The organism is Halomonas salsilacus, from assembly GCF_051216275.1.
Taxonomy (GTDB): domain Bacteria; phylum Pseudomonadota; class Gammaproteobacteria; order Pseudomonadales; family Halomonadaceae; genus Halomonas.
On record NZ_JBPKAQ010000001.1, the window covers coordinates 149,855 to 204,774 of the forward strand.

Here is a 54,920-nt window from a genome sequence, read left to right on the forward strand (position 1 = left end):
TCGTCGAAGTCGGCGGAGCGGGGGGCCTCCTCGCCGGTGTCGTCGCGCCGCCAGTCGAGACGGGCGGTCTCCAGGGCGGCGAGGGGGGGCAGGCCATCGGGGGCGGCGGTCACGGCGGCTCCATCGCTGGGGGGGGGCGGGTCATCAGAGGGGAGGCTGGTCACTATCTGATCAATGTCGCCGCGGCGGCGCCCCATGCCGGCTGGGGAAAAGCGTCCGCGGCGTTTCAACAGTGTTATCCACAGCGTCTGTGCAAAACTCGCCTGTGGGCAAGGTGTCGGGGAGTGAGGGGAGTCAGGGCAGGACCTTCTTGAACGGCTTCACCGTGACCCGGGCGTACACCCCGGCGATCATGTAAGGGTCGGCGTCGGCCCAGGCCTGGGCGGCCTTGAGGCTCTCGAACTCGGCGACCACCAGGCTGCCGGTGAAGCCCGCCTCGCCCGGGTCCTCGCTGTCGATGGCCGGGTGGGGGCCGGCCAGCACCAGGCGGCCCTCATCGCGCAGCGCCTCCAGGCGGGCCAGGTGGTCCGGGCGAGCGGCGAGACGCTGTTCCAGGCTGTTGTTCACATCTTCGCTGATGATGGCGTAGAGCATGGTAGTGATTTCCTCGGGTTGGGCGGCTGGTGTCGCTGGATGCGCCCGTGATTGACCGGGTAAGGCTTGGCGCGCACCATGGACAGCCATTTTGACAAAGTCCCCAGCCGGCGTCATGCCAATGCCCCCACTTCCCGCCCGTTTCGAGGGCGACCCCGAACCGCTGTCCATCGATCTGCACATGCACTCCACCGCCTCGGATGGCGCCCTGCCGCCCGAAGAGCTGGTAGAGCTGTGCCGCGCGCGGGGTCTCACCCACATGGCGCTGACCGACCATGACACCCTGGCCGGCGTGCCCGAGGCGGCCGCCGCCGCGGCGCGGGAGGGGATTGCCCTGATTCCCGGCACCGAGCTCTCCACCCAGTGGCGAGGCCGCAACATCCACGTGGTGGGGCTGCTGCCGGCAGGCGCGCGCGGCCCCCTGGTCGAGGGGCTGGCGTCCCAGGCCGAGGCCCGGGAGCGGCGTGCGCTCAAGATCGCCGAGCGGCTGGAGAAGATCGGCCTGACGGACGCCTTGGCGCGTGCCCGTGAGCAGGCCGGCAGCGAGCGGCCCCTGGGCCGGCCAGACTTTGCCCGGGCGCTGGTCGCCGCGGGCCTGGTGCCCGATGTCGCCACCGCCTTCAAGAAGCATCTGGGGGACGGCAAGGCCGGCGACGTGAAGTCCCACTGGCCGCAGATTGCCGAGGCGGTAGCCTGGATCGTCGCCGCGGGGGGCGTGGCGGTGCTGGCCCATCCGCTGCGCCATGGCCTGACTCGGCGCAAGCGCGGCCTGCTGCTGGATACCTTCCGCGAGGCGGGCGGCCAGGCGGCCGAACTGGTCAGCGGTTTCCAGAACCCTGATGCCACCCGCGACCTCGCCCGCCAGCTCCAGGAGCGGGCGCTCTACGCCTCGCTGGGCAGCGACTTCCACTTTCCCGGCGGCCATCTCGCGCCGGGCAGCATGAGCCCGGTGCCGCGCACGGCCACGCCGCCGGTGTGGACTCACCCGCGGCTGGCAGCCGTGTTGGCGATATAGTTGGCGCTATAGTAGGGGCCTAGTTTCATAGCGCATCAGAGCTATCGTCGTTGCCCCTGCCAGCGGAGAGCGCCGGGGCCTGCCGCCAGATCAGTACTGAGCGGAGCGGCGATAGGCTCTGGATTTATCGAAAAGGAGCTCGACCATGAGCCAGTTCTTCCAGATTCACCCCGACAATCCCCAGAAGCGCCTGATCGACCAGGCGATCCAGATCATCCGTTCGGGCGGGGTGGTGGCCTACCCCACCGACTCGGGCTATGCCCTGGGCTGTCACCTCGGCGACAAGAAGGCCGTCGAGAAGATCAAGTGGCTGCGTTCGCTGGACGACAAGCACAACTTCACCCTGGTCTGCTCGGATCTCTCGGAGATCGGCACCTACGCCAAGGTGGATAACGCCGTGTTCCGGCTGCTCAAGGCTCATACGCCGGGTGCCTACACCTTCATCCTCACTGCCACCAACGAGGTGCCGCGGCTGCTGCTGCACCCCAAGCGCCGCTCCATCGGGGTGCGGGTGCCGGACCATGCCATCACCCATGCCCTGCTCGACGCACTGGGCGAGCCGCTGATGAGCGTGACCCTGATTCCGGTGGGCGAGGAGCTGCCGATGACCGATGCCGAGGCGATCCGCGATCGTTTCGCGGCGCACCTCGACCTGATCATCGACGGCGGCGCCTGCCACCTGGAGCCCACCAGCGTGGTGGACCTGCGCGAGCTGCCGCCGACGATCCTGCGCGAAGGGCGCGGCGACGTCGAGCCCTTCCGCGAGTAGGCACCCGCGCCACCGCGACCGACGCCGCCGGCTCAGCCCGGCGGCGTCTTCTCTTTCTTGTCGTCCTTGTCGTCCTTGTCGTCCTTGTCGTCCTTGTCGTCCTTGTCGCTCTCCTTGTCCTCATGGGCCTTCCACCAGGCCTCCTGCTCCTCCTCGGGGAGGTGCGGGTCGGGCGTCTCCTCGTCGAGCCAGGTGCCGCACTTCAGGCAGTACTTCGCGCTCTGCTCGTGCCGGTCGTGGCCACAGCCGGGGCAGGCCTGGTCGGAGTAGCGCTCCTGGCGGACCGAACGGATCACCTCCGCCGAGAACACGCCGGTGGGTACCACGATGATCGAGTAGCCGGTGAGCATCACCATGACCGAGAGCCCCTGGCCCAGTGGCGTGACCGGGACGATATCGCCGTAGCCCACCGTGGTGAGGGTGACGATGGCCCAGTAGATGGCCTGGGGGATGCTGGTGAAGCCGGCCTCGGCGGGCTCGATCAGGTAAATCAGTGAGGCGAAGATGGTCACCAGGAAGAGCACGGTGATCAGGAACAGGAAGATCGGATGCAGGGCGCGTCGCAGCGACTCCACCAGCAGACGGCCCTCGCCGACGAACTGCATGAGTCGCAGGATGCGGAAGATGCGCAGCACCCTGAGCACTCGCACGATCAGCAGGCCCTGGGCCCCCGGGATGACCAGCGCCAGCCAGGTGGGCAGCACGGCGATGAGATCTACCACCCCGTAGAAGCTCCTCAGATAGACGAGCGGCCGCTCCAGGCAGTAGAGGCGCACGGCCAGCTCGATGGTGAAGGCGAGGGTGAAGCCCCACTCCAGCCAGAAGTAGAGCTCGCCCCAGCGCGCCGCATAGGCCTCCACGCTGTCGAGCATCACTACCAGCACGCTGGCCAGTATCGTCACGATCAGGGCGATATCGAAGCCTTTGGCCGCGGGCGTGTCCGACTCGAAGATGATCTGGAAGAGGCGGGTGCGCAGGCCCTCTCCGCCGGGGTGGAATCCGAGATTCATCATGCTCTCCCTGTGGGATGGGGGTGCCGCCCGTCAGCCCAGCGGCCGGTCGGCGGGCAGGCGGCGAGCCAGGCGCACCATAGTCAGGCCAAACGCCGGGGTTAGCCAGGCCGGGTTGGAGAGCGCCTCGGCCAGCTCCCGGGCTGCGTCGCTGTTTTCGCTGTCGATGTTTTCGCTGTCGCTGTCGCTGGCCTCGCCCAACTGGCGCAGGGCCTGGATGGCCTTGCGGCGCCAGGCCTCGTCGCCGGTATCGGCCAGGGCGTCCAGCGCCACCACGGCACGATGCAGCCAGGCGCTCGGCGTGCCCCCCTCGGGCAGTCGCCATTCGCCGCCGAGCAGTGCCCCGCCCCGAGCGGCCTTGCTGGTGTCCGCGGGGCGCAGCGCCACCGAGCCGGCCAGCGACTCGGCGAGGGACCAGAGGGCATCGGGTTTGCCGGTCTTGAGCTCGAGTTCCAGCTCGCGGATGGCCACCCGCCGGCCGGCGGCAAGGATCTCCCCCTCGTCCAGGGCCACTTCGATGAGTGCCCCGCGGTGGTCGATCACCCGGGTCTCACGCTGGAAATCGGTGGTGAAGCGAGGGGCCAGCCGTTCCAGCGCCTCCTGACCGAGCGCTGCAGTCGGCAGCTCCGCCAGGCCTTCCAGATCCAGCCCCGGCCCGGGCACCTCCCACTCCCATTCCCCCCGCCGCGACAGTCCGCCGCCGCCTTCGCCGCGGGTCTTCAGGGTCTGCAGCAGGCGACCGTCGACCCGCCGCAGGCGCAGCGCCATACGGGCCGTCTCCAGGCTACCCTGGGGGGTATCGAAGTAGGTGTTGCCGAGGTGGGATGCCTGCATCGGCAGCGACGTCAGCCGCGGGTGGCGGCGCAGCGCCATCGGACCCTCCGGGCCCAGGGAAAGCTTGAGCTCTGTTTCCTGACTCATGAGATTGCCACCTCGGTTAAGTTACATCCTGATGATTCTTTCATGACGGCGCCGGGCATGGTCACTATACTGTCGCCGCCATTTCCCTGGTCGACAGAATCCCATGGTCACTCCCAACCCGTTCTCGGCGATGTTCGGTCGCTCGCCATTCCAGCCGCTGCTGGCGCATATCGTCAAGGCGCAGGAGTGTGCCGACCAGCTGCTGCCCTTCTTCGAGGCTACCCTGGTCGACGACTGGGCCGAGGCCGCAAGGATTCGTGAGACCATCACGCGCCTGGAGCACGAGGCCGACGAGCTCAAGACCGAGCTGCGCCTCAACCTGCCCAACACCCTCTTTCTGCCGGTCTCGCGCACCGACCTGCTGGAGCTGATCAGCGTCCAGGACAAGATGGCCAACAAGGTGCGCGACATCACCGGCATCATGCTCGGCCGCAGGATGCGGATACCCGACTCCCTGGCCGATCCCATGCGCGACTACATGCGGACTTCGGTCGCCTGCGTGGCCCAGTCTCGAGAGGCCATGGAGGAACTCGAGACCCTGCTCGAGTCCGGTTTCGGTCGCAACGTCTCCGACGTGATGCATCGCCTGATCCGCCAGCTCCACGTGCTCGAGCACCAGGCCGATGGCCAGCAGGTGGACATTCGCCGCCGGCTCTTCGCGCTGGAGAGCGATCTGCCGCCGGTGGACGTGATCTTCCTGTACAAGATCATCGACTGGGTCGGCGAGCTCTCCGACCGTGCCGAACGCGTCGGCAGCCGCCTGCAGATCCTCACCGCACGATGACCCCCCTCGAGGCGGATCGGTGATCCCGAGCCGCGTCAAGACACGCCACTTCGACACGCCACATAGGACAAATCCCCTATGTCGATCATCGCGCAGCACGGCGAAATCTTCATCATCCTGGCCTGCCTCTTCGGCTTCTTCATGGCCTGGGGCGTCGGTGCCAACGACGTGGCCAACGCCATGGGCACCTCGGTGGGCTCCAGGGCCATCACCATCAAGCAGGCGATCATCATTGCCGTTATCTTCGAGTTCCTCGGCGCCTGGCTGGCCGGCGGCGAGGTCACCTCGACCATCCGCGGCGGTATCGTCGACCCAGCGTTGCTCGAGGCCGACCCTCAGCTGTTGGTCTACGGCATGCTCTCGGCGCTACTGGCGGCGGCCATCTGGCTGCTGATCGCCTCGGCCAAGGGCTGGCCGGTCTCCACCACCCACTCCATCGTCGGCGCCATCGTCGGCTTCGGCGCCGTGGGCCTGGGCGTGGAGGCGGTGGCCTGGGGCAAGGTAGGCACCATCGCGTCGAGCTGGCTGATCTCGCCGTTGGTGGCGGGCACCATCGCCTTCGTGCTGTTCAAGTCGGTCCAGCACCTGATCTTCGAGTCCCATGAGCCCTTTGCCGCGGCCAAGCGCTACGTGCCGTTCTATGTCTTCCTGGTCGGCTTCATCGTCGCCATGGTCACCCTGACCAAGGGGCTGACCCATGTGGGGCTCGATCTCACCTTCAATCAGAGCTTCCTGCTCTCCCTGCTGTTCGGGGCGATCATCATGGGCATCGGCATCGTGATGCAGCGCCGCGTGGTCTTCGAGCGCCGCGCCGATGACCACTTCGGCTTCAGCAACGTGGAGCGGGTGTTCGGGGTGCTGATGATCTTCACCGCCTGCGCCATGGCCTTCGCCCACGGCTCCAACGACGTGGCCAACGCCGTCGGTCCGCTGGCTGCGGTGATCAGCGTGGTGCGCAGCGATGGCGTCATCGACAGCGCCGCCCTGGTGCCCTGGTGGGTACTGGTGCTGGGCGGCGGCGGCATTGTCTTCGGCCTCATCACCTACGGCCACAAAGTGATCGCCACAGTGGGCACCGGCATCACCGAGCTGACCCCGAGCCGCGGCTTCGCCGCCACCCTGGCCGCCGCCACCACCGTGGTGCTGGCCTCGGGGACCGGCCTGCCGATCTCCACCACCCATACCCTGGTGGGGGCGATCCTCGGCGTGGGCCTGGCCCGCGGGATGGCGGCGCTCAACCTGAAAGTGATCGGTACCATCGTGATGTCCTGGCTGATCACCCTGCCGGCCGGTGCCGGCCTCTCGATCCTGTTCTTCTTCACCTTCAAGGGAATCTTCGGTTAGGCGCCGGCACCTGCCCAGGCGCCCCGAGGCAAGGCCCGCGCAACCGCGCGGGCCTTGCCTCGGGGCGATAGTGCCGTGGTTTTCGTTGCTCTGCTATCATCGAGGCGCGCCTCTCTTTCCATTCACCCGCTGCCGGAGTGCGGCCTTGGACACACGCTTCCCCTTCGTCGACTGGTTCCGCAACTCGTCGCCCTATATCAATGCTCACCGCGGGCGCACCTTCGTCATCCTGATCGAGGGCGAGGCCATGGCGCGTGGGCGAGGGGAGCAGCTGATCCAGGACCTGGCGCTGCTGCACACCCTGGGCGTGCGCCTGGTAGTGGTGTTCGGCGTTCGCCCCCAGGTGCAGCAGGCCCTGGACGAGGCCGGCATCGCGCCGGGCCTCCACCAGGGGCGCTGGGTGGCGGACGGGGCGGTAATGGCCTGCATCGAGCGGGTCGCCGCGGAACAGCGCCTGTGGCTCGAGGCGCGGCTGTCGTTGGGGCTGCCCAACACCCCGATGCACGGCGTCGAGCTCACCGTGGTGTCGGGCAACCTGGTCATGGCCAAGCCGTTGGGGGTTCGCGACGGGGTCGATTTCGACCGCAGCGGCGAGGTGCGCCGGGTACGGGCCGTGGCCATCAAGGGGCTGCTGGAGCGGGGCTCGCTGGTGGTGCTGCCGCCGCTGGGCTTCTCCAGCACCGGCGAGGTGTTCGACCTCAACGCCTCCGACGTGGCCCAGCATGCCGCCATGGCGCTGGGCGCCGACAAGCTGATCCTGCTCGGCGAGGCCAGCGGCCTGTTCGATCAGAGCGGCCAGATGCAGCGCCAGCTGACGCCGGCCGAAGCCGAGCCGCTGCTCGGCCAGGCGGCGTCCGGCAGCGAGCTGTCGCGCCACCTGGAGGCCGCCTGTCAGGCCGCCCGACACGGGGTGGCGCGCACCCACCTGCTCTCCGGGCACGACCATGACGCTCTGCTCGGCGAGCTGTTCACCCGCGACGGGGTGGGCACCATGATCACCCAGCATCGCTACGAGCAGCTGCGTCCGGCGGAGCTGGCCGACATCGGCGGCCTGCTGGAACTGCTCGATCCCCTGGAGCATCGCGGCATGCTGGTGCCGCGCTCCCGGGAGCGCCTCGAGCATGAGATCGACGACTACCTGGTGATCGAGCGCGATGGCATGATCATCGGCTGCGCCGCCCTGCACACCTTCAGCGCCGCCGACATGGGGGAGCTGGCCTGCGTGGCGGTCCACGGCGACTACCGTGGCGGCAGCCGAGGCGAGCTGTTGCTGGCCGAGGTCGAGCGGCGCGCCCGTCGCCTTGGCCTGGCCTCGCTGTTCGCCCTCACCACCCACACCACCCACTGGTTCTTCGAGCACGGCTTTTGCCTGGCCGATATCGATGAGCTGCCGCCGCTCAAGCGCGACGCCTACAACCACGCCCGCAAGTCCAAGATTCTGGTCAAGCCGCTGCTCGCCGGGGCGTGATCGAGGCAGCCTTCTCCTGCCTGATCCGCTGCCGGCGACGAAGGCGTCTCCTTCCAGCGTCGCCCCGCCGATTAACGTCGCCAGATGATGACACTCTAGTGGCCTGATTTTAAATGGCTATTTTTATTTCCGAAAAAAATGTCGCCACCTGGCAACAAAAAATCGCTCTCGATCGCTCGCCAGCGGTTCCCTTTCGCCTTCCTGACTTTCTTCTGCCTGGTTGTAGTATTTTAATATATTGATTTTAATGCTTTTCATTTTTTTATGGCACGCTTGTCGCAATTGTCTAGGTGAGCAACGGAGACGGTTCATGACGGCTCGAACCGTCTTCGATCGCCAAGGGAGGCGGGCAAACATTGCCCTGTGCGCCCGGCTCCCGAAGCGATCAGCGTCTGCTCCTAGCGATGTGTGACTTAGGTTGCGATGAGACGGGTACCGACGCAGTCAGGGACGTGTACCACAAGGGGCAAGGATGCCCTGGCAAGGATGCCTCTCCCCCTCAGGGGGGATCGAATCGTGCAGCATCGCCATCGGTCCGGCCGAGGCGGTGGTGCCAAGAATGAAGCAGGGCGGTGAACCAGGCGATGGTTGACCACCCACATGAGGAGCCAGCCCCTGGCGGCGAATGGATCCCCATGGCTACAGAGCCTTCGGGCCCATGGAAAGCGCGTCGAGCGTACTGGTCAGGCGGACTCTCGGCTCGTTTTCCAGACCCTTCAGTTCCCTGCGTACTTGGGCCGGCTCTGCCGGCCCTTTTTTTTCAGCCACGCTGCCGCCAGGTCGTGTGGTCGTCGGAAGTGAAGCACGGTGCCGCGTCGGCTGGCAGAACTCTGGTATCCTACAGGTCAAGATGATGGCGGTTTCTCCTGCTCCTCTGCCACGCACCATCCTGCAAAGAACGCTGGATATGACCACCCGTGTGACGCGTCGTTGGCGCCCCCGCTCCCTGTTTCAGCTCGTCCTGCTCGCCTTCCTGGTGGTGATGCTGCCGCTTGGCGTGCTGATGTTCCAGGCCGGCCAGGCGCTTTCCGAGCTGTCGCGCCTGGCCGATGTCAGCGCCCGCCAGGCGGTGGAGGAGACGCGCCGGGCCCGCACCCTCGGGGCCCTGGCGCTGGAGATGGAGCGTAGCGCCCGCCAGTACGCCGTGGTGGAGCAGGAGAGCCTGCTCGAGATCTACGGCGAGCGCCTCGAGGAGTATCGGGCCGTTCTCGCGCAGCAGCGCGAGCTGCTCGGCGAGGAGCGCGATGTAGAGGTGCTGGAGCGCCAGCTGGAGGCGCTGGAGCAGCTGCCCGACCTGCCCATGGAAGCATTCAGCGAGCAGTTGGGGCTGTTTCCCGCCTTCGCCGAGCGCACCGAGGCGATCCGGCGTGCCACCAACCGCCATATCGACAGCCGCATCGAGGCCATCCGCGAGCGAGCAGAGACCGTCCAGACGCGGCTATGGCTGCAGACCGCGGCGCTGGTCTCGGCGAGCCTCGTGCTGATGCTGCTCTTCTCCTGGCTGATCATTCGTCCGGTGCGCCAGCTGGAGCGGCGAATCCTCGGCATCGGCAGCGGGGTCCCTCGCAATGCGGTGCGGCCCGTGCAGGGTCCCGCCGAGCTTGTTCAGCTCGACGAGCGCCTCGACTGGCTCGCCTCGCGACTGGATGAGCTCGAGGCCGAGAAGCAGCAGTTCCTGCGCCATATGTCCCACGAACTCAAGACCCCCCTGGCCAGCGTGCGCGAGGGGTCGGCGCTGCTCGCCGACGGCGTGGCCGGTGAGCTCACCCCGCGCCAGCTCGAAGTCCTCGAGCTGATCGACGCCAGCGGTGCCGAACTGCAGCGGATCATCGAGCAACTGCTTGACTACAACCTGCTGCAGCACAACCGTCAGGTCACCCAGGAGGGTCTCGATATCGCCGTCGTGGTCAGGGAGGTGCTGGCCAAGCACCGCCTGGCGTTGACCACCAAGGGCATGCGGGTGACCTGCTTCGATGGTCCGCTGGAGTGGTCGCTGGACCGCACCGCCACCACGCGGGTCCTTGACAACCTGGTGTCCAATGCCATCGCCTATGGCGCGGATGGCGGCGAACTGGAGATCCGTGCCCGGCGCCGCCGGAACCGACTCGAGCTGGAGGTGGCCAACAGCGGCGAGCCCATCGCCGAGGAGGACCGCCCGCGGCTGTTCGAGGCCTTCTACCAGGGTCGCACTCGGCGCAAGGGGCCACTGAAGGGCTCCGGCATCGGCCTCTCGGTGGCCGCCGACTGCGCCCGGCTTCAGAGTGGCCAGCTCGAGCTGGTGGAGGATGCCCGGCTGGCGGTCTGCTTCCGGCTGACGCTGCCGCTGCGGATGCCTGACGCCGAGCTTTCCCACTCCCGGATGCCCGCCCTGGAGGCGGGCCACCATGCAAGGAACTGACCCCATGCGATTTCGCCCCCTGCTGGCCTGCGCGCCTGTCCTGTGGCTGGCCGGCTGTGAGCTGCTGCAGGAGTCCCCCTTCGCCCAGCCCACCGGCCGCACGACCAGCCAGGTGGCCGCGGTCGGCAACTGCCAGGCCGAGGTTCCCAGCTTCGCCGACGAGGCGTGCCTGCTGTATGACTGGGTGGCCTTCGGCCTGACCTCCCAGCGCGGCGATCGCACTTGGCGCGACCCCATGCTCACCCGGCTCCAGGGCAACGCCGTCGAGCGCCGCCTGGCGCGGGCCGTGACCCTGGCCTGGGGCAGCGAGCGCCAGTGGGACCAGGCCGCGGGGCTCTTCAAGGCCGACCTGGCCGCGGCGCCGGCCGAGCTGCAGCCGCTGCTGCGCTACTGGCTGAACGAGTTGGAGGGGCGCCGCGCCATGGCCGGTCGTCTGGAGAGTGCCCAGGGGGAACTGGCTGGCACCGAGCAACGCCGCGCGGCGCTGGAAGTGGAGAACGCCGCCCTGGCCGAGAAGCTCGAGGCGCTAACCGCCATCGAGCAGAGCATCAACCTGCGACAGCAGACCGAATGACAGGAGAACGACCGTGAAACACGCGACCTCCCTGCACCTGCAGGCCCACGCCCAGGGCGCCCGAACGGCGGGCAGTGCGGCGTCGGGCCCGCGCGGCGCGACCGGCCCGCATCTCCTGCTGGTGGATGACGACGTCAGCCTCCTCAAGCTGCTGAGCATGCGGCTCGAGAGCCGCGGCTTTCGGGTCACCACCGCCGAGAGCGGCCGCGAGGCGCTCAAGGCCCTGGAGCTTGACCGCCCGGAGCTGGTGCTGACCGACCTGCGCATGGACGAGATGGACGGCCTGGCCCTGTTCCAGGAGGTGCAGCGCCAGGCACCGGGGCTGCCGGTGATCCTGCTCACCGCCCACGGCTCGATCCCCGATGCGGTCAGCGCCACCCGACAGGGGGTGTTCAGCTTCCTCACCAAGCCGGTGGACCGCGACGAGCTGTTCGCCGCCATCGACGAGGCGCTGGCCCAGGCGCCGGGGCCCGCCCTCGAGGGCGATGACGCCTGGCGCGCCGAGATCATTACCCGCAGCCCGGTGATGGAGCGGATTCTCGAGCAGGCCCGCATGGTGGCCAGCTCCGACGTCAGCGTGCTGGTCACTGGCGCGTCCGGCTCTGGCAAGGAGCTGCTGGCCAATGCCATTCACCGGGTGAGTCGCCGTGCCGACAAGCCCTTCGTGGCGATCAACTGTGGCGCGCTGCCGGAGCAGCTGCTCGAGAGCGAGCTTTTCGGGCATGCCAAGGGCGCCTTCACCGGTGCGGTGAGCGAGCACAAGGGCCTGTTCCAGGCCGCCGATGGTGGCACCCTGTTCCTCGACGAGATCGGCGACATGCCGCTGACGCTGCAGGTGAAGCTGCTGCGCGCCCTGCAGGAGCGCCAGATCCGCCCGCTGGGCTCCACCCAGTCGACCCCCATCGATGTGCGCATCATCTCGGCCACCCATCGCGACCTGGACCGCGCCATGCGCGAGGGAGAGTTCCGCGAGGACCTCTACTACCGGCTCAACGTGGTCAACCTGCGCCTGCCGGCCCTCAAGGAGCGCGCCGAGGATGTCCCGCTGCTGACCAAGCACCTGGTGGCCAAGGCGGCGGAGCGCCACAAGCCCTTCGTGAAGGGCTTCTCGCCGGAGGCGCTCAACCTGCTGGCCGCCAGCGCCTGGCCCGGCAACGTGCGCCAGCTGGTCAACGTGGTGGAGCAGTGCGTGGCGCTGACCAGCACGGCGATGATTCCCGAGGCGCTGGTGTCCCAGGCCCTGATCGCCGAGGACAGCGCCCTGCCCACCTTCAATGACGCCCGGGCCGCCTTCGAGCGCAGCTACCTGATCAAGGTGCTCAAGATCACCGAGGGCAACGTCACCCAGGCGGCGCGCATCGCCGGGCGCAACCGTACCGACTTCTACAAGCTGTTGGGCCGCCATGACCTGGAGCCGAGCACCTTCAAGCCGGGCGTCTGACCCGCTCAACGACGACGCCCCCTGCCGAAGCAGGGGGCGTCAGGCGAATTCCCTGGATCGTCGTCGCCCTTACTCGGGCAGCTTGGCGCGGCGCAGGTAGGGGAAGAGGGTCTCGAACTCACCAAACTTGGCCTTGGCGTCTGCATCGGACACCGTCGTCGGGATGATCACGTCCTCGCCCAGGGTCCAGTCGGCCGGGGTGGCCACGCCCTTGCCGTTGGCAGTCTGCAGGGCATCCAGGGCGCGCAGCACCTCGCCGAAGTTGCGGCCGACGTTCATCGGATAGGTCATGGAGAGCTTGAGCTGCTTGTCCGGGCCGATGATGAACACCGTGCGCACGGTGGCACTGTCGGCCGGGGTGCGACCGTCCGGGAGGTAGGCCTCGGCGGGCAGCATGTCGAACAGCTTGGCGACCTTGAGGTCCTCGTCGGCGATGATCGGGAAGCCGACCTCGCAGCCGGCGTAGCTGGCGATGTCATGGATCCACCCCTTGTGCTCCTCCACGCCGTCCACCGACACGCCGATCACCTTGGTGCCGCGCGTCTTCCACTCCTCGCTGAGCCTGGCCACGGCGCCGAACTCGGTGGTGCAGACCGGCGTGAAGTCCTTGGGGTGCGAGAAGAGGATGGCCCAGCTGTCGCCGATCCATTCGTGGAAGCGAATGGGGCCCTGACTGGTGTCGGCCTCGAAATCCGGAACGACATCATTGATACGCAGTGACATGGTAAAACTCCTTGCAGGTTGGGACCGTTCTCCGTGAGTCGTGGCGAGGTGCCAGGATCCGGGGGCAGGCCGAAGGTTTCGTTGTCAGTCTAAGCCTATCCAGGTCACCCGGTGCCTTGAAACCCTCACCTCGACGAGATTCCCTCCTGTGGCGTTATGTCGCAGGCGTCGACGCGGATCACCCTGAGGTCGAGGCGCCCCTCGCCGAGCCGCGCGCTGAGCGTCCGGCCCGGCGAGGTATCCGTCGCCCGCCTCACCACCTGCCCCTGTGTGTCCTCCAGGATGGCGTAGCCGCGTCCCAACACGGCCAGGGGGCTCACCGCCTGCAGCTCCCGCACCACCGCCGCCAGCTGCTGGCGGTGGCTCGCCAGCTGTCGGGGCATGGCGGCATAGAGCCGCGTCCTGGCCCGGGCGAGTCGTTCGTCGGCCTCCTCCAGGCGCCGTGCCGGCGCGTGGGCGGCCAGGCGGGCGGCCAGCTGGCGCTGGTGGCGACGCTCGGTCTCCAGCCGCGCGGCCGTGGCACGATCCAGTCGCCCCTGGAGCAGGCCCAGGGCCTCGCGGCGGCGTACCAGCACCTCGCCCGGGTGGCGCAGCCGGGCGCGCAGGTGGTCGAGCCCCTGAGCCTCGCGCTCCAGGCGCCCCTCGGCGGCGCGGGCCAAGCGCGTCTCCAGTGCCGCCAGTCGGCGAGTCAGCTCGCGCTGGTCCGGCATCAGCTGCTCGGCGGCGGCCGAGGGGGTCGGCGCCCGGGCATCGGCGGCGAAATCGGCCAGGGTCACATCCACCTCGTGGCCCACCGCCGACATCACAGGTAGGCGCGAATGGAAGATCGCCCGGGCCAGGTGCTCGTCGTTGAAGGCCCACAGGTCCTCCAGGCTGCCGCCGCCGCGGGTAATCAGGATGGCGTCCCGGGCCGGATCCAGCGCTGCTTGACGATTGAGCAGGCCCAGCGCCGCGATCAGCGCCGGTGCCGCCTCGCGGCCTTGCACCGGCACCGGGATCAGGATGATCTGGGCCAGCGGCCAGCGTGCCGCCAGCACCGCCAGCACGTCGCGGATCGCCGCGCCGGTGGGCGAGGTGAGCACCAGCAGGTGGCGGGGCGGGCAGGGCAGGGGCCTGGCGTTGGCAAAGACCCCCTCCGCGGTGAGCGTGGTCTTGAGCCTCTCGAAGGCGGCCAGCAGTTCGCCGACCCCGGCGGCCTGCACGGCCTCGGCGATCAGTTGGTAGTCGCCACGGGGTTCGAAGATCGACAGCCGCCCGCGCAACCGCACCCGGTCACCGTCGCGCATGGGGGCGGCCACGAAACGGGCGCGGGTGCGAAACAGCGCGCAGCGCAGCTGGGCCTGGTCGTCCTTGAGGGTGAAGTAGAGATGGCCGGAGCTCGGCCGCGACACCCCGGAGAGCTCGCCCTCCACCCACAGCTCGCCGAAATCCCGCTCCAGGGTCTGGCGGGCGCGGAGGTTCACTTCGCTGACGGAGAGGGTATCGGGGGCGGCGGGCATGGACTCGGCTCCTGAGGCTGACGGCCACAGCCTACCACGCCGCCGGCGGCGCCAGGGGTGCCGCCTGGTGCCACGGAACACGGCCCCGCATGGCACCCTCTCATGCCGCCCCTGATGCAGCGCCGCCGAGCGCGGGACTCGGCGGCGTATCGTCCAGTCGTTGGAGGTGGCGGGGCCGAGTCAGTCGGCGCCCACCGCGTCGCGGGCCGCTTCCCAGGCCCGTCGGGCGTTCTCGCGGGTCGTCTCCCAGGCGCGCTCGGCCCCTTCCTGGGTGGTCTCCCAGGCGCTCTCGGCGCCCTCCTGGGTCTCCAGCCAGGCCTCGCGGGAGCGCTCGCGGGCCCGCTCCCACCAGTCGTCGCTGAACACCGGGTAGGCCTCGAGCGCCTCGGCGCTGGCCTCCAGCATCACGCGGTGCTCGGTCTCGCCGTCGTCATCAAAGTGGGTGAGAAGGGTGAACTGGCCCGACTCGACGATGAAGTCGCGGCCACCCAGCCCCAGTACGCTGCCGCTCTCGATCACCAGGGCGGTGACCTGCATCGCCTCATCGAAGAGGATGTCCTCGACCTCGCCGACCCGCTCATCGGGATCGCTGGTCAGGTAGACGTCGGCGTCGAGGATGTCCTCGGCGGAGTAGAGGCCTTGGGGCTCATAGGTCGGCTGGGCATGGGCGCCGAGGGCAAGGCCGCCGGCCAGGGCGGCAATGGCGAGGGTAAGTACATGTTTGCGCATCATTTTCTCCTTGGGCGCTTGATCCCTTGGCGCGTCACGTCGGGTCAGGGTAGGGGGTCAAAGATCCTTGGCCCATTCATCGGCCTGCTTCTCGGCTTCCTCACGGGCCAGGCCGTACTTCTGCTGAAGCTTGCCGACCAGCTGGTCACGCTTGCCGGCGAGCTCATCCACATCATCATCGGTGAGCTCGCCCCAGCTCGAGCGAGCCTTGCCTTTCAGTTCCGTCCACTTGCCTTCGATTTGGTCCCAGTTCATGTCGACGCTCCTTCTTTCAGTGGGGAGACTCCCGAAGCAGAGCTCGGGAACATTTGCAGCATAGTTCACTACGACTGAACGCAAGTGTAATGAGATGATGCTGAATGTAGCGCCCGGCAAGCCGCGGCGGCCTGCTGGATCCGCTTCTCTTGGATGACGTCACCCACCCTTGGTCGCTATAATGGGGGATTAACTTCTTCTTCCCCTCCAGCTCACTGGGTGTTGCCGCTTATGCTCCGTATGGCCCAAGAAGCGCTTACGTTCGATGATGTCCTGCTCGTTCCCGGCTACTCCGAGATCCTGCCCAAGGACGTCAACCTGCGGACCCGCCTTACCCGCGACCTCTTCCTCAATATTCCCCTGGTCTCCGCGGCCATGGATACCGTGACCGAGGCCCGCCTGGCCATCGCCATGGCCCAGGAAGGCGGCATCGGCATCATCCACAAGAACATGACCATCGCTCACCAGGCCGCCGAGGTGCGCAAGGTCAAGAAGCACGAGAGTGTGATCGTCAAGGACCCGGTAACCGTAGGCCCCAAGGCCAAGCTGGAGGACCTGCTGGCCATGGCCCAGGAGCATGGCTTCAGCGGCTTCCCGGTGGTGGAAGGCGAGACCCTGGTGGGCATCGTCACCGAGCGTGACATGCGGTTCCAGCCCAACCACGGCGACAGCGTCTCCGACATCATGACCCCCCGCGAGCGCCTGGTGACCGTGACCGAAGGCACCGACCTCGCCGTCATCAAGGGCAAGATGCAGGAGCACCGCGTCGAGAAGATGCTGGTGGTGGACGACCGCTTCCACCTGCGTGGCTTGGTCACCTTCAAGGACATCGAGAAGGCGCGCACCTTCCCCCTCGCCGCCAAGGACGCCGACGGCCGCCTGCTGGTCGGCGCCGCGGTGGGCACCGGTACCGACACCCCGGACCGCGTCGCCGCCCTGGCCGAGGCCGGCGTGGACGTGATCATCGTCGATACCGCCCATGGCCACTCCAGGGGCGTGATCGACCGGGTGCGCTGGATGAAGGAAGCCTTCCCCCGTATCCAAGTGGTGGGCGGCAACATCGCCACCGCCGAGGCGGCGAAGGACCTGGCCGAGGCCGGCGCCGACGCCGTCAAGGTTGGCATCGGCCCCGGCTCCATCTGCACCACCCGCATCGTCGCCGGCGTGGGCGTGCCGCAGATCACCGCGGTCTCCAACGTGGCCGCGGCGCTCGAACCCTACGACATCCCGCTGATCGCCGACGGCGGCGTGCGCTTCTCCGGCGACCTGGCCAAGGCGATCGCCGCCGGCGCCAGCGCGGTGATGGTGGGCGGCCTCTTGGCCGGCACCGAGGAGGCCCCGGGCGAGGTCGAGCTGTTCCAGGGCCGCACCTACAAGGCCTACCGCGGCATGGGCTCCATGGGCGCCATGGCCCAGAGCCAGGGCAGCGCCGACCGCTACTTCCAGGACAAGAGCGAGGGCGCCGAGAAGCTGGTGCCGGAAGGCATCGAGGGCCGGGTGCCCTACAAGGGCATGATGAGCGCCATCGTCCACCAGCTGATGGGCGGCCTGCGCGCCTCCATGGGCTACACCGGTTGCAGCGACATCCAGGAGATGCGCACCACGCCGCAGTTCGTGCAGATCACCGGGGCCGGCTTCGCCGAGTCCCACGTGCACGATGTGCAGATCACCAAGGAAGCCCCGAACTATCGGGCGAGTTGAACCCGTTCACTGATCGACCGCGGCGGGGCTCTCCCCGCCGCACGCTTTTTGATTCGGCCTGCCGCCACACCGAGACGCTTTCATGACTGACATTCACGCCCACAAGATCCTGATCCTGGACTTCGGCTCCCAGTACACCCAGCTGATCGCCCGCCGGGTGCGCGAGATCGGCGTCTACTCCGAGATCCGCGCCTTCGATATCACCGAGGCCGAGATTCGCGAGTACGCCCCCAACGGCATCATCCTCGCCGGTGGTCCGGAATCGGTCACCGAGCTGGGCACGCCCCGCGCCCCCCAGTGCGTGTTCGAGCTGGGCCTGCCGGTGCTGGGCATCTGCTACGGCATGCAGACCATGGCCGAGCAGCTCGGCGGCGCCGTGGAGGGCTCCCACGTCCGCGAATTCGGCTACGCACAGATCCGCGTCGACGAGCCGACCGCGCTGTTCCGCGACATCTCCGACCACATCGACCACGATACCGGCAAGAGCCAGCTCGACGTCTGGATGAGCCACGGCGACAAGGTGGCCCGGGTGCCCGCGGAGTTCACCGTCACCGCCTCCACCCCGAGCTGCCCCATCGCCGCCATGGCCTGGGAGGAGAAGCGCTTCTACGGCGTGCAGTTCCACCCCGAGGTGACTCACACCCTGCAGGGCCAGCGCATCCTCGAACACTTCGTGCTGGAGATCTGCGGCGCCGAGCGCCTCTGGACCCCGGCCCAGATCATCGAGGACCAGATCGAGCGCGTGCGCGAGCAGGTGGGCGACCGTCACGTGCTGCTCGGCCTCTCCGGCGGCGTCGACTCCTCCGTGGTGGCGGCGCTCCTGCACAAGGCGATCGGCGACCAGCTGACCTGCGTGTTCGTCGACAACGGCCTGCTGCGCAAGGCCGAGGGCGACCAGGTGATGGAGACCTTTGCCCGGCACATGGGCGTGACAGTCATCCGCGTGGACGCCGAGGCGCTGTTTCTCGGCAAGCTCGAAGGCGAGGCGGACCCCGAGGCCAAGCGCAAGATCATCGGCAACACCTTCATCGACGTCTTCGATGAGCAGGCCAGCAAGATCGACGGCGTGGAGTTCCTGGCCCAGGGCACCATCTACCCGGACGTGATCGAGTCCGCCGCCGCCAAGACCGGCAAGGCCCACGTGATCAAGTCGCACCACAACGTCGGCGGCCTGCCCGAGACCATGAAGCTCAAGCTGGTGGAGCCGCTGCGCGAGCTGTTCAAGGACGAAGTGCGCCGGCTCGGCGTCGAACTCGGCCTGCCCTACGACATGGTCTACCGCCACCCCTTCCCGGGGCCGGGCCTGGGCGTGCGCATCCTCGGCGAAGTGAAGAAGGAGTACGCCGACATCCTGCGCGAAGCCGACGCCATCTTCATCGAGGAGCTGCACAACGCCGACTGGTACCACAAGACCAGCCAGGCCTTCGCCGTCTTCCTGCCTGTGAAGTCCGTCGGCGTGGTCGGCGACGCCCGCCGCTACGAGTGGGTCATCGCCCTGCGCGCCGTGGAGACCATTGACTTCATGACCGCCCGCTGGGCACACTTGCCCTACGAGCTCCTCGAGAAGGTCTCCAACCGGATCATCAACGAGCTCTCGGGCGTCTCCCGCGTGACCTACGACGTGAGCAGCAAGCCGCCCGCGACCATCGAGTGGGAGTGAGGCACTCGTCGTGAGGCCGCCTGGAAACCCGCCCGTGTGGCGGGTTTCCTGTTTCTGGAGGGGTCAGACTTTGCCCGGTCTCTCTGCACATCGATGTCGAGACCGGTTCGCTGGCCCCTTCGTGAATGCCGTGCCGGACTATGATGACGTCAGGGACAATGGAAATGACGCTGCCGAGGGGGAAGTCGATGGAACAGCGCATCAGCCTGATCACCCTGGGCGTCAGCGATCTGGCGCGGTCGCGTCGCTTTTATGAGGAGGGGCTGGGCTGGCTGGTGGGCATGGCGGTGGGTAGCGAGGTGGTCTTCTACCAACTCAACGGCTTGATCCTGTCGCTCTATCCCCGCGCCGCCCTGGCGCAGGATGTCGGGGTGGCGGAACAGGGCGGCGGTTTCGGCGGTATCACGCTGGCGCACAACGTGCGCTCCGAGCCCGAGGTGAATGCGGTGCTGACTGAGGCAGCGCGCGCCGGCGGTAAGGTTGTGAAGCCGGCCAGCCGGGCGGAGTGGGGCGGGTACACCGGCTTCTTCGCCGACCCCGATGGTCACCTCTGGGAGGTGGCCTGCAACCCCGTTTTTCCTATCGATGCCGAGGGGAATACCCGCCTCGGCTAGCTGTCCCGGCTCAACCCTGGCCAACCGACCACCGCTCGGGCAGCTTGCTGCAGTTGCTCAGCAGTCGTTGTTGCAGCTTCTCCAGGAGCGTCTGCTCCGAGCCTTGATGGGCCTCGGCGCCCAGAGTGGCGAGGGTGCTCTCGATAGCTGCCGGCATGCGTCCGGCGAGTTCGAGCCCCTGGCGCAGGAAGTAGCGGGGCTGGAACCGCATCGCGCGGGCCAGCGCTTCGAGGTGCGAACGCTCGAGGCTGCCGGGGCGAACCTCCCCGGCGATGCGAAACGCGAAGCGGCGCGAGAGGCCGCTGTAGAGCGTCGTGCTCATCAGGTCATAGAACGGTGCCAACCGGGGCCCTTCGTCGGTGTAGAGGATGGCGAGATTCTTGGCGTGGCTGTCGTTGTTACTGATCAACAGGTTGAAGAAGAACCAGCCGATCAGGCGCTGCAAGTCCTTGGCGGGCGTGCCGACCTGTTGCAGGAGTTCGCGACAACGCGCCAGGCCGGGGCCGCCGTCGCTTTCGTACTTGATCAGCGAAGGTGTGCCGGCGAGCTGGCAGAAGTCGAGCTGGTGCAGGCGTCGCAGCCCGCCTTGCTCGTCAGGCACGCGGTCATATCGGCGCACCAGGCAGGCCCGGGTCTGGGGCTGGTAGCTGGCCTCGGCGACCCCGAGCCCGAGCTCGGCGGCCAGTTGCATGCAGAAGGTCTCGTTCATGGCGGAACTCCATACGCCTCTCAGGCCCTGGATGTCCGGCTTGAGGATATGGTTGGAAGGCGCCGATCCTTCCGGTATGGCGGGGCTGCCGTCTTCAAGCAGCATCAGCAGTAGCTTGTTCTGAGCACCGGCCAGCGAGATGCGGGCCTCCTCGCCCTGTGGCGAGAGCAGGGGGCCTTTTTCCCGGTGCCGCAGGTGTTCCGCCAGCGCCTCCCAACTGATGGGCCGATAGGTCGGCGTAGCCGGTAACGCTCCTGGCGGCAACAGGGTGAAGCCGCTGGCCGTGTCGCCGCCGATGGCCTTCAGCAGCCCGAAGACCGTCGTGGTGTGGTGGCGAAGCTCCAGGTGATGACGCAGGTCGCCTTCCGGCAGCAGGTTCTCGAAGTAGGCCAGCACGTCGTCGCCAACGTGAATCTGCCGCGTGAGGGGGAGGGAAGGTGAGAGGCTGACCGCATCGGGGTGCTCCAGCCACGCTGGGGCATACTCGAAGCGCATCAGATCAGCGTTATGCAGGCGACCAACATGGTTATCGCCCTGGTAGACCTCCAGGGTATCCTCACGCGCCATGGCGGCTGCCACCCTTGCGCCGCACGACGACCTCGAGCCCCATCAGGTCCAGCACGTCCAGCACCTTCTGCAGTTGAAGGGTCGGCTTGCCTCGCTCCAGGTCCACGATAAAGCGGTTGCCGGTGCCGGCGAGGCCGGCCAGGTCGATCTGCAGCAGCTCCTGCTCGGTGCGCAGCTGGCGCACCAGCTGACCCAGCACTTCGCTGTGGCGAATGGTGGCGGCCAGGGGGGCAGGGGAGTCGTTGGTCGGCATGGGGACCTCGAGGGTGATTACCGTTCGGTAATTCTAGGCGGAGCGCCGGTGCCCCGCAATGGCATAATTACCGAACGGTAATTATCATGGCTAGCGAAGCGTGATGGGAGAGTGTGATTACCGATCGGGAATATTTCGAACACGGATAGCGATGATCTTTGAGGAGTAGCGACCCTTCATGACACCGATAGACCCACCTACCTGCCCCTGCCCCTGCCCCTGCCCCTGCGGCAGCGGCCGGCCGCTCGCCGGCTGCTGCGGGCGCTTTCACGCCGGCGAGCCGGCACCGACCCCCGAGGCGCTGATGCGCTCGCGCTACAGCGCCTTCGTGCTCGACCTCGCCGACTACCTGCTGGCGACCTGGCACCCGAGCACTCGGCCGTCGAGCCTGCAAGCGGACGCAGCGACTACTTGGACGCGTCTCGAGGTGCTCGAGAGCCGCGAGGAGAGCGAGCGGGGATGGGTGCATTTCCGCGCTACCTTCCGCGATGGCAAACGCTGGTCGGTGCTGGAAGAGTCCTCGGGCTTCGTGCGAGAGGCGGGGCGCTGGTTCTATCTCGAGGGCAACCCCGCCGTCCATCGGCTCAAGCCCGGCCGCAACGCGCCCTGTCCCTGCGGCAGCGGGGGCAAGTTCAAGGCCTGCTGCGGTCACGCATGAAGGCGTAAAACTGCGTCGATTTTCAGCAGTGGCTCCTGATGCCATGTGCTCAGGAGGCAAGAGGCTGCACCTTGCCCGCCGTCCGGACAAGGAAGGCAGTTCGCTTAGGCAGACATAAAACGAAACGGGGCTCGTATCTGCGGCCCCCGTATGACGATTCCCGCTCGTCAACGCCTCGCTTGGAGGATCAGGTTGAACGGTGTTTCAGCCGCGCGCCGGAAGTGGGTGAAACCGGCCTTGCGGAACACCTCGGCCAGGCGCGCCTCGCCGGCCTGTGCGCCGAGCACGAGCGTGCCGCCTCCCGAGATGGCATGCGCGCAGCAGATGGTAGTGGAGGCCGCATAGTACATGCGCGAGACGGTCGAGAGGTTGTTCTCCACCTTGTACTGGGCGTATGGCTCGACCAGCATCACCGTGCCGCCCGTGGCCAGCACCTGCTCGGCGTAGCGGGCGGCGGCAATGGGGTCGCCCATGTCGTGCAGGCAGTCGAAGAAGCAGATGAGCCCGTACTGCCTGTCGGGGTAGTTCACCGCCTGGGTGAGTTCGAAACTCACGCGATCGGCAACGCCCGCCGCGGCCGCATTTCGCCTGGCCGCGTCGATCGAGGCCGCATGGGCATCGAAGCCGTGAAAACGCGAGCGGGGAAACGCCTGGGCCATCAACACGGTCGAGTGGCCATGGCCGCAGCCCACGTCGGCAACGTCGATGCCGGCCTCGAGCTGTTCGACGACGCCCTCCAGGGCGGGCAGCCACTCCGGCACCAGGCTGGCCCGATAACCGTTGCGGTAGAAGGCCGCCACGCCGCACTGCAGGCGGCCGTCGTGGTCGCCCCAGGCCACGCCCTTACCGGTGCGAAACGCCTCCAGGGTGCGTTCCTCGTCGAACCACATCGAGGCCGGCACCTGCCAGGCGTGGGGAATGAACACGGGGCTCTCCTCGTCGGCGAGCACCATGGCCTGCTCGGGGGACAGCTCGTAGGTGTCGCTGACGGCGTGATAGCCCACGTAGCCGCCGGCGGCCTGGGCATTCAGCCACTCGCCTACGTAGCGCTCGGCGCCCGCCAGGGCCTTGTACAACCCGAGCTTGCTGCCCAGGCTCACCATCACGCCGCCGTAGGCGGAAGAAAGGTCGCCAACGGCCTGGGCGACGAAGGATTCAAGCTTGGTCTGATCGATGACGGGTGCGTTCATGGGTGTAGCTCCTGTCTTGTGGTGTCGGGGTCCAGCGTCCCGATCATCATCTCCGTACGGCACGGCCCGCTGAAGAGCCGAAATCACCCGCGTTCGGTCCGCTCGTGCCACACTGAAACTTCACCCGTGAAGAGCCAGGCACCGTGACCGGAACTGCCATTTTGCCCGGGGCGAGCCCCCGGCTCGTCAGCCTCGTGGCACTGCCTGATGCCGTGGTCTCCACGCTCGCCGGACTCTTCGACGTGCTGAACGGGGTGGCGCTCATGGGCTTGGTGCCACCCAATGCCCCTGCCCCGTTCCATATCGAGATCGTGGGGGAGACAGTGGGGGCACTGGCGCTGGCCAGTGGCGTGCCGATCGATGTCCAGCGCTCTATCGACACCGTCGAGACGAGCGACATCGTGATCGTTCCTTCGGTGTTACTCGGTGCGCAAGCGTTCACGACCAGCTACCCCGCCGTGTCGACTCACCCCGAGCGCGTGCTGGTGATTGCCGGTCAGCACGAGGAACTGGTGAGCTCCGGCGCCTCCATGAGTTGGCACGACCTGGCGCTCTATCTCATCGTGCGCTACGCCGGTGCGACTACGGCGCAGGAGGTGGCGCGGCTGTTCGCGCTTCAATGGCACCAGGATGGGCTCACGCCCTACCTGGTGTTCGCGGGCAAGACCGACCATGGCGATGGCGAGATCCAGCGCGCGCAGCAGTGGTTGGAGGAACACTTCTCGCTCGCCCACCCGGTGGAGGCGATGATCGAACGTTCGTCGCTGGCCGAACGCACCTTCAAGCGGCGCTTCGCGAATGCCACCGGCCTGACGCCGATCGCCTACGTCCAGCGCCTGCGTATCGAAGACGCCAAGCGCCGGCTCGAACGCACCGAGGCCTCGATCGAAGAGATCAGCTGGCGGGTCGGCTATGAGGACTCGGCGTTTTTCCGGCGCCTGTTCGAGCGCACCACCGGCCTCGCCCCGAGCGCCTATCGCCGGCGCTTTCGCATCCCCGATTTTGCCCGCCCGTAGTCCATTTCAAGTCCGTGACCGTTGCTTTAATGGCCCTGCTCCCATAGCAGGCCAAACTCGCGGCATCGGTGCAATATCAGGGCTAAGCTGATTTCAGAGCCACCGTCAACCCTGGTGGTGGCACAACGGCCGGTGTCCACGACCAATCACCGTTGGAAGGGGAGAGTCGCCATGCCCAAATCATTCACTGTGCTCATGCTGTCTGCCGCCGTCGCTCTGGCCGGCCAGACTTCCCCCGTATTCGCCCAGCAGACCTCCACGGTGGAGGTCAACGGAGTCACACTGACCTATGTCGACGAGGGGGAGGGCACCCCCGTCGTGTTCGTGCCCGCTGCGATTGCCGATCATCGGGTCTGGGAACCGTACCGCGAGGCAATCGCCCGCGAACACCGCATCATCGCCTATACCCAGCGCTATTTCGGCACCGAGCCCTGGCCGGACGATGGCGAGCAGTTCTCCAGTGAGACCCACGCCGCCGACCTGGCCGACTTGCTCCGTGCACTGGATGTCGGGCCAGCCTACCTGGTCACTTGGTCTTACAGCGGTCAGGTCGCAACGCAGGTGGCGCTGGAGCACCCGGAACTGGTGCGCGGCATGGTGCATTATGAACCGCATATCCCCTCGTTGGTCGCCGAGTTGCCGGAGGACACTCAGGCCGCCATCGGCGAGGAGAGCAAGAAATACGGCCCGGCCATGGAGGCACTGGAGGCCAGCGATGCGGAACTGGCCACCCGGCGATTCATCGAGGCTGTGTTCCAGCGCTCGCCCGGTGGTTTCGAGCAGGAACCCGAATATATGCGCAGCATCTGGCGGGATAACGCCCGCACGGTGTCACTCCAGGTCGCCATTACACTGCCCATCATCATTTGCGACGACCTGGCGACCCTCGAGCAGCCAACCCTGATCCTCAAGGGCGAGCATAGCGATCTCTTCTATGGGTCGATTGCCGACACTATGGTGCGGTGCCAGCCCCAGGCCGAAGTGCGGATGATCCCCGGCGTCAACCATGACGGACCGGTGCACGCCGTCGAGGCGTTCACGGCCGCCATCCTCGGTTTTCTGACGGAGCATTGAAAAACAGGGACCTGCCGACAACACCCCGGAGGCCTTGCACCGGTCGGGTTAGGCTTCCTAGCGGTAAGGAATATGTCGCTTTCCTGTTGTCACGGCATTGGGGATGGCAATTTTGGTCACAAGAGGTAATGTTTCGTGACCATGTTGTCCGAAAAACCGATGCTGACAAGTCAGTCCCTGATATTACTAACGTCGTGCCGAAATCGTCTTAAAGGCTCCTTAGCCCAGCGCTACACTCAACGGTGTTAGTCACACACCATCGTTCTGAGAGGTGTTAGCAATGGCTGTTGCTCAACAAGAATCTACGGTTCAAGCGACTCCACTTCATGTTGTTACCCTTCCGGAGAGTGCCGCCGAGGTGTCGCAGCCGATCCTCAACTGGTGGATGCAGCACTGGATGGATGCTTCACACCCTTTGGCCAGGCTGCAGCGGGCATGGATGGAATCCACGCTCGAAGCGATCCAGGTGGAGGCCGAGTTCCTGAGCGCCTGGAACGAGTCGAGCCGCAAGGTGGCTGAATGCCTGTCCGATCCCCAGACACTCTTCAATCCCGCCACTCTCACCGGGTGCTACCGCCAGGCCGCCACGGACCTGGGCGATGCCCAAATGACACGCCTCGGCAAGGTGGCCGAGCTGCCGCAGGACTTCAAGGACCGGATCTGGGAGGAGATCTGCTGAACCCGACGGCGCCAGTTGACCCGATATGCATCAAGACGAGGCCGGGTGAGATGTCACGACATCTCACCCGGCCTCCATTTCCTTTCCGGAAAGGCGGGGGCAGGCACCGGTGGACCCCTTAGGGATAGACCCCCATCACCCTCAGCGAACCGCCACGCGGTTTCTGCCCTCGTGCTTGGCCTGGTACATGGCGGTGTCGGCCCGGCGGGTGGTGGCCTCGATGCTCGCATCGGTCGGCCTGAAGCTAGTGACGCCGATACTTACCGTGAAGTAGAAGGGCAGCTCCTCCGCTTCGATCGTGGCCTCGGCGATCTGGCGCAGCAGGCGCCAGGCAACGGCCCTGGCTTCCTCGGGGGACATGCCGGGCAGGATCACCATGAACTCCTCCCCGCCGGTTCGGCAGGGCAGGTCGCTCTGGCGCAGGTGGTGTCGCAGGGTGTTCGCCAGCAGCCGCAGGCCCTTGTCGCCCTCGGCGTGGCCCAGGGTGTCGTTGATGGCCTTGAAGCGATCGATGTCGATCATCAACAGGGCCGCCTGAAGCTCGTCTTCCTTAACCGATCTGGCGATGCGTCTGGCGGATTCGTCGAAGGAGCGCCGATTGGCCAGCCCGGTCAAGGGGTCGGTGCTGGCCTTGTGGGCCCAGTCAGCCTCCTGGTGTCGCTGCCGGGTGATGTCCCGATACACCCAGAGGTGGCCGTGGTACTCATCGGCGACGAATAGCGGCGTGTAGGCGCGCTCGAAGAAGCGACCATCCTCCAGTGCCAGCAGGTCGCGGGCCTGCTTGCGCTTCGCCGTGACGAGCTCCTCTATGCGCGACACGAAGCCTTCCGGTTCGGTGTAGTGGACCTTCGCGGACTGGGCGGTTTCTCGGCAATCCATGCCCACGAGCGCGTCGGGAGGCGCCCCGCCGGCGAACAGGTTGCAGAAGGCCTGGTTGGCCACGATAACCCTACGGTTCTCGTCCTCGAGCAGCAGGCCCACGTCCAGGCCCTCGATGACCACCTCCAGCTGGCGCTTGGAGACGAGTTGGGCGGTCTCCAGCTTCTTGCGCGGCGTGATGTCGAACTCCCCCATCACGATCATTGGCCGGCCCGTCTTGGGGTCGGTGGCGCGGCACAGGTCGACATGGTGCCAGCGCTCCCCCTCGGCGATCCGCATGATCGCCTCCCGGGAGCATCGGGGCTCGCTCTGCATCTCGTGGAGGAGCCGCTCGGCAGCATTATGATCCGTGAAGCAATCCACGAAGGCGGTCAGCCCACGGCGGGCGGCGAGGGCGGCCGGGTTGTGGACCAGCGGTTTCCCCTGGGCGTCGAACACCGAGACCATCATGGGCGTGTGCCTCACGGCCTCCAGGGCGCGCAGGCTGGAGGCATCCAGGGAGATGTTGTTCTCCAGCCCCTCCACCAGCATGCCGGTTCGGTCATCATCGATGGCGACGCCGCTGCAGCGACAGTGCATCGAGATGGCCTGGTCGCCGGGGTAGAAGCTCCAGTGCTCATCGATGACCTCGCCCCGCATCAGGCGCGGGAGGTAGTCCGCCAGGCGCCGACGCGTCGCCTCGCTCATGGTCGAGGCGAAGTCGCGGGCATAGAGCTCCTGGGGGGCTTCGGCACCCCAGAGCCTCACGGCGGCGGCATTGGCATAGTGCATTCGCGCCTGCTCGATATCGAAGATCCAGACCGGGGTCTGGAGCCGATCGAGCAGGGGGGCGTGGCCCCAGATGGCCGACGGGGAGGTATCGGGGAAGGACGTCATGGGGGCGTGAGGCTATGGGAGGTTGCCGCGGACATTCGCCATTTCCGCTCACTCATCGCGGATCCTCGTTGTTATTTCCCGTTAAGCTATCACCGAATGCCGGCGTCATCAGCCATCCTATGGTCGTCATCTGCCTCGATGTGACGTGGATCAACCTGGGTCAGAGCCTTACCAGCATCTTGCCGGTGTTGGTGCCCTCGAACAGGGCCAGGAAGGCGTCCGGCGTGCGTTCGAGGCCCTCCTCGACGGTCTCCGCGTAGTCGATCTCGCCGTTGGCGACCTTCGGGCCGACCTTTTCCAGGAAGCGCGGATAGTCGGCCCAGTGGTCGAAGATGATGAAGCCCTGCATGCGCAGGCGCTTGATCAGCACCATGGCCAGGTTGCTCGGCCCCGGTGTCGGCCCCTCGGCGTTATAGCGGGTGATCATCCCGCACACGGCGATACGGCCGTTGGTCCGCAGGGTGTTGAGGGCCGCCTCCAGGCAGACGCCGCCGACGTTCTCGTAGTAAACGTCGAAGCCCTCCGGGCAGGCCGCTTGAAGCGCCTCGGTCAGCTGCTGGGTGTCTCGGTCGCGGTAGCTCACCGCCTTGATGCCGTGGGACTCCAGCCACTCGAGCTTCTCGGGGGCCCCGGCGATGCCCACCACGGTGCCACCCCGGGCCTTGGCCAGTTGCACGGCCAGCGAGCCCACCGCGCCGCTGGCGGCACTGACCAGCACGTTGTCGCCCTCCTTCATCTCCGCGATCTTGTTCAGGCCCGTCCAGGCGGTCATGCCCGGCATGCCCAATACGCCCAGATAGGCCTGCTCCGGTACCTGTATGGCCGGCAGCGGCTCCACCTGGTCTCCCGGTAGCTGGGCGATGTCCCGCCAGCCGGCCATGTGCCGAACCTTGTCGCCCACGGCCAGGCGCGTATCGCAAGACTCGATCACCTCGCCCACCGCGGCGCCTTCCAGCGGCTCGCCGATGACGAAGGGGTCGATGTAGGTCTTCACGCCACTCATGCGCCCGCGCATGTAGGGGTCCACTGACAGCCAGGTGTTGCGGATGCGCACCTCGCCCTCGGCCAGGGCGGGCAGCTCGGCCTCGTGCAGCTCGAACAGCTCGCGTGCCGGTGTGCCCTGGGGGAAATCGTTGATGGTGAAGTAGCGTGACTGCATGGTGTCTCTCCTTCGCGTGACGATGAATCCGCCAGTCTAGGACAGGAGACGGCGCCCGGGCCAATCTCACCGAGGCGGGGGCCAGAAGTCGATGGCCGATCGTAAGGAGAAGGGCTGTGTTACCGACGCAAGGGCGCCCTTCGAGGGATGGTGTTCCCCCTAAGGGCGACTTGATGCTGGGCCTCTTGCAAGAACCCTGTCTAGATGACGGCTTGCCGGTGTCTGACCGGTACCGCCGTGGCGGCGTCACGCCGACGGACGTATCGAGCAGGCCGCGGCAGGGTGTCAGCCAAGGTAGGCGACATAGGCCTCGAAGGCGGCACTTTGCCATTGTGCCTGGCAGTGCCAGAACGCGAGGACCTCGGTATCGAAGGTAAATGCGTTGGAATCTTGCATGGTAGTAGTCCTCCTGAGTGGGACACCTACCACCATAGGCCCTTTTTTGTTGCATTGCAGCAAAGAATCGTTTATGCGGCTACGCTCATGTGGGTCGAGGGCGCATCGATCTGGCAGGGACAGCCAAGACAGTCCGACTATCCGTAGCCCATGCCGGCGCGGGCCAGTCGCCCTGGCTGTCGCGGCCGCTACCCCAGCCCGCTACCCCAGGCCGCTACCCCAGGCCGCGGCCCAGCAGGTCGTCGGCCACGGCGCGGGAGGCCTGGGCGAACTCGATGCGTGCCGCGGCAAGGGCGCTGAGATCGCGGGAGTCGATGTCGCGCTCCAGCCGGTCGAGGAGCGCCTTGGCCTGGGCCAGGCGCCGGGCGAGAACGGTATCGAACACCAGGCAGGCGTCGGGAACCTCGGGGTCGGCAAGCGGCTGGTCGATCAGTTCGGAGGACAAAGACGGGCGACAGGGCACGGCGTCCATGGACAGCATCCTGTGTGAACGTAAGACCCGGGGTGGCCGGGAAAAGGCGAGTGCCTTTGATCATATCCATAGTGCCGAATGGCCAGTGTTGTCAACAATCCCGAGAGGCCTATTTTTGTCAACGAGCGCCGATATGGCCGGTGTGGTCAAGAGGCGACGTGTCCCGCTGCGGTTGAAGGTGGCGGCCGGTGGCCCCATGCTGGGGAGATTGCCAACAGCCAGGGGGCGTGTCATGGGGACAAGGAGCCTGTCATGGGAGTGAAGAGCTTTGCCTGGGGCTTGATTGGCCTTGGGGTGGCGCTGGGACTATTCGGCTGGAGCGCCTGGAACCCGGTGGCCTTCGTGGGGCTGACCCTGACTGTAGTGGGGGCGGTGGTCTTGGCCACCCGGCGTCGCGGCCCGGGCACGGGGGCCTGACAAGTCGCGTCATTGGGCTTATGATGGAGGAAATCGACAGTCCTTCCCCCCTTCGGGTGGAGGGCTGTTTTTATTGGATGGCCGCCAAGGCTTTTCTCTCTGCGTTGACGGGCTATCAGGAGGTCGCATGTCTTACCGCCCCCCCATCATCATCAACCGGCTCGATGCCGAGCGCCTGCAGCGTCTGATCGATGCAGCCAGCGCCAAGGATCTCTTCGTCGCCGACGCCCTCGAGGAAGAGCTCGAGCGCGGTGAGGTCATCGATCCCGAGGAGATTCCCGAGGACGTGGTCAGTATGAACAGCCGGATCCAGTTCACCGACCTGACCCGCAACCGCCAGATGATCCGTACCTTGGTCTACCCCCACGCCCTGGCCACCACCGAGGATGGCATCTCGGTCATGGCGCCGGTGGGTGCCGGACTGATCGGCCTGCGCATCGGCGATGTGATCGACTGGCCGCTGCCGGACGGTCACGAGGTCAAGCTGCGGGTCGATGCCATCTTCTGGCAGCCGGAACGCGAGAAGCAGTTCCACCGCTGAAGGGGCGTTTCCCACCATGCCGTTTTCTCTCTGGCTCTCCCTGGCGGCGGTCTGCGCCATGGGAGCCATGTCGCCGGGGCCCAGCCTGGCCCTGGTGCTGCGCCATACCCTGGGCGGCGGTCGCGCCCCCGGGGTGGTGGCCGGGCTCTCCCATGCGCTGGGCGTGGGTTTCTATGCGCTGCTGACGGTGTGGGGACTCGGCGCGCTGATCGTGCGCCAGCCGATGCTGTTCCAGGTGATTACCTGGGTCGGCGCGGCCTATCTGGCCTGGCTCGGCGTCAAGGCCCTGCGTGCCGGTCGTGCCGGCCCGCTGGAGGCGGGGGCGGTGCCTACCACCCGGCGCCAGGCGGCCCGGGAGGGCATGCTGGTCGCGCTCGGCAATCCCAAGCTGATCCTGTTCTTCATCGCCCTGCTCAGCCAGTTCGTCACGCCCGACATGAGTCTCACCGCCAAGGCGGTGATCGTGCTAACGGCGATGATCATCGACAGCGCCTGGTACGTGCTGGTGGCGGTGGGGCTCTCCCACTCCCGGGTGCTGCCCTGGCTGCAGGCGCGTTCCCACTGGATCAATCGCATGACCGGGGGAATGCTGCTGGCCCTGGCGTTGCGAGTAGTGGCCGGACCGCTGGCGTAAGCGGCGTTAATGCGATGAGCCATACCTATCGTGTGAGATTCATCAGGCGGTGTTACGCTCTGTTACCCGCTGACCGGAATGCCGCCCATGTACGACTCGTCCCCTGCGCCCCTGGCGCTGGTCCTGGAGGCCGACCCCGACGTCGCTGCCGTGCTTTCCCTGCAGTTCGAGGTGCTGGGTATGGAGACCCGCCACTATCAGCAGTCGACCGCGCTGCTCGCGGCAGTGGCCGCCCGGCCACCGCGCCTGGTGGTGCTGGGGCTGGGGTTCGGCAGCGAGGACGGCTTTCTGATGCTGCGCCGCCTGGCCGCAACCGGCTATCGCGACTGGGTGCTGCTGCTCTCGGGCGTCGAGCGCAAGATCGCGCGGATTGCCGAGCGGGTGGGACACACCCTGGGCCTGCAGATGCTGGGCTGCCTGGACATGCCGATGCGCCTGGCCGAACTGCGCCGCTGCCTGGACAATCTGCGGGTGGGCTGTCGGGCGCCGTTGGAGGTCAGGGGCGAGCCGCTGTTCTGCGGTGAAGAGCTCGAGCAGGCGCTGTTGCGGGACGAACTCGCGGTGCACTATCAGCCGCAGTTCGAGCTCGCCACGGGCCGGCTCAGCGGGGTGGAGGCCCTGGTGCGCTGGGCCCACCCGGTCCACGGCCTGATCGGTCCGTCGAGCTTCCTGCCACTGCTCTCTCCCGACCAGGGCAAACGCCTGACCCGCCACGTGCTGGCCCGTGCCCAGGCCGATTCGGCCCATTGGCTGCGCGAGGGGGTCGCACCCTCGGTCTCGGTCAACGTGACCGCCGATGACCTGATGTGTCCGGATCTGCTGGAACTGGTGGGTGGGCGCTCCCCCGGGGACCCTCCCCTGGTGCTGGAGATCACCGAGACTGCCGCCATGTATGACGAGCTGCTGGGCAGCGAGGTGGCGGCCCGGCTTTGTCTGGGGGGGCTGGAGGTCTCGGTGGACGACTTCGGCATCGGCTTCTCGTCGCTGTCGCGGCTGCAGCTGCTGCCGATCAGCGAGCTCAAGGTAGACCGCAGCTTCGTGCAGCACCTCCACGCGGAGTCCCAGGACGCCGCCATCGTAGAGGCGGTGGCGCTGCTGGGCCGGCGCCTGGGCATCCGGGTGGTGGCCGAAGGGGTGGAGGACCCGGCCAGCCTGGGGCTGCTGGAACGCTTCGGCTGCACCCATGTGCAGGGCTATGGCCTGGCCCGCCCGATGCCCGCGGAGGCGATCCTCGAGGTGGCGGCGAGTCAGGACGCGATCCGCGCCAGCAGCGCCGCACAAGGCGAACCGCTGGGCAGCACGCCGTAGGCGGGGCCGGCCTCACCGCCCAGCCGTGTGGCACAGAAAGTGTCGGCGACCTCCTCAGGGGCGTGTTGCACCAGCAGCGCCGCCTGGAGGCACTGGGCCAGGCGCTGGGTCAGCCAGCGAGCCCTGGGCTCCAGGGCCTCGGCGGGTTCGACGGCCAGCCGCTCCAGCTCGGCCAGGGCGGTGTCCAGATGGCGATCCTGGCCCCGGGCGGGCGCCACCTCCTGCCAGTAGGCGGACACTGCCTCGGGGTGGCGGCCCAGCACCCTCAGCACGTCCAGGCAGATCACGTTTCCCGAACCCTCCCAGATCGAGTTGACCGGCGCCTCCCGGTAGAGTCGCGCCAGGGGGGATTCCTCCACGTAGCCGATGCCGCCCAGGCACTCCATGGCCTCGGCCATGAAACCGGGGTTGCGCTTGTTGTGCCAGTACTTGGCCAGCGCCGGCAGCAGCCGGCCCAGGGCGCCTTCGCTCTCGTCGCCGCGGGCGGCGCCGTCGAAGGCCCGGGCGGTCCGCATCGTCAGAGCCACCCCGGCTTCCACCTCCAGGGCCAGGTCGGCGATCACCGCCCGCATCAGCGGCTGCTCGACCAGCGCGCGGCCGAAGGCGTGGCGTTCGCGCACGTGTCGCCAGGCCGCCAGCAACGCCTGGCGCATCATGCCCACCGGCGCGGTGGCGGCGTCCAGGCGAGTCTGCTGGACCATCTCGAGGAGGGTGGCGATACCGCGCCCCGGCGGGCCGATGGGCTCGGCCCAAGCGCGGCGGAACTCGATCTCCGCCGAGGCATTGGCGCGATTGCCGCACTTCTCCTTGAGGCGCTGCAGTTCGATGGCGTTGCGCTCGCCGTCCGGCGTGAAGCGCGGCACCAGGAAGCAGCCGAGCCCGGCGTCGGTCTGGGCCAGGGTCAGGAAGGCGTCGGACATCGGCGCGCTGCAGAACCACTTGTGGCCGGTGAGCCGCCAGCCCTCCTCGGCCGGCTCGGCCTGGGTGGTGGCGAAGGGGTCGGCTCGCGTGGAATTGGAGCGCACATCGCTGCCGCCCTGCTTCTCGGTCATCGCCATGCCGAAGGTGAGGCCCATCTTCTCCTCGGCCGGCAGGGGGCGCGAGTCGTAGTCCCAGGCCAGCAGCCCCGGTGCCCAGTGGGCCTTCGCTCGGGATGAGTGGCGCAGCACCGGCATGGCGGCATGGGTCATGGTGATCGGGCAGCAGAACCCGGGTTCGGCCTGGGTCAGCAGGTAGAGGGCCGCCACATGGGCCTGGTGGCCTCCGCGGCCCTCCTCCTGCCAGGCCACGGCATGCCAGCCGTGGTCGATGGCCAGGCGCATCAGCTCGTGGTAGGCGGGGTGGTAGCTGACCTCGTCCAAGCGTCGACCGTGGCGGTCGAAGAGGCGCAGCTCCGGCGGGTGGCGGTTGGCGGCCTCGCCGAGCGCCTGGACGCGCTCGCTGCCGGCCTCGCGGCTCAGCGGGGCCAGGCGGCGAGCGACCCAGTCGGGGGCCTCCCGGGCCAGGGCCTCGCGCAGCGGCGTGTCGCCGCCCAGCAGGTCGATGTCGCCCGGCGGGGCGGGCTGGTTGGTCACCCGATGGGTGGCCAGCCGGGTGCGGGGAGCGTGGTCGGACATGGTGCACCTCCAGCAGCGAGGGTTGCATTGAGCATGGGGGGCGGATGGGGCGCGGTCAACGTGACGCCGCGGCGCCGACTGGGTAGGCTTGGGGCATTTCTCGGGGAGATGCCCATGACCGACGCCCTTCGCGACGAGACGCTGCCGACGCCGCATGTCGCCCGCGAGCGCATCCAGCTGGTGGATGCTTGCAATCGGCCCTGCGGCAGCGCCTGGCGTGCCGCCATGCGGCGCTTCCGCTTCTGGCATCGCGCCACCTATATCGTGGTGCGCAACGCCCGCGGTGAGATCTGCGTGCAGCGCCGTACTCTTACCAAGGAGGTCTTCCCTGGCGGGCTCGACCTGGCCGCCGGCGGCGTGGTGGGGGCCGGCGAGGCGGAACACCTGGCGGCGCGTCGCGAGCTGGCCGAGGAGCTCGGCATCCGCGGCGTGCCGCTGAGGCCGGCGGGCGGCTTCGTCCACACCGAGGGCGGCCATCACATCTTCGGCAGCCTGTTTGTGGTCGATCACGACGGCCCGCTGGTGCTGCAGGCGGAGGAGGTGGCCGAGGTGTTCTGGCGCCCGCCCGCGGAAGCCCTGGCGCTTTCGGGGGTGACCCCGGACACCCGCCAGGCGCTGCAGGAACTGCTCGATGCCGGCCTGCTGGAGGCCACGCCATGAACCGCCCGGCTCGGCTCACTGACCTGGAAGCCGTGGTGGCGGCCCTGGAGGGGGTGGTGCTCGGCAAGTCCCGGGAGGTGCGCCTGGCGCTCTGCTGCCTGCTGTGCCGCGGCCACCTGCTGATCGAGGACCTGCCGGGGCTGGGCAAGACCACCCTGGCCCAGTCGCTGTCGCGGGTCACCGGGCTCGACATGCAGCGCTTGCAGTTCACCAGCGACCTGCTGCCTGCCGACGTGCTCGGGGTCTCGGTGTTCGACCCCCGCGAGGCGCGCTTCACCTTCCATCCGGGGCCCATCTTTCACGACGTGGTACTGGCCGACGAGATCAATCGCGCCACCCCCAAGACCCAGAGCGCCCTGCTCGAGGCCATGGAGGAGGGGCGGGTGACCGTGGAGGGGGAGACCCGGGCGCTGCCCGATCCCTTCTTCGTGATCGCTACCCAGAACCCCCAGGAGCAGGCGGGCACCTTCGCCCTGCCGGAATCCCAGCTCGACCGCTTCCTGATGCGCCTCTCCCTGGGCTACCCGGACCGCGCCGCCGAGCGGGAGATCCTGCGCGGCCGCGCCGGGCGAGTCCGCCTCGAGGCCCTGCCGGAGCTGCTGGACGCCGAGCGCCTGCGTGCCTGGCAGGCGCGACTGGGCGACATCCACGTGGCCGATGCGCTGCTCGACTATGTCCAGGCCCTGGTGGCCGCCAGCCGCGACCACCCTGAGATGGCCTGGGGGCTCTCCACCCGCGGGGCGCTGGCCTTGCTGCAGGCGGCCCGCGGCTGGGCGCTGCTCGAGGGGCGCGACCACGTGCTGCCCGAAGACGTCCAGGCGGTCTGGGGGCCGGTGGCGGGCCATCGCCTCAGCAACGGCCGGCGCGAGGAGGGCGAGGCCCTGGCGCGCCATCTGCTTGCCCGCGTGCCGGTGGCGACCTGAGCATGAGGCTGGCGGCACTGGGCGAGCGCTGGTGGCGGCGCGTGGCGAGCGCCCCGGGCGCCGCGCTCCCCCAGCGGCGGCTCTTCCTACTGCCGACCCGCTTCGGGCTGGGCTGGGCAGTGCTGGTGCTGCTGCTATTGCTGTTCGGCATCAACTACCAGAACACCCTCGCCTATGTGCTGGCGTTCTGGCTGTTCGGCCTGGGGGTGGTCGCTCTGCTGCGCGCCTGGCGCAACCTGTTCGGCGTCACTCCCACCCTGCGGCTGCCCCACGAGGTGTTCGCCGGCGGCGAGGCGCGCCTGGGCGTGGCGCTGGCCGGTGGGCGGCCGCGCACGGCGCTGGAGCTCCACGGCGGGGGCGCCTCGGCGCGTATCGATCTGCCCGCGGGGCAGGGTGAGGCCATCCTGGCCCTGCCGGCCCCCGTGCGCGGCGAGCAGCGCCTGCCGCTGCTGCGCCTGGAGACCCGCTGGCCGCTGGGTCTGGTGCGCGCCCTGGCCTGGCTCGAGAGCGACGAACGGCTGCTGGTCTATCCGCGACCCCTGGAGGATGACGAGCCCGAGCACCGTCATGCCGGCGCGGGCCTGGAGGCCACCGACTTCGCCGGCCTGCGCCGCGCCGAACTCGGCGACAGCCCGGCCCGGCTGGCCTGGAAGCAGTGGAGCCGTACCGGGGTGCTGGCCGCCAAGGCCTTCAGCCTGCCGCCCCGCCAGCAGCTGTGGCTCGACTATGACGCCTGCCGCGGCGACCCCGAGCGGCGGCTCTCCCTGCTCTGTGCCCGGGTGCTGGCCCACCACCGCGCCGGCGACCGCTACGGCCTGCGCCTGCCCGGCGTGACCCTGCCCCATGGGGAGGGCCCCTATCAGCGCCGCCAGGCCCTGGAGGCGCTGGCATGCTTTTCCCCCGCGGGCGAACGGGAAGCCGGACGATGAGGCACAAGGTGAGGCGGAACATGACCGGACGCGTCGGCGGTGAGGCGGTGCTGGCCGACGGCCGGATGCTCAGCGGCGCCATGCTGCGCCAGCTGTTCCTCGGCCAGTGCCTGGTGCTGGCCCTGCACCTGGCCTGGATGCCGGCCTGGCTGGCGGCCATCGCCGCTCTGGTGGCTGGCTTTCGCTATCTGCAGCTGCGCCGGCGCCTGGGGCGTGCCGGGGTGCTGCTGCGCCTGGCCGGCGTGGGGGCGCTGACCGGCGGCCTGTGGCTGCACTACGGCACCCTGGGGCAGATGGAGGCCATGATCGGCCTGCTGGTCGGGGTTTACCTGCTCAAGCTGCTCGAGACCCACACCCGCCGGGATGGCCGGGTGGTGGTGGCTATCGGGCTGGTGGCTACCACCGTGGCCTTCCTGCACGACCAGGGCATTCCGATGGCCGCCGGCGGGCTGGTGGTGCTGGCCTGGATGGTGCACTCGCTGGTGTGGCTCTCCGGGGGCGATGCGCGCAGGGCCTGGCGGGAGAGCGTCTGGCTGCTGATCCTCTCGGCACCGCTGATGGTAATGCTGTTTGCGGTCTTTCCGCGCATCGGCCCGCTATGGAACCTGCCCCAGGCCGATCGCGCCTCAACCGGGCTCACCGATGAGATCGCCCCGGGCGACATCGCCCAGCTTTCGCGCAGCGACGCCCGCGCCTTCCGGGCGCGCTTTGAGGGCGTCGAGCCGGCCCCCGCCGAGCGCTACTGGCGGGTCTACACCCTGTCCGACTTCGACGGCGAGCGCTGGCGGCGGACCACCCCCGAACGCCTGGCCGCCACCCTGGGCCGCCCGCTGGGCCAGTTCGTTGCCGAGGGCCGCCGGTCGCCCTGGCTCGACGAGGAACCACGCTTCGAGGTGGAGCTGCTACTGGAGCCGGACAGCCGCCCCTGGCGCCCGTCGCTGGGTGCGGCGCTAACCAGCGACGAGCCCCTGCGCTTCCTGGCCGATGGCACCCTGGAGGGTACCTCGCCGCTGGCCTCGCGCAGCCTGTTGCGCATGAGCAGCACCGGCCAGGCGCCGGCCAACCCCGACCCCGCCGGCCCCGCCTGGCACACCATGCTGCCCGCCGAGAGCAACCCCCGCACCCGCGAGCTGGCCGAGCGGCTGTGGCGAGAGAGCGGCGGCGAGCCCCGCGCCTTCCTGGCGGCCATCATGGCGCGATTCGGCGAGGCGCCGTTTCGCTATACGCTGTCGCCGCCGCGGCTGACCTCGGCCAATCGGGTCGACGAATTCCTCTTCGAGAGCCTGGCCGGTTACTGCACCCACTACGCCTCGGCCATGGCGGTGCTGGCCCGCTCGGCGGGCCTGCCGGCCCGTGTGGTGGCGGGCTTCCTGGGCGGCGAGCGCCACCCCGACGGCCATTTCACCCTCCGCGACTATGACGCCCACGCCTGGGTCGAGGTGTGGCTCGACGGCACCTGGCAACGCCTCGACCCTACCGCGGCGATCGCCCCGGAGCGCATCGAGGAGGGCCCACAGGCCATCGACGACGGCCGCGAGGCCTTCCTGGCCGATGCCCCCTTCTCGCCGCTGCGCATGCGCGAGGTGGGCTGGGTCAATCGGCTGCGCCTGGACTGGGAGCGCCTGGAGTACCAGTGGCAGCGCGGGGTGATCGGTTACCAGCGCGAGGCGCGCCACGCCCTGATAGCCCGCGTAACCGCGGGGCTCCACGCCCTGTGGGAGCGTATGGTGGCGCTGGCCCCCGGGCGTGGCTGGCTGGGCGGCCTGCTGGGGCTGCTGATGGCGGCCGCCATCGCTGCCGGGCTGGCGGCGCTGATGCGCCTGGCCTGGCGGGGACACCGGGAGGGGCGCGACGAGGCGCTGCGCATTCATCGCCTGCAGGAGTGGCTCTCGCGGCGGGGCCTGGGCCCTCGGCCCGGGGAGTCCCCCTCGGCCCATCTGCGGCGGGTGGCCAATGAGGCGGGCGATGCCGGGCCGGCGCTGCGCGACTGCGCCCATCACCTGGAACGCCTGCGCTATGCTCCCCTGGAACGCGAGGAGCATCGCCAGCGAACCCGCCAGCTGGCCCGGCGGGTGGCAGAAGTGCGAAGCCGGCTGCGGCGCCGGTTGCGGCGCCTTCCTCGCCGCCAGGGGGGTGGCGCGGGCGCAGGCAGCGTGGCATCGTGACGGTTATCGACCATGAAGGGGCGCGCATGTCCATCCACGACCACCAGTGCCGCACCGCCCAGGGCGAGCCCTTCAACTTCGCCGCGCTGCGCGGCCAGGTGCTGCTCATTGTCAACGTCGCCAGCCGCTGTGGCTTCACGCCTCAGTTGAAGGAGCTGGAGCGCCTCTACCGCCGCCATCGCGAGCGGGGTTTCGCGGTGATCGGCTTTCCCTGCAACCAGTTCGCCGGCCAGTCGCCGGAATCCGCCCTGGACTTCTGCACCCTAAGCGCCCGGGAGTACCAGGTCAGCTTCCCGCTGATGGAGAAGGTGAAGGTCAACGGCACCGGCGCCCACCCGCTTTTCGTGGAACTCCGCAAGGCGGCACCCGGGGTACTGGGCACCACGGCGATCAAGTGGAACTTCACCAAATTCCTGGTGGGCAGGGACGGCCGGGTGATCCGCCGCTTCTCCCCGCGGTACGGCGAGGATGTGCTGCGCGAGGCGCTGGAGATTGCCCTGGAAGAGGGGTAGGAGGCCGGGCCATCAGCTCGTTCCAGCAGGGTGTGTGGAGAGCCAGGTCATCATGGGGGTGTCTCTCCCCTTTCCACCATCAGTCGTGCGATCAGCTCGTTCCAGCGATGCCGGGTCATCATGGTGGTCAGGCCCGAGAAGAGCATCCAGCTCTTGCGCCGCCACCCGGTGAGGCGCAGGTTGTGGGCCACCAGTTGCTTCATCAGCTTGTAGTCGTCGAAGCGGCGCCACTCGCCGACCATCGACATCTGCTGGCGCCCCAGCACCGGGGCCAGTTCCAGGCGGAAGATCCACTCCAGTTCCTTGAGCGTCAGGTCGTGGCGCTCGATTACCTCGACCATGTGCGCGTAGTTGCGCTCGCCGGGCTCGCGCTCCAGCCATAGTGGCGCCAGCGCCAGCCACAGCTCGCCGCGTTCATCGACCAGGGTCTGTGCATTCATCGGGGCCTCCTCGTGGCGTCGCGCCTGGAGGTGCATCCTGCCCCAGCCGCACGGCGGGCTCAAGGGCGGACAGCGCAGGGCGCGGCCGCTAGAATAGGGCGATTGCCACTCCATGACAGCGGGCCGGCGTTATGCCGGCCCTACAATGACCAACAGCGAGGTCCGACGTGATCATCAAGCCCAAGGTACGCGGTTTCATCTGCACCACCACCCACCCCGTCGGCTGCGAGAGGAACGTGCTCGAGCAGATCGAGGCGACCCGCGCTCGCGGTCTGGACACGAGCCGGGGGCCGAAGAAGGTGCTGGTGATCGGCGCCTCCAGCGGCTATGGTCTGGCGGCGCGCGTCACCGCGGCCTTCGGCTACGGCGCCGATACCTTGGGCGTGTTCTTCGAAAAGCCGGGCAGCGAGAAGAAGCCGGGCACCGCCGGCTGGTACAACAGCGCCGCCTTCGACCGCTTCGCCAAGCAGGAGGGTCTCTACAGCAAGTCGATCAACGGCGATGCCTTCTCCCACGAGGCCCGAGAGACGGCCATCGAGCTGATTCAGCAGGACCTGGGTCAGATCGACCTGGTGGTCTATTCGCTGGCCTCGCCGGTGCGCAAGCTGCCCGACAGCGGCGAGCTGAAGCGCTCAAGCTTGAAGCCGATCGGCGAGACCTATCGGGCCACCGCCATCGACACCAACAAGGACGCCATCATCGAGGCCGAGGTCGAACCCGCCACCGAGCAGGAGATCGAGGATACCCGCGCGGTGATGGGCGGCGAGGACTGGGAGCTGTGGATCGACGCCCTGGACCGCGCCGGTGTGCTGGCCCCCGGCGCGCGCAGCGTGGCCTTCAGCTATATCGGCACCGAGATTACCTGGCCGATCTACTGGCACGGCGCCCTGGGCAAGGCCAAGGAGGACCTGGACCGTGCCGCCGCCGAGATCGACAAGCGCCTCTCGGCCACCGGCGGCGGCGCCAACGTGGCGGTGCTCAAGTCGGTGGTCACCCAGGCCAGCGCGGCCATCCCGGTGATGCCGCTCTACATCGCCATGGTTTACAAGGTGATGAAGGAGAAGGGCCTGCATGAAGGCACTATCGACCAACTCAACCGCCTGTTCGGCGAGGCCCTCTATTCATCCGATGGGCAGGGCGAGATGGCCACCGACGAGGCCGGCCGCCTGCGCCTGGACGACTGGGAGCTGCGCGACGACGTCCAGCAGGCGTGCAAGGAGTTGTGGCCACGGGTGACCACCGAGAACCTCTTCGCGATCACCGACTATGCTGGTTACAAGCACGAGTTCCTGAAGCTGTTCGGCTTCGAGCGGGATGATGTCGACTACGAGGCCGATGTGAACCCGGACGTGGAATTCGATGTCGTGAGTTTGTAGGCCCGTCGACTTTCCGTTTCCAGCGAGGAGGTCAGGGGTTACAGCAACAAGGAGGATGGCCATGGATACTCGTGAGAGTCAGACCCCGGAAGAGGAGCGTGAGCATTTCAAGGAGGTGCTGGAACCGGAGGACTTCAAGCACCCGGAACCGGATGAAGGGCAGCCGGAGGCCAAAAAGGCGACGCCCAAGTCGATGCAGCGCCTGCTGCCCATCGTAATCGTGGTGCTGGGCCTGCTGGTTGCCGCCATGCTGATCTACAGCGGCAGCGTCCGGTAGGCACCGCTTGACCATCCGACCTCGACCCTTCCCGGCCGGGCCTTAGCGCCCGGCCGACTGCTTGGGTAAGATGAGGGCCCCGTTTCGAGCCGGCCCCGTTCATGCATGAGCCACCGTCATCCCTGCCATCGTCGTCGCCTTGCCGGCGGGTTGGCGTGTTGGTGCTGCCCGGTTTCTCGCTGCTGGCCGAGGCGTGTGCCACCGAACCCCTGACGGTGGCCGGCCAACTCGCAGGTGCGCCCCTCTATCCCCTCATCCTCCTGGGGCAATCGGCGCAGCCGGTCCCCAGCGCTTCTGGCCAGAGGTTGCTGACCGAACGCACCCTGTCCCAGGCCCCCGACGATCTGGACATGCTGGTGGTGTGCGCACCCGGCGCGGGAGTGGCCGATGAGGCCCTCAAGCGGTGGCTGGTCGCGCTGGCAACACCCGGGCGGCTGGTCGCGGGAATCGGCGGTGGGGCGGAGCTTCTGGCCCGCGCCGGGCTGCTGGATGGCTACCGGGCGACGGTGCCCTGGTCGAGACTCGAGGTGGTGAGTCGCGACCATCCGCGGATCCGGCTCTCCCGCCAGCCGTTCGAGATCGACCGCGAGCGCCTGACCTGCGGCGGCGGCACCGCGGCCCTGGACATGATGATGACCCTCGTCGGTCGTCAGCATGGCAGCGCCCTGGCCGAGCGGGTCTCGGCCCACTTCGTGCTGGAGCGGGTGCGCATGGGCGAGGAGCCGCCGTCCGGCCTGCCGTCGAGCGCCGTCCCCGAGAGCCTGTCGGAGGCCCTGGCGCTGATGGAGGCCAATATCGAGGAGCCGCTGACCACCGCCGAGCTGGCCGAGCACCTGGGCATCTCGCGACGCCAGCTGGAGCGGCTGTTCAAGAAGCACCTGCAGGCGGTGCCCAGCCGTTACTACCTGGACCTGCGCCTGCAGCGGGCCCGGCGCCTGCTGCGCGAGGGCGAGCGGCCGGCGGGGGAGGTGGCATTGATGACCGGCTTCTCCTCGGCGGCGCACTTCTCCACCGCCTACCGCAACCACTTTGGCCTGACCCCGCGGGAGGAGCGACTGCCTTGATTTCCCCGCACACCCTGCATTCCATGAGGCCCCATCTCTTCCTGCTGCTGGTGGTGGCAATCTTCTCCGGCAATATCCTGGTGGGCAAGGCGTTGGCCGAGCTGCCTCCCTTCACCGTGTCGCTGGGGCGAGTGGCCATCGCGCTGGCGATCATGCTGCCGCTGGGGTGGTACCAGGCGCGTCAGGGCTGGCCGCTGTTCCGCCGCCACTGGCGTCCGCTGCTGGGGCTGGCGCTGACCGGCGTGGCCTTCTTCAATGCCTTGATCTACGCCTCGCTGAGCTATACCTCGGCCACCAACGTGGCCATTCTCGAAAGCCTGATCCCGGTGGTCACCCTGCTGCTCAGCGTGCTGTTCCTGGGAGAACGCTTTCGGCCCCTGCAGTGGGCCGGCGTGGCGCTCTCCCTGGCCGGTGCCGTGGCGGTGATCCTGGCCGGCCAGGGGGCTGAGGCGCTGGCGGTAGGGATCAACCCCGGCGACCTGATCATGCTGCTGGCGGTGCTGGTGTGGGTCGGATATTCGTTCCTGGTCAGGGAGCACATGGCGCGCTTTCCGCGCTATGGCAGCATGCTGGTGATGCTGGCCATGGCCAACCTGGCGCTGGCCCCCATCGCCCTGCTCGAGGGCGCCTGGCAGGTGGTGCCGGGGCTGACAGCGCGGCAGTGGACCGGGCTCGCCTACCTGGGTGTCTTTCCCTCGGTGGTGGCGCTGCTGCTCTACAACAGTGCCCTGGCCGAGGTCGGGCCGACCCGGGCGGCGGTCTACCTCAACCTGCTGCCGGTGTTCACCATGCTGGGGGCCTGGGGGCCTGGGGGCCTGGGGGCCTGGTGGCTGCTGGGGGATCAGATCCTGACGGTGCAGGTCGTCGCCAGCCTGGTGGTGATCGTCGGGGTCTGGTTCACCATCGCGCCGGCGGGCCGGCGTCGCTGATTGCCGGGCCGCGTGCTCAGGAAGGGGGACAGGCCCGGGACTGACCGGGGTCAGGCGGGACGGGCTCCTGCCGGCCGCGCCAGCAGGGCGCGGAACAGCGTGCCCATCATTACCGGGGTGTCCTGTTCGATGGCGAAGCCGGCGTCTTCCAGCAGCGGACGGGCCTGGCGGGTGATGTCGGTAGCGATGGCGCTGGTCAGGGCGTTGAGGGCGCGGCGGGAGGCGCTCGCGGGGCGATCGTCGGCCTGGAACTTGTCCATCACGCAGAGCTGGCCGTCGTCCTTGAGTACCCGGCGGGCCTCGGTGAGGCCGCGGTCCGGGTCGGGCATCACGGCCAGGATCAGGTGCATCACCACCACGTCGAAGTGGTCGTCGGGAAAACCGAGCGCCTCGGCGTCCATCACAGCGGCCTGGACGTCCATGCCCAGCGCCTCGGCGCGGCGCTCGGACCGCTTCACCATGGCCGGGCTGAGATCGGTGGCGTGGATCTCCACGTCGCGGGGCAGCCAGGGCAGGTCGAGCCCGGTGCCGGCACCCACCAGCAGCACGCGCATCCCGGGTTGCCAGGTCACCTGCTCGAGCGAGGCGTGCCGTGGCCGACGGAAGGCGCGGTCGGCCACGGCGTCATAGAGCGGCGCGTAGAGGCTATAGCGCAGACGGTTCCAGGCGGTGGTATTGAACATGGGCGACTCCAGGGAAGCATCGACCTCAGCCTAGCCTTTTTCACAACTCCCTGTCCCATCGATGAAAGCGGTCGCCGGGGGGAATCCCTATACTCGGAGGGGTGCCCGCCACGCATTCCCCCGCCCCGCAAAGGACCCGCGACATGAGCCAGACCCCGACCCGCGCCGACTTCGACCAGTACATGGTGCCCAACTATGCTCCCCAGCAGGCGATCCCGGTGCGCGGGGAGGGGAGCCGGCTGTGGGATCAGCAGGGGCGCGAGTACATCGACTTCGCCGGCGGCATCGCTGTGAACTCGCTGGGTCACTGCCATCCGGCGCTCGTGGAGGCGCTCACCGAGCAGGCGGGCAGGCTCTGGCACCTCTCCAACGTCTACACCAACGAGCCGGCCCTGGCCCTGGCGCGCAGCCTTGTCGAGCGCACCTTCGCCGACAAGGTCTATCTCTGCTCCTCCGGCGGCGAAGCCAACGAGGCGGCCCTCAAGCTGGCGCGTCGCTGGTCCCACGACCACCATGGCGAGCACAAGCACCGCATCGTCTCCTTTACCCAGTCGTTCCATGGCCGCACCTTCTTTACCGTCAGCGTCGGCGGCCAGCCCAAGTACGCACAGGGCTTCGGCCCGGTGCCCGGCGGCATCGTCCATGGCGAGTTCAACAACCTCGACAGCGTCCGCGACCTGATCGACGACGACACCTGCGCGGTGATGGTGGAGCCGATGCAGGGCGAGGGCGGCATCATCCCCGCCACGCCCGAGTTCCTGCAAGGGCTGCGCGCCCTGTGCGACGCCCACGATGCCCTGCTGATCTTCGACGAGGTGCAGACCGGGGTGGGGCGCAGCGGCTCCCTCTACGCTTACATGCACTACGGCGTGACGCCGGACATCCTGACCAGCGCCAAGTCGCTGGGCGGCGGCTTCCCGGTGGGCGCCATGCTTACCACCGACCGTATCGCCCCGGCCATGGCCGTCGGCACCCACGGCTCCACCTACGGCGGCAACGCCCTGGCCTCCGCCGTGGCCCTGGCGGCCGTCGAGTTCATCGACAGTCCCGAGGTGCTGGCAGGCGTGAAGCATCGGCATGCGCTGTTCCGTGAGCATCTGGAGGCGATCAACCAGAAGCACGGGGTGTTCCGCGAGATACGCGGGATGGGGCTGCTGATCGGTGCCGAGATGGCCCCGGACTACCGGGACCGTGCCAAGGACATCCTGCCACTGGCCATCGAGGAGGGGCTGATGGCACTGATCGCCGGGCCCAACGTGCTGCGCATGGCGCCCTCCCTGGTGATCCCCGAGGCGGACATCGCCGAGGGCATGGCCCGCCTGGAGAGGGCGGTGGCGCGGCTGGTGGCCGGTCAGTGAGCCGTCCCGCCGGCGCCCTGACATCCAACGGAGATCCCGCCATGCTGGTCGTTCGCCCCGCCGTGCCCGCTGACCTGCCCGCCCTGGAGCGCCTGGCCGGTGAGGCCGTGCCGCAGCTGACCAACCTGCCGGCCCACCGCGATCGCCTGGAGGAGCGCATCGCCCGCTCCCGCCAGGCCTTCGCCGCCGAGGCGGCCTTTCCCGGCGATGAGCACTACACCTTCGTGCTCGAGGACCTGGAGCGCGGCGAGGCGGTGGGCACCGCTACCATCCGCGCCCAGGCCGGCGCCCGGGATGCCTACTACACCTATCGGCAGGAGACCCTGATCCACGCCTCCCAGCAGCTCAACGTGCGTCGGGAGGTGCAGACCCTGGCGCTCTCCCACGAGGTCTCGGAGGCGAGCCTGCTGTGTGCCTATTCGCTGGAGCCACGCTATCGGGGCACCAGCGCCGAGAGCCTGCTTCGCCGTGCGCGGCTGATGTTCATCGCCCAGTACCCGGAGCGCTTCGCGGGCATCCTGGCCATGGCCTTTCCGGGCTTCCTGGACGGGGCTGGCGAGTCGCCGTTCTGGAACAGCGTGGGGCGTCACTTCTTCATGCGCGACTACCAGGAGATCAATACCCTGGCCGGTATCCGCTCGAAGAGCTTCATCGCCGAGGTGATGCCGCAGTTTCCGCTTTACCTGCCGCTGCTCACCCCCCAGGCGCGCGCCGCCATCGGCCGCGAGCATCCCGATCACGAAGCGGCGCTGGCCGAGATGCTGGCCGAGGGGTTCCTGCGCTCCCGCCATGTGGACATCTTCGACGCCGGGCCGGTAATCAAGGCCGAGCGCGAGCGTCTCGCCAGCTTCCGCCGGGCCGCCTGGCATCCGGTACGCATCCGCCCGGCCCACGCCCTGCCGGACGCCGAGCCGGCCATGGTCGCCAATCAGCGCCTCGAGGATTTCTGCTGCGTGGTGGCACGCTACGCCCTGTCGCCTACCGGTCAGCTGATGCTCTCCCCGGAGCACGCCAAGCGCCTCGGCGTGGAGGAGGGGCGCGCGGTGCTGGCCGCGCCGCTCGCGCTGCCGGGCACCGTCGAGGGCGGGGCCGAGGAGCGCGACCCGGGCTATGACGAGGGAGAGCTGTGATGCGCATTCGACCGATCGCCGAGGGTGACCTGGACGAGCTGCAGGCCCTCTCCCGAGAGACCGGCGTGGGCTTCACCTCGCTGCCAGACAACCGCGAGTTCCTGGCCGCCAAGATCGCCGCCACGCTGAGCGCCTTCGAGGAGCGCGTGCCGGCAGACCGGCGCAACTACTTCTTCGTGCTCGAGGACGAGGCCAGCGGCCATCTGGCCGGCTGCTGCGCCATCGAGGGTGAGGTGGGCCGCGAGACGCCCTTCTACCACTATCGGGTAGGCACGCTCGCCCACTCCTCGGTGCAGCTCGACCTGCACCGCACCATCGACAGCCTGTTCCTGTGCTCCGATCACACCGGCGATGCCGAGGTGGCATCGCTCTTCCTGCGTCCCCAGTACCGCGGCCGCGACCGCCATCACGAGCGCAACGGGGCACTGCTCTCCATGATGCGCTGGCTGTTCATGGCAGAGTTCCGCGACCGCTTCCCCGACAAGGTGCTGGCGGAGATGCGCGGTGTCTTCGACGAACGGGGCAGGAGTCCCTTCTGGTATTGCCTGGGCAGCCACTTCTTTCCGCTGGACTTCGACGAGGCCGACCGGCTCACCGGACTGGGACAGAAGAGCTTCATCGGCGAGCTGATGCCCAAGTACCCGATCTACACGCCCTTTCTCTCCGAGGAGGCGCGGGCCTGCATCGGGCGAGTCCACGAGCAGACCCGCCCGGCCCTGGCCATGCTCAAGAAGGAGGGACTGCGCTGGGAGGGCTACATCGACATCTTCGACGGCGGCCCCACGGTGGAGGCCTACCTCGACGACGTACGTAGTGTGCGCCTCTCGAGGCGCTGCCAGGTCGAGATCGACCCGGCGCTGGGCGAAACGGGCGCGCGGCCGCGCTGGCTCGCCGCTACCACCGGGATGGCCGAGTTCCGCGCCGCCTGGGTGGGGCGCGGTCCCGATGAGGAGGGCGTGCTCAGGCTCTCCCCCGACGAGGCGACGCGCCTCGAGGTGGCGTCCGGCGCCGACCTGCGCATTCTGGATACCGAGGAGGAAGGCTGATGAAGGCGACACGACAGCTACTGGTGGGCGGCCTCTGGCAGGCCGGCGAGGGCAAGACCTTCACCAAGCATGACCCGGTCTCCCGCGAGCGCCTCTGGGAGGGGCGCGCCGCCAGCCCCGCCCAGGTGGGAGCCGCGGTGACGGCCGCCCGGGAGGCCTTCCCCGGCTGGGCACGCACGCCCCTGGCCGAGCGCCAGGCGCTGGTGGAGCGTTTCCGGGAGGTGCTGGAGCGCCACCGCGAGGACCTGGCCGCGGCCATCGCGCACGAGACCGGCAAGCCGCTGTGGGAGTCGCGCACCGAGGTGGGCTCGATGATCGGCAAGGTGGCGCTCTCGATCCGGGCCCACCATGAGCGTACCGGCGAGAAAGAACGCGACCTGGGCGATACCCGGGCCGTGCTTCGCCACCGTCCCCACGGCGTGATGGCGGTCTTCGGCCCCTACAACTTCCCCGGCCATCTGCCCAACGGCCATATGGTGCCGGCGCTGCTGGCCGGCAATGCGGTGGTCTTCAAGCCCAGCGAGCAGACGCCGCTGACCGCCGATCTCACCCTGCAGTGCTGGCTGGAGGCGGAGCTTCCCGCCGGGGTGATCAACCTGGTGCAGGGGGCGGCGGAGGTCGGTCAGGCGCTGGCGGCCGACCCGGGCATCGACGGCGTGCTGTTCACCGGCAGTGCCAGGGTTGGCGGGATGCTGCATCGTCAGTTCGCCGACCAGCTGGACAAGATCCTGGCCCTGGAGCTGGGCGGCAACAACCCGCTGGTGGTCAAGGACGTGCCCGACCAGGACGCCGCGGTGCTTACCATCCTCCAGTCGGCCTTCCTCTCGGGCGGGCAGCGCTGCACCTGCGCCCGGCGGCTGATCGTGCCCGAGGGGCCGGTGGGGGATCACCTCCTCGATGCGCTCAGTGACGCCATCTCGCGGCTGCGGGTGGCCGGCCCCTTCAGCGAGCCTGCTCCCTTCTATGGTGGCCTGGTCAGTGTGGCGGCGGCCGATGGGCTACTCGAGGCCCAGGCGGCGCTGGAGGAGCTCGGCGGCACGGTGCTGGCGCGCATGGAGTGCCTGGAGGCCGATACCAGCCTGCTCTCGCCGGGTCTGGTCGACGTGACCGGCCTGGCGCTGCCCGACGAGGAGCATTTCGGCCCGCTGCTCAAGGTGCAGCGCTACCGCGACTGGGACGAGGCGATCCGGCTGGCCAACGACACCCGCTACGGCCTCGCCGCCGGACTGATCGGCGGCGAGCGCGCCGACTGGGACGACTTCCTGCTGGGTATCCGCGCCGGCATCATCAACTGGAACCGCCAGACTACCGGCGCCTCCGGTGACGCGCCCTTCGGCGGGGTGGGGGAGAGCGGCAACCACCGGCCCAGCGCCTTCTACGCGGCGGACTACTGCGCCTATCCGGTGGCTTCCATGGAGAGCGACGACTTGCACCTTCCTGACCAGCTGCCGCCGGGGGTGAGCCTGTGAGCCGCAACCCGAGCCCCGACTATCGTGAGGTGAACTATCGCGAAGTCAATTTCGATGGCCTGGTGGGCCCCACCCACAACTACGCCGGCCTGGCGCTGGGCAACGTGGCGTCGATGAGCCACGGCGGCCTGGTGGCCAACCCCCGGGAGGGGGCCCTGCAGGGGCTGGCCAAGATGAAGGAGCTGATGGACGCCGGCTACCTCCAGGGGGTGCTGCCGCCCCAGCAGCGCCCGGACCTCGGCGCGCTGCGCGCGTTGGGCTTCACCGGCAGCGACGAGCGGGTGCAGGCCCGGGCCGCCGGCGAGGCGCCGCAGATCCTGCGGGCGGTGTGCTCCGCCTCGAGCATGTGGACCGCCAACGCGGCCACGGTGACGCCTAGCCCGGACGCCCCGGATGGCCGGTTGCACATCACGCCGGCCAACCTGCAGTCGAGTTTCCATCGTTTCCTTGAGCCGGCCACCACAGGCCGGGTGCTGCAGGCGATCTTCCGTGATGACGCACGCTTCGCCCACCACCCGGCGCTGCCGGCGACCCCGGCCTTCTCCGACGAGGGGGCGGCCAACCATACGCGGCTATGCGGCGAGCACGGCGAGTGCGGCGTGCACCTCTACGTCTACGGCCGCGAGGCCTTCGGCTGGGGCAGCGAGACCTCGCCCGCGCCGCAGCGTTTCCCGGCGCGCCAGACCCTGGAGGCGAGCCAGGCGGTGGCCCGCCAGCACGGCCTGGCCGACCATCAGGTGGTGTTTGCCCAGCAGCACCCCGACGCCATTGACGCCGGGGTCTTCCACAACGACGTCATCGCGGTGGGTAATGGCCCGGTGCTGCTTTACCATGAGATGGCCTTCCTCGACGAGGCTGGCACCCTGGCAGCGCTGCGCGAGCGGATGAGTGCGCCGCTGATCCCGGTGCGCGTGCCCGAGGAGGCGGTGAGCCTCGCGGACGCGGTGGGCTCCTATCTCTTCAACTCCCAGCTGCTCTCCAACCCGGACGGCTCCATGACCCTGGTAGTGCCCGGCGAGTGCCAGGAGAACGAGGCGGTGTGGCGATGCCTGCAGGGCCACCTGCTGGCCGGAGCCAACCCCATCGGCGAGGTGGTGGTGAAGGACGTCAAGCAGAGCATGCGCAACGGTGGCGGCCCCGCCTGCCTGCGCCTGAGGGTGGTGCTTTCGGCCGAGGAGCGCGAGGCGCTGTCCGGAAGGGTGCTGCTGGATGAGGCGCTGCACGCTGAGCTCGTCGCCTGGGTGGAGCGTCACTACCGCGATCGCCTGGCGCCCGAGGACCTCGCCGATCCGGCCCTGGCCCGGGAGACCCTCGCCGCCCTGGACGAGCTGAGCGCTCTCCTCGAGATCGGCAGCGTCTACCCCTTCCAGGGCGGCTGAGGCCCCTCCATGGCCGATATCCAGAGGTTGGGGCTTGAGCCCGCTGCCGCTGACGTGACGCCCGGTCGTCAAATGATAGCGGCATCGCCCCTGGCGGCCTACCGGCAGGCAGTGGAGCGCCAGGGCTTCATGGCGGACGCGGCCCAGCAGGCGGCGGCCGCCCGGCTCGAGCGCAGCTTCCAGGCCCTGCATGACGGAGCGGAGGGCGGCCTGGGGGGCGGCGTTATATCGGGCGTCTATCTCTGGGGGCCGGTGGGGCGCGGCAAGACCTGGCTGATGGATAGCTTCCATCGCCACCTTCGGGTGCCGGCCCGTCGCCAGCATTTCCACCACTTCATGCGCTGGGTGCACCAACGCCAGTTCCAGCTGCGCGGGACCGCCGATCCCCTGGTGGCGATGGCCCGCGAACTGGGCGACGAGGTCCGGGTGCTGTGCCTCGACGAGCTCTTCGTCAACGATATCGCCGATGCCATGCTGCTCGGCCGCCTGATGTCGGCCCTCTTCGCCCACGGGGTGGTGCTGGTCAGTACCTCCAACCAGGCGCCTCGGCAGCTCTATGCCGACGGCTTCAACCGCGAGCGCTTCCTGCCGGCCATCGACGCCATCGAGCGCCATATGCAGGTGGTCGAGCTTGACGGAGGGCAGGATCATCGCCTGCATCCGGGGAAGGCCCATCAACGCTATTGGGTCGCGAAGGCCGGCCAACCGAGCCCGCTGGCCGCAGTGTTCGAGCGGCTGAGCGCGGGGGAGGCGCGCGACGATGGTCCCATCGAACTGGGGCATCGCCAGATCCCGGTGCAGGGGAGGAGCGAGACGGTAGTCTGGTGTCGCTATGCAGATCTCTGCGAGCAGCCCCTGGCGGCCCTGGACTTCATTGCCCTGGTCGACCGGTTCGCGCATGTTCTGCTGGAAGGGGTGCCCTGCCTGAGCGATGCCAGGACGGCGGTGGGCATTGCCAGGGGCACCGAGGATGGCGTCACCCGGGTCGAAGCGGGGGATCGCGAGCTACCGCAGCTGTCCCCCAAGGATGACGGCGTGCGCCGCTTCATCGCCCTGGTCGATGAGTGCTATGACCGGCGTACGCCGCTCTATGTGGAGGCTGAGGTGGGGCTGTCCGAGCTCTATTCACACGGCTACCTGGCCTTTCCGTTCCGACGCGTCCTGAGCCGCCTGCAGGAGATGCAGCTGGCGCGCTTCGGGGGCGGACAGGCAGGTTGAACCAATGGGCTTGCCCAGGCGGCCCCGCCGGTTGGGGGGAGTTGCCGGGGTGAGGCTCAGCCGCCGCTGGCCGCTCCGCCCACCACGCCGCCGCGCAGGCCGCTGCGGTTGCTGGTGTCCTTCAGGTGGTTGGCCACGGCGTCTTCCGGTGAGCCGGCCATCTCGCGGAACATGCCCATGGTGCCGAGCAAGGCGGAGGACTCGTAGGGCACGAACACGCGCTCGCCCTCCTTGGCCATGGTCGGCAGCACCTTGATGTAGCTCTGGCCGAGCAGGTAGCCCACCACGGTGCGCTTGTTCTCCTCGCTGTCGCCGATGGCGTTGAGCACCAACTTGATCGACTCTTGCTCGCCCTGGGCGCGCAGGATGGCCGACTCCTTGTCGCCCTGGGCGTTGAGGATCGAAGACTCACGCTGGCCCTGGGCCATGGCGATGGCGGCGGACTTCTCGCCTTCGGCCTCGGTCACCGTGGCGCGGCGCTTGCGCTCGGCGGCCATCTGCAGGCGCATGGCGGATTCCACCTCCTCGGGCATGGCGATGTCCTGCACCTCGACCCGCGAGATCTTCACCCCCCACTTGGAGGCGGCCTCTTCCATGGCCGACTGAATCTCGTTGTTGACCTCGGCCCGGGACTCGAACAGCTTGTCCAGCTCCATCTTGCCGACCACCGAGCGCAGGGTGGTCTTGGCCAGCACCTCCACCGCCTGGCTCATGTTCTCCACTTCATAGACGGCCCGCTTCGGGTCGATGATCTGGTAGTAGAGGGCGCCGTTGATATTCACGGTGACGTTGTCGGTGGTCACCACCGGCTGGCCGGGGAAGTCCATCACCGTCTCGCGGCGATCGATGCGCGTCTCGTGGCTGGTGATGGCGTGATACTCCTCGCCCATCTTGCGATAGCGGATCATCGCGATGGCGCGGGGCTGGTCGATGAAGGGGACGATGATATTGATGCCGCTCTCCAGCAGCCGATTGAACGACCCCAGACGCTCGATCACCATCACCTCCGACTGGCGCACGACCACCAGCCCCTTGGCGATGATCATGATACCGAGAACGACGACGATCAGGGCGATGATAAGCCCCGGGCTGACGGGAAGATCCATGCGGAATTACTCCGTGTGATGGTTGGCGCGCGAATCCGGCGCCGGATGGGCAAGGTGGACGATGGCAGTGGTGCCATCGAAGGTCTGGAAAACGACCCGAGTACCGGGAGGCAGTTCGGTTATACCGCTCTTCGCATCAGAGTCGGCGACGCGCAGGCGATAGAAGTCGCCGTTGATCTTGACGCCGGTGGCGCCGTCGAAATCGCGCACCAGGGTCCTGTAGGTGTGGCCCTTCTCCACCCCGGTCCCGGTGGTGCCGTAGGCGACCCCGCGCGGCGAGAACCGGGGGCGGATTATCCACACCGCCAGCGGTACCAGCACGCCGGAGAAGACGCCCATGCCCAGCAGCTGCCAGGGAAGTGACAGCCCCAGGCCAGCGAGGGCTGCGGTCAGGGCCGCGGCGGCACCCAGTGCCAGCAGCACCAGGCCACCGGTGGTGAGCTCGGCAAGGCCCAGCAGCAGGGCGACGATCAGCCAGATGACGGCGGGGTTCCAGTCCATGGGGCGTTCCGTGGCTCGGGGGAGAATATAGCTCGAGGCAGAAGGTGGCTCGTTAAAATGAGGCAGAGCTTATGCATGTAGAGTCATTACGAGGGTACTCGGTTACTGTACTGTGGGCTACGCCTGCCGAGTTCATGACAGGGGTGATGCATCTGCCCCTTGACCCTTGGGCAGCCCACAGGTTTCAGAATGAAGGGGCATATAGATGTCCAGACTCACGCAAGAGGAGCCATCAATGACCCATCGACAGACGCGCAAGCCGAATCACTCGGACGAGATCCGCGCCATCACCGCCTCCCCGACTCGGTCAGGGCTTGGCTGGTGGGCCGTGGCGCTGGGTGCCGCAGCCCTGGCCGGTGCCATGCTGCTGTCCCAGCCGGCCATGGCTGGCAGCCATGGCGCCGACTCTGCTCATGGCGATACTGGCCACGGCGACCATGGCCAGGCTCACCACGGCGGCGAACAGGCCGACGAGCTCGCCGACAATCCGGCGGTGCAGGCCTATCGGGAGGCCAATGACCGCATGCACGAGGACATGATGGTCGGCTTCACCGGGGATGCCGACGTTGACTTCGCCCGTGGCATGATCCCTCACCATCAGGGGGCCATCGACATGGCCAACATCGTGCTCGAGCACGGTGAGGACGAGGAGATCCGTCAACTGGCAGAAGACGTCATCGCGGCCCAGGAGGAGGAGATCGCCTTCCTGCGCGATTGGCTGGAGACGCACGGCCACGACGTCGACTGACCTTCCTCGGCAGCTAATGCTACCCTTCGCAGGCGGCCTTCGGGTCGCCTGCGCGCGTTGGGGCTCTCGGCATCCGACTCTTGGCATCCGACTCTCGGCATCCGACAAGGAGGCTTCGATGACCCTGCTGACCTGGACCGGCATCCTGCTCTGTCTCAGCCAGTCGGCGATGTTCTCGGGGCTCAATCTGGCCTTCTTCTCGATCAACAAGCTGGAGCTGGAGATCGAGGCGCGCCACGGGAATCCCAGGGCCCGTAGGGTCAGAGAGCTGCGCCGTGACGCCAACTTCCTGCTGGTCACCATCCTGTGGGGCAACGTGTCGGTCAACGTGCTGCTGGCGCTGCTCTCCGGTTCGGTGATGGGGGGCGTTGCGGCCTTTCTCTTCTCTACCGTGGTGATCACCCTGCTCGCCGAGATCCTGCCCCAGGCTTACTTCTCGCGCCATGCCCTGCGCATGGCGTCGCTCTTCGCGCCTCTGATGCGCTTCTACCAGCTGCTGCTGTGGCCGGTCGCCAGGCCCACCGCCTGGGTGTTGGACCGCTGGCTGGGTGGCGAGGCAATTCCCTACTACCGCGAGCGCGACCTCCACCAGCTGATCCGCCTGCACATGGAGTCCACCGAGACCGAGATCGACCGGGTCGAGGGGCGTGGCGCCATGAATTTCCTCTCCCTGGATGACGTCCCCCTCGGCCAGGAGGGCGAGCCGCTGGCGCAGGAGAGCCTCGTGACGCTGCCCTTCGACGGCGAGCGACCTTGCTTCCCGGCGATGGCCCGCGATCGCCATGACCCCTTCCTGCGTCGGCTCGAGCGCGCCGGCACGAGCCGCGCCGTGCTGGTGGATGAGGCTGGCAGCCCGCGGCTGGTGGTCGACGTCAACGCCTTCCTGCGTGCCGCGCTGTTCGGCGGTAGCGAGTTCTTTCCGCTGGCTCACTGTCACCGGCCGATCCTGGTGAGTGATCCGCGCACGCCGCTGGGCGAGGTGATCGGCCGCTTCCGAGTAAGGCCCGAGCATCGCGAGGACGATGTGCTCGACGAGGACGTCATCCTGCTGTGGGGGGCGGCGC

55 protein-coding genes (2 of these 55 running past the window's edge) are annotated in these 54,920 nt (G+C 68.2%); 36 read left to right on the plus strand and 19 right to left on the minus strand.

Annotated features, from left to right (window positions below):
- Both mnmC and ACR80S_RS00685 read right to left on the minus strand, forming a co-directional pair.
- Positions 1–113, minus strand: partial view of a bifunctional tRNA (5-methylaminomethyl-2-thiouridine)(34)-methyltransferase MnmC2/FAD-dependent 5-carboxymethylaminomethyl-2-thiouridine(34) oxidoreductase MnmC1 gene (gene mnmC / locus ACR80S_RS00680; protein WP_435402281.1) — the beginning only. The gene continues 1,942 nt to the left of window position 1, outside the view; only the first 113 of its 2,055 coding nucleotides appear in the window; it begins with the start codon at positions 111–113; its stop codon lies beyond the left edge, outside the window.
- Between the two features lie 181 nt (positions 114–294).
- Complete coding sequence (locus ACR80S_RS00685) at positions 295–594, minus strand: YciI family protein (protein ID WP_435401314.1); 300 nt, start codon at positions 592–594, stop codon at positions 295–297.
- 115 nt (positions 595–709) lie between these two features.
- Here ACR80S_RS00685 and ACR80S_RS00690 point away from each other — a divergent pair, with 115 nt between their 5' ends.
- Both ACR80S_RS00690 and ACR80S_RS00695 read left to right on the plus strand, forming a co-directional pair.
- Positions 710–1,609: a PHP domain-containing protein gene (locus tag ACR80S_RS00690; RefSeq protein ID WP_435401337.1), complete on the plus strand. Its 900-nt coding sequence runs from the start codon at positions 710–712 to the stop codon at positions 1,607–1,609.
- Positions 1,610–1,754: 145 nt separating this feature from the next.
- Positions 1,755–2,378, plus strand: coding sequence for an L-threonylcarbamoyladenylate synthase (locus ACR80S_RS00695; RefSeq protein ID WP_435401315.1), 624 nt, complete (start codon positions 1,755–1,757; stop codon positions 2,376–2,378).
- A gap of 32 nt (positions 2,379–2,410) precedes the next feature.
- On the opposite strand, the gene ACR80S_RS00700 is transcribed toward ACR80S_RS00695, so the two are convergent.
- Together ACR80S_RS00700 and ACR80S_RS00705 are read right to left on the minus strand one after the other, a co-directional pair.
- On the minus strand, positions 2,411–3,388 hold the full coding sequence (locus tag ACR80S_RS00700) for an ion transporter (RefSeq protein WP_435402282.1): 978 nt from the start codon (positions 3,386–3,388) through the stop codon (positions 2,411–2,413).
- Between the two features lie 33 nt (positions 3,389–3,421).
- Positions 3,422–4,309 (minus strand): CYTH domain-containing protein, encoded by an 888-nt coding sequence (locus tag ACR80S_RS00705; protein ID WP_435402283.1) that lies wholly within the window; start codon positions 4,307–4,309, stop codon positions 3,422–3,424.
- 103 nt (positions 4,310–4,412) lie between these two features.
- Here ACR80S_RS00705 and ACR80S_RS00710 point away from each other — a divergent pair, with 103 nt between their 5' ends.
- The 6 genes from ACR80S_RS00710 (at position 4,413) to glrR (ending at position 12,318) form a co-directional block, all read left to right on the plus strand.
- Positions 4,413–5,093: a TIGR00153 family protein gene (locus ACR80S_RS00710; RefSeq protein WP_435401318.1), complete on the plus strand. Its 681-nt coding sequence runs from the start codon at positions 4,413–4,415 to the stop codon at positions 5,091–5,093.
- 78 nt (positions 5,094–5,171) lie between these two features.
- Entirely contained in the window at positions 5,172–6,437 is a 1,266-nt protein-coding gene (locus tag ACR80S_RS00715) for an inorganic phosphate transporter (RefSeq protein ID WP_435402284.1), read from the plus strand.
- Positions 6,438–6,582: 145 nt separating this feature from the next.
- A complete protein-coding gene (argA, locus tag ACR80S_RS00720) occupies positions 6,583–7,905 on the plus strand; it encodes an amino-acid N-acetyltransferase (RefSeq protein WP_435402285.1) in 1,323 nt (440 codons plus the stop codon).
- Positions 7,906–8,812: 907 nt separating this feature from the next.
- Positions 8,813–10,303: a sensor histidine kinase gene (locus tag ACR80S_RS00725; protein WP_435401321.1), complete on the plus strand. Its 1,491-nt coding sequence runs from the start codon at positions 8,813–8,815 to the stop codon at positions 10,301–10,303.
- Positions 10,304–10,307: 4 nt separating this feature from the next.
- Positions 10,308–10,877 carry a hypothetical protein gene (locus ACR80S_RS00730; protein ID WP_435401322.1) on the plus strand — a complete coding sequence of 190 codons (570 nt, stop codon included), beginning with the start codon at positions 10,308–10,310 and terminating at the stop codon, positions 10,875–10,877.
- Positions 10,878–11,034: 157 nt separating this feature from the next.
- Positions 11,035–12,318, plus strand: coding sequence for a two-component system response regulator GlrR (gene glrR, locus ACR80S_RS00735; protein WP_435402561.1), 1,284 nt, complete (start codon positions 11,035–11,037; stop codon positions 12,316–12,318).
- Between the two features lie 69 nt (positions 12,319–12,387).
- Here glrR and ACR80S_RS00740 read toward each other — a convergent pair whose 3' ends face one another.
- From ACR80S_RS00740 to ACR80S_RS00755, 4 genes are all read right to left on the minus strand, one after another.
- A complete protein-coding gene (locus ACR80S_RS00740) occupies positions 12,388–13,041 on the minus strand; it encodes a peroxiredoxin (RefSeq protein WP_435401323.1) in 654 nt (217 codons plus the stop codon).
- Between the two features lie 125 nt (positions 13,042–13,166).
- Positions 13,167–14,540 (minus strand): exodeoxyribonuclease VII large subunit, encoded by a 1,374-nt coding sequence (gene xseA, locus ACR80S_RS00745; protein WP_435402286.1) that lies wholly within the window; start codon positions 14,538–14,540, stop codon positions 13,167–13,169.
- Positions 14,541–14,720: 180 nt separating this feature from the next.
- Positions 14,721–15,269 carry a PRC-barrel domain-containing protein gene (locus tag ACR80S_RS00750; protein WP_435401325.1) on the minus strand — a complete coding sequence of 183 codons (549 nt, stop codon included), beginning with the start codon at positions 15,267–15,269 and terminating at the stop codon, positions 14,721–14,723.
- Positions 15,270–15,326: 57 nt separating this feature from the next.
- A complete protein-coding gene (locus ACR80S_RS00755; protein WP_435401326.1) occupies positions 15,327–15,524 on the minus strand; it encodes a CsbD family protein in 198 nt (65 codons plus the stop codon).
- 231 nt (positions 15,525–15,755) lie between these two features.
- Between ACR80S_RS00755 and guaB the strand changes: the two genes are divergently transcribed.
- From guaB to ACR80S_RS00770, 3 genes are all read left to right on the plus strand, one after another.
- The gene (guaB, locus tag ACR80S_RS00760; RefSeq protein WP_435401327.1) at positions 15,756–17,225 is read left to right on the plus strand and encodes an IMP dehydrogenase; all 1,470 of its coding nucleotides are present in this window, start codon (positions 15,756–15,758) and stop codon (positions 17,223–17,225) included.
- Positions 17,226–17,307: 82 nt separating this feature from the next.
- Complete coding sequence (gene guaA, locus ACR80S_RS00765) at positions 17,308–18,885, plus strand: glutamine-hydrolyzing GMP synthase (protein ID WP_435402287.1); 1,578 nt, start codon at positions 17,308–17,310, stop codon at positions 18,883–18,885.
- Positions 18,886–19,073: 188 nt separating this feature from the next.
- Entirely contained in the window at positions 19,074–19,499 is a 426-nt protein-coding gene (locus ACR80S_RS00770) for a VOC family protein (protein ID WP_435402288.1), read from the plus strand.
- A gap of 10 nt (positions 19,500–19,509) precedes the next feature.
- Here the strand turns inward: ACR80S_RS00770 and ACR80S_RS00775 are convergent, their stop codons facing one another.
- Both ACR80S_RS00775 and ACR80S_RS00780 read right to left on the minus strand, forming a co-directional pair.
- Positions 19,510–20,775, minus strand: coding sequence for a type II toxin-antitoxin system HipA family toxin (locus ACR80S_RS00775; protein WP_435402289.1), 1,266 nt, complete (start codon positions 20,773–20,775; stop codon positions 19,510–19,512).
- Complete coding sequence (locus tag ACR80S_RS00780; RefSeq protein ID WP_435402290.1) at positions 20,765–21,028, minus strand: type II toxin-antitoxin system Y4mF family antitoxin; 264 nt, start codon at positions 21,026–21,028, stop codon at positions 20,765–20,767. Before ACR80S_RS00780 ends, ACR80S_RS00775 begins: the two co-directional genes overlap by 11 nt.
- A 178-nt stretch (positions 21,029–21,206) precedes the next feature.
- On the opposite strand from ACR80S_RS00780, the gene ACR80S_RS00785 reads away from it, so the two are divergent.
- Positions 21,207–21,686 (plus strand): YchJ family protein, encoded by a 480-nt coding sequence (locus ACR80S_RS00785; RefSeq protein WP_435402291.1) that lies wholly within the window; start codon positions 21,207–21,209, stop codon positions 21,684–21,686.
- Between the two features lie 167 nt (positions 21,687–21,853).
- Here the strand turns inward: ACR80S_RS00785 and ACR80S_RS00790 are convergent, their stop codons facing one another.
- On the minus strand, positions 21,854–22,876 hold the full coding sequence (locus ACR80S_RS00790; RefSeq protein ID WP_435402292.1) for a class I SAM-dependent methyltransferase: 1,023 nt from the start codon (positions 22,874–22,876) through the stop codon (positions 21,854–21,856).
- Between the two features lie 143 nt (positions 22,877–23,019).
- Here ACR80S_RS00790 and ACR80S_RS00795 point away from each other — a divergent pair, with 143 nt between their 5' ends.
- The 3 genes from ACR80S_RS00795 (at position 23,020) to ACR80S_RS00805 (ending at position 25,645) form a co-directional block, all read left to right on the plus strand.
- The gene (locus ACR80S_RS00795) at positions 23,020–23,892 is read left to right on the plus strand and encodes a GlxA family transcriptional regulator (RefSeq protein ID WP_435402293.1); all 873 of its coding nucleotides are present in this window, start codon (positions 23,020–23,022) and stop codon (positions 23,890–23,892) included.
- 171 nt (positions 23,893–24,063) lie between these two features.
- Complete coding sequence (locus ACR80S_RS00800; RefSeq protein WP_435402294.1) at positions 24,064–24,966, plus strand: alpha/beta fold hydrolase; 903 nt, start codon at positions 24,064–24,066, stop codon at positions 24,964–24,966.
- 280 nt (positions 24,967–25,246) lie between these two features.
- Positions 25,247–25,645 carry a hypothetical protein gene (locus tag ACR80S_RS00805; protein WP_435402295.1) on the plus strand — a complete coding sequence of 133 codons (399 nt, stop codon included), beginning with the start codon at positions 25,247–25,249 and terminating at the stop codon, positions 25,643–25,645.
- 141 nt (positions 25,646–25,786) lie between these two features.
- Here ACR80S_RS00805 and ACR80S_RS00810 read toward each other — a convergent pair whose 3' ends face one another.
- From ACR80S_RS00810 to ACR80S_RS00820, 3 genes are all read right to left on the minus strand, one after another.
- Entirely contained in the window at positions 25,787–27,400 is a 1,614-nt protein-coding gene (locus tag ACR80S_RS00810) for a sensor domain-containing diguanylate cyclase (RefSeq protein WP_435402296.1), read from the minus strand.
- Positions 27,401–27,560: 160 nt separating this feature from the next.
- Positions 27,561–28,559 (minus strand): NADP-dependent oxidoreductase, encoded by a 999-nt coding sequence (locus tag ACR80S_RS00815; RefSeq protein ID WP_435402297.1) that lies wholly within the window; start codon positions 28,557–28,559, stop codon positions 27,561–27,563.
- A 610-nt stretch (positions 28,560–29,169) separates the two neighbouring features.
- Positions 29,170–29,427, minus strand: coding sequence for a hypothetical protein (locus ACR80S_RS00820; protein ID WP_435400645.1), 258 nt, complete (start codon positions 29,425–29,427; stop codon positions 29,170–29,172).
- A 252-nt stretch (positions 29,428–29,679) separates the two neighbouring features.
- Between ACR80S_RS00820 and ACR80S_RS00825 the strand changes: the two genes are divergently transcribed.
- From ACR80S_RS00825 to ACR80S_RS00840, 4 genes are all read left to right on the plus strand, one after another.
- Positions 29,680–29,844, plus strand: coding sequence for a hypothetical protein (locus ACR80S_RS00825; RefSeq protein WP_435400644.1), 165 nt, complete (start codon positions 29,680–29,682; stop codon positions 29,842–29,844).
- Positions 29,845–29,971: 127 nt separating this feature from the next.
- Positions 29,972–30,385, plus strand: a complete 414-nt coding sequence (gene rnk, locus ACR80S_RS00830) for a nucleoside diphosphate kinase regulator (RefSeq protein WP_435402298.1) — start codon at positions 29,972–29,974, stop codon at positions 30,383–30,385.
- 16 nt (positions 30,386–30,401) lie between these two features.
- Positions 30,402–31,019: a LysE family translocator gene (locus ACR80S_RS00835; protein ID WP_435402299.1), complete on the plus strand. Its 618-nt coding sequence runs from the start codon at positions 30,402–30,404 to the stop codon at positions 31,017–31,019.
- A gap of 87 nt (positions 31,020–31,106) precedes the next feature.
- Complete coding sequence (locus ACR80S_RS00840; protein ID WP_435400641.1) at positions 31,107–32,327, plus strand: EAL domain-containing response regulator; 1,221 nt, start codon at positions 31,107–31,109, stop codon at positions 32,325–32,327.
- On the opposite strand, the gene ACR80S_RS00845 is transcribed toward ACR80S_RS00840, so the two are convergent.
- Entirely contained in the window at positions 32,267–33,943 is a 1,677-nt protein-coding gene (locus tag ACR80S_RS00845) for an acyl-CoA dehydrogenase family protein (RefSeq protein ID WP_435402300.1), read from the minus strand. The genes ACR80S_RS00840 and ACR80S_RS00845 overlap by 61 nt on opposite strands.
- 114 nt (positions 33,944–34,057) lie before the next feature.
- Between ACR80S_RS00845 and ACR80S_RS00850 the strand changes: the two genes are divergently transcribed.
- Genes ACR80S_RS00850 through ACR80S_RS00870 form a run of 5 tightly spaced genes read left to right on the plus strand, consistent with a single transcriptional unit; the run spans position 34,058 to position 39,132 of the window.
- Positions 34,058–34,603, plus strand: a complete 546-nt coding sequence (locus ACR80S_RS00850) for an NUDIX hydrolase (protein ID WP_435400639.1) — start codon at positions 34,058–34,060, stop codon at positions 34,601–34,603.
- A complete protein-coding gene (locus tag ACR80S_RS00855) occupies positions 34,600–35,526 on the plus strand; it encodes an AAA family ATPase (RefSeq protein WP_435400638.1) in 927 nt (308 codons plus the stop codon). The genes ACR80S_RS00850 and ACR80S_RS00855 overlap by 4 nt, the downstream gene beginning before the upstream one ends.
- A gap of 2 nt (positions 35,527–35,528) precedes the next feature.
- On the plus strand, positions 35,529–36,455 hold the full coding sequence (locus tag ACR80S_RS00860) for a DUF58 domain-containing protein (protein ID WP_435400637.1): 927 nt from the start codon (positions 35,529–35,531) through the stop codon (positions 36,453–36,455).
- A 20-nt stretch (positions 36,456–36,475) separates the two neighbouring features.
- The gene (locus ACR80S_RS00865) at positions 36,476–38,620 is read left to right on the plus strand and encodes a transglutaminase TgpA family protein (RefSeq protein ID WP_435402301.1); all 2,145 of its coding nucleotides are present in this window, start codon (positions 36,476–36,478) and stop codon (positions 38,618–38,620) included.
- 26 nt (positions 38,621–38,646) lie between these two features.
- The gene (locus ACR80S_RS00870; RefSeq protein ID WP_435400635.1) at positions 38,647–39,132 is read left to right on the plus strand and encodes a glutathione peroxidase; all 486 of its coding nucleotides are present in this window, start codon (positions 38,647–38,649) and stop codon (positions 39,130–39,132) included.
- 50 nt (positions 39,133–39,182) lie between these two features.
- Here the strand turns inward: ACR80S_RS00870 and ACR80S_RS00875 are convergent, their stop codons facing one another.
- Entirely contained in the window at positions 39,183–39,572 is a 390-nt protein-coding gene (locus ACR80S_RS00875; protein ID WP_435402302.1) for a DUF7079 family protein, read from the minus strand.
- A 167-nt stretch (positions 39,573–39,739) separates the two neighbouring features.
- Between ACR80S_RS00875 and fabV the strand changes: the two genes are divergently transcribed.
- From fabV to ACR80S_RS00895, 4 genes are all read left to right on the plus strand, one after another.
- Positions 39,740–40,948 (plus strand): enoyl-ACP reductase FabV, encoded by a 1,209-nt coding sequence (gene fabV / locus ACR80S_RS00880; RefSeq protein WP_435402303.1) that lies wholly within the window; start codon positions 39,740–39,742, stop codon positions 40,946–40,948.
- Positions 40,949–41,009: 61 nt separating this feature from the next.
- Positions 41,010–41,225, plus strand: coding sequence for a hypothetical protein (locus ACR80S_RS00885; protein ID WP_435400632.1), 216 nt, complete (start codon positions 41,010–41,012; stop codon positions 41,223–41,225).
- Between the two features lie 155 nt (positions 41,226–41,380).
- Positions 41,381–42,289: a GlxA family transcriptional regulator gene (locus ACR80S_RS00890; protein WP_435402304.1), complete on the plus strand. Its 909-nt coding sequence runs from the start codon at positions 41,381–41,383 to the stop codon at positions 42,287–42,289.
- Complete coding sequence (locus tag ACR80S_RS00895) at positions 42,286–43,218, plus strand: DMT family transporter (RefSeq protein ID WP_435402305.1); 933 nt, start codon at positions 42,286–42,288, stop codon at positions 43,216–43,218. The genes ACR80S_RS00890 and ACR80S_RS00895 overlap by 4 nt, the downstream gene beginning before the upstream one ends.
- Positions 43,219–43,268: 50 nt before the next feature.
- Here ACR80S_RS00895 and ACR80S_RS00900 read toward each other — a convergent pair whose 3' ends face one another.
- Complete coding sequence (locus tag ACR80S_RS00900) at positions 43,269–43,901, minus strand: class I SAM-dependent methyltransferase (protein WP_435400629.1); 633 nt, start codon at positions 43,899–43,901, stop codon at positions 43,269–43,271.
- Between the two features lie 143 nt (positions 43,902–44,044).
- Here ACR80S_RS00900 and ACR80S_RS00905 point away from each other — a divergent pair, with 143 nt between their 5' ends.
- From ACR80S_RS00905 to zapE, 6 genes are all read left to right on the plus strand, one after another.
- Complete coding sequence (locus tag ACR80S_RS00905; RefSeq protein WP_435400628.1) at positions 44,045–45,259, plus strand: aspartate aminotransferase family protein; 1,215 nt, start codon at positions 44,045–44,047, stop codon at positions 45,257–45,259.
- A 41-nt stretch (positions 45,260–45,300) separates the two neighbouring features.
- The gene (locus tag ACR80S_RS00910) at positions 45,301–46,389 is read left to right on the plus strand and encodes an arginine N-succinyltransferase (RefSeq protein WP_435402306.1); all 1,089 of its coding nucleotides are present in this window, start codon (positions 45,301–45,303) and stop codon (positions 46,387–46,389) included.
- Positions 46,389–47,435: an arginine N-succinyltransferase gene (gene astA, locus ACR80S_RS00915; protein WP_435400627.1), complete on the plus strand. Its 1,047-nt coding sequence runs from the start codon at positions 46,389–46,391 to the stop codon at positions 47,433–47,435. The genes ACR80S_RS00910 and astA overlap by 1 nt, the downstream gene beginning before the upstream one ends.
- The gene (astD, locus tag ACR80S_RS00920) at positions 47,435–48,904 is read left to right on the plus strand and encodes a succinylglutamate-semialdehyde dehydrogenase (RefSeq protein ID WP_435402307.1); all 1,470 of its coding nucleotides are present in this window, start codon (positions 47,435–47,437) and stop codon (positions 48,902–48,904) included. Before astA ends, astD begins: the two co-directional genes overlap by 1 nt.
- Positions 48,901–50,283 carry an N-succinylarginine dihydrolase gene (astB, locus tag ACR80S_RS00925; RefSeq protein ID WP_435400625.1) on the plus strand — a complete coding sequence of 461 codons (1,383 nt, stop codon included), beginning with the start codon at positions 48,901–48,903 and terminating at the stop codon, positions 50,281–50,283. Before astD ends, astB begins: the two co-directional genes overlap by 4 nt.
- A gap of 72 nt (positions 50,284–50,355) precedes the next feature.
- Positions 50,356–51,501 (plus strand): cell division protein ZapE, encoded by a 1,146-nt coding sequence (gene zapE / locus ACR80S_RS00930; protein WP_435402308.1) that lies wholly within the window; start codon positions 50,356–50,358, stop codon positions 51,499–51,501.
- 56 nt (positions 51,502–51,557) lie between these two features.
- Here zapE and ACR80S_RS00935 read toward each other — a convergent pair whose 3' ends face one another.
- Positions 51,558–52,607 carry an SPFH domain-containing protein gene (locus ACR80S_RS00935; RefSeq protein ID WP_435402309.1) on the minus strand — a complete coding sequence of 350 codons (1,050 nt, stop codon included), beginning with the start codon at positions 52,605–52,607 and terminating at the stop codon, positions 51,558–51,560.
- A 6-nt stretch (positions 52,608–52,613) separates the two neighbouring features.
- Positions 52,614–53,108, minus strand: a complete 495-nt coding sequence (locus tag ACR80S_RS00940; protein ID WP_435402310.1) for an NfeD family protein — start codon at positions 53,106–53,108, stop codon at positions 52,614–52,616.
- Positions 53,109–53,343: 235 nt separating this feature from the next.
- Here ACR80S_RS00940 and copM point away from each other — a divergent pair, with 235 nt between their 5' ends.
- A complete protein-coding gene (gene copM / locus ACR80S_RS00945) occupies positions 53,344–53,856 on the plus strand; it encodes a CopM family metallochaperone (RefSeq protein WP_435400621.1) in 513 nt (170 codons plus the stop codon).
- Positions 53,857–53,974: 118 nt separating this feature from the next.
- Positions 53,975–54,920, plus strand: partial view of a DUF21 domain-containing protein gene (locus tag ACR80S_RS00950; protein ID WP_435402311.1) — the 5' portion only. The gene runs 77 nt beyond the window's last position; the window shows 946 of its 1,023 coding nt (coding positions 1–946); it begins with the start codon at positions 53,975–53,977; its stop codon lies beyond the right edge, outside the window.

Bases quoted from the DNA above. Each gene is read 5' to 3' on its own strand.
- ACR80S_RS00685 (WP_435401314.1), bottom strand. From the start codon at position 594: ATGCTCTACGCCATCATCAGCGAAGATGTGAACAACAGCCTGGAACAG.
- ACR80S_RS00690 (WP_435401337.1), top strand. From the start codon at position 710: ATGCCAATGCCCCCACTTCCCGCCCGTTTCGAGGGCGACCCCGAACCG.
- ACR80S_RS00695 (WP_435401315.1), top strand. From the start codon at position 1,755: ATGAGCCAGTTCTTCCAGATTCACCCCGACAATCCCCAGAAGCGCCTG.
- ACR80S_RS00700 (WP_435402282.1), bottom strand. From the start codon at position 3,388: ATGAATCTCGGATTCCACCCCGGCGGAGAGGGCCTGCGCACCCGCCTC.
- ACR80S_RS00705 (WP_435402283.1), bottom strand. From the start codon at position 4,309: ATGAGTCAGGAAACAGAGCTCAAGCTTTCCCTGGGCCCGGAGGGTCCG.
- ACR80S_RS00710 (WP_435401318.1), top strand. From the start codon at position 4,413: ATGGTCACTCCCAACCCGTTCTCGGCGATGTTCGGTCGCTCGCCATTC.
- ACR80S_RS00715 (WP_435402284.1), top strand. From the start codon at position 5,172: ATGTCGATCATCGCGCAGCACGGCGAAATCTTCATCATCCTGGCCTGC.
- ACR80S_RS00725 (WP_435401321.1), top strand. From the start codon at position 8,813: ATGACCACCCGTGTGACGCGTCGTTGGCGCCCCCGCTCCCTGTTTCAG.
- ACR80S_RS00730 (WP_435401322.1), top strand. From the start codon at position 10,308: ATGCGATTTCGCCCCCTGCTGGCCTGCGCGCCTGTCCTGTGGCTGGCC.
- glrR (WP_435402561.1), top strand. From the start codon at position 11,035: ATGCGGCTCGAGAGCCGCGGCTTTCGGGTCACCACCGCCGAGAGCGGC.
- ACR80S_RS00740 (WP_435401323.1), bottom strand. From the start codon at position 13,041: ATGTCACTGCGTATCAATGATGTCGTTCCGGATTTCGAGGCCGACACC.
- xseA (WP_435402286.1), bottom strand. From the start codon at position 14,540: ATGCCCGCCGCCCCCGATACCCTCTCCGTCAGCGAAGTGAACCTCCGC.
- ACR80S_RS00750 (WP_435401325.1), bottom strand. From the start codon at position 15,269: ATGCGCAAACATGTACTTACCCTCGCCATTGCCGCCCTGGCCGGCGGC.
- ACR80S_RS00755 (WP_435401326.1), bottom strand. From the start codon at position 15,524: ATGAACTGGGACCAAATCGAAGGCAAGTGGACGGAACTGAAAGGCAAG.
- guaB (WP_435401327.1), top strand. From the start codon at position 15,756: ATGCTCCGTATGGCCCAAGAAGCGCTTACGTTCGATGATGTCCTGCTC.
- guaA (WP_435402287.1), top strand. From the start codon at position 17,308: ATGACTGACATTCACGCCCACAAGATCCTGATCCTGGACTTCGGCTCC.
- ACR80S_RS00770 (WP_435402288.1), top strand. From the start codon at position 19,074: ATGGAACAGCGCATCAGCCTGATCACCCTGGGCGTCAGCGATCTGGCG.
- ACR80S_RS00775 (WP_435402289.1), bottom strand. From the start codon at position 20,775: ATGGCGCGTGAGGATACCCTGGAGGTCTACCAGGGCGATAACCATGTT.
- ACR80S_RS00780 (WP_435402290.1), bottom strand. From the start codon at position 21,028: ATGCCGACCAACGACTCCCCTGCCCCCCTGGCCGCCACCATTCGCCAC.
- ACR80S_RS00785 (WP_435402291.1), top strand. From the start codon at position 21,207: ATGACACCGATAGACCCACCTACCTGCCCCTGCCCCTGCCCCTGCCCC.
- ACR80S_RS00790 (WP_435402292.1), bottom strand. From the start codon at position 22,876: ATGAACGCACCCGTCATCGATCAGACCAAGCTTGAATCCTTCGTCGCC.
- ACR80S_RS00800 (WP_435402294.1), top strand. From the start codon at position 24,064: ATGCCCAAATCATTCACTGTGCTCATGCTGTCTGCCGCCGTCGCTCTG.
- ACR80S_RS00805 (WP_435402295.1), top strand. From the start codon at position 25,247: ATGGCTGTTGCTCAACAAGAATCTACGGTTCAAGCGACTCCACTTCAT.
- ACR80S_RS00810 (WP_435402296.1), bottom strand. From the start codon at position 27,400: ATGACGTCCTTCCCCGATACCTCCCCGTCGGCCATCTGGGGCCACGCC.
- ACR80S_RS00815 (WP_435402297.1), bottom strand. From the start codon at position 28,559: ATGCAGTCACGCTACTTCACCATCAACGATTTCCCCCAGGGCACACCG.
- ACR80S_RS00820 (WP_435400645.1), bottom strand. From the start codon at position 29,427: ATGGACGCCGTGCCCTGTCGCCCGTCTTTGTCCTCCGAACTGATCGAC.
- ACR80S_RS00825 (WP_435400644.1), top strand. From the start codon at position 29,680: ATGGGAGTGAAGAGCTTTGCCTGGGGCTTGATTGGCCTTGGGGTGGCG.
- rnk (WP_435402298.1), top strand. From the start codon at position 29,972: ATGTCTTACCGCCCCCCCATCATCATCAACCGGCTCGATGCCGAGCGC.
- ACR80S_RS00835 (WP_435402299.1), top strand. From the start codon at position 30,402: ATGCCGTTTTCTCTCTGGCTCTCCCTGGCGGCGGTCTGCGCCATGGGA.
- ACR80S_RS00840 (WP_435400641.1), top strand. From the start codon at position 31,107: ATGTACGACTCGTCCCCTGCGCCCCTGGCGCTGGTCCTGGAGGCCGAC.
- ACR80S_RS00845 (WP_435402300.1), bottom strand. From the start codon at position 33,943: ATGTCCGACCACGCTCCCCGCACCCGGCTGGCCACCCATCGGGTGACC.
- ACR80S_RS00850 (WP_435400639.1), top strand. From the start codon at position 34,058: ATGACCGACGCCCTTCGCGACGAGACGCTGCCGACGCCGCATGTCGCC.
- ACR80S_RS00855 (WP_435400638.1), top strand. From the start codon at position 34,600: ATGAACCGCCCGGCTCGGCTCACTGACCTGGAAGCCGTGGTGGCGGCC.
- ACR80S_RS00860 (WP_435400637.1), top strand. From the start codon at position 35,529: ATGAGGCTGGCGGCACTGGGCGAGCGCTGGTGGCGGCGCGTGGCGAGC.
- ACR80S_RS00865 (WP_435402301.1), top strand. From the start codon at position 36,476: ATGACCGGACGCGTCGGCGGTGAGGCGGTGCTGGCCGACGGCCGGATG.
- ACR80S_RS00870 (WP_435400635.1), top strand. From the start codon at position 38,647: ATGTCCATCCACGACCACCAGTGCCGCACCGCCCAGGGCGAGCCCTTC.
- ACR80S_RS00875 (WP_435402302.1), bottom strand. From the start codon at position 39,572: ATGAATGCACAGACCCTGGTCGATGAACGCGGCGAGCTGTGGCTGGCG.
- ACR80S_RS00885 (WP_435400632.1), top strand. From the start codon at position 41,010: ATGGATACTCGTGAGAGTCAGACCCCGGAAGAGGAGCGTGAGCATTTC.
- ACR80S_RS00900 (WP_435400629.1), bottom strand. From the start codon at position 43,901: ATGTTCAATACCACCGCCTGGAACCGTCTGCGCTATAGCCTCTACGCG.
- ACR80S_RS00905 (WP_435400628.1), top strand. From the start codon at position 44,045: ATGAGCCAGACCCCGACCCGCGCCGACTTCGACCAGTACATGGTGCCC.
- ACR80S_RS00910 (WP_435402306.1), top strand. From the start codon at position 45,301: ATGCTGGTCGTTCGCCCCGCCGTGCCCGCTGACCTGCCCGCCCTGGAG.
- astA (WP_435400627.1), top strand. From the start codon at position 46,389: ATGCGCATTCGACCGATCGCCGAGGGTGACCTGGACGAGCTGCAGGCC.
- astD (WP_435402307.1), top strand. From the start codon at position 47,435: ATGAAGGCGACACGACAGCTACTGGTGGGCGGCCTCTGGCAGGCCGGC.
- zapE (WP_435402308.1), top strand. From the start codon at position 50,356: ATGATAGCGGCATCGCCCCTGGCGGCCTACCGGCAGGCAGTGGAGCGC.
- ACR80S_RS00935 (WP_435402309.1), bottom strand. From the start codon at position 52,607: ATGGATCTTCCCGTCAGCCCGGGGCTTATCATCGCCCTGATCGTCGTC.
- ACR80S_RS00940 (WP_435402310.1), bottom strand. From the start codon at position 53,108: ATGGACTGGAACCCCGCCGTCATCTGGCTGATCGTCGCCCTGCTGCTG.
- copM (WP_435400621.1), top strand. From the start codon at position 53,344: ATGACCCATCGACAGACGCGCAAGCCGAATCACTCGGACGAGATCCGC.